Origin of the sequence: Amycolatopsis ponsaeliensis (assembly GCF_030182635.1) — a bacterium.
In the GTDB taxonomy this organism is placed as follows: domain Bacteria; phylum Actinomycetota; class Actinomycetes; order Mycobacteriales; family Pseudonocardiaceae; genus Amycolatopsis; species Amycolatopsis ponsaeliensis.
On the sequence record NZ_JAPZLD010000059.1, the window covers coordinates 1 to 55943 of the forward strand.

The 55943-nt window shown below is 70.9% G+C and carries 53 protein-coding genes (1 of these 53 running past the window's edge); 27 read left to right on the forward strand and 26 right to left on the reverse strand.

Annotation, left to right across the window (positions count from 1 at the left end):
• Positions 1–162: 162 nt before the first annotated feature.
• Together QQ657_RS49235 and QQ657_RS49240 are read left to right on the forward strand one after the other, a co-directional pair.
• Positions 163–846, forward strand: a complete 684-nt coding sequence (locus QQ657_RS49235; RefSeq protein ID WP_284749361.1) for a flavin reductase family protein — start codon at positions 163–165, stop codon at positions 844–846.
• A 168-nt stretch (positions 847–1014) separates the two neighbouring features.
• On the forward strand, positions 1015–2520 hold the full coding sequence (locus QQ657_RS49240; RefSeq protein WP_284749362.1) for a DUF222 domain-containing protein: 1506 nt from the start codon (positions 1015–1017) through the stop codon (positions 2518–2520).
• Positions 2521–2714: 194 nt separating this feature from the next.
• Here QQ657_RS49240 and QQ657_RS49245 read toward each other — a convergent pair whose 3' ends face one another.
• Positions 2715–3569, reverse strand: coding sequence for a hypothetical protein (locus QQ657_RS49245; protein ID WP_284749363.1), 855 nt, complete (start codon positions 3567–3569; stop codon positions 2715–2717).
• A 179-nt stretch (positions 3570–3748) separates the two neighbouring features.
• Here QQ657_RS49245 and QQ657_RS49250 point away from each other — a divergent pair, with 179 nt between their 5' ends.
• From QQ657_RS49250 to QQ657_RS49285, 8 genes are all read left to right on the forward strand, one after another.
• Positions 3749–4672, forward strand: a complete 924-nt coding sequence (locus tag QQ657_RS49250) for a 2-dehydropantoate 2-reductase (RefSeq protein WP_284749364.1) — start codon at positions 3749–3751, stop codon at positions 4670–4672.
• 166 nt (positions 4673–4838) lie between these two features.
• Positions 4839–5681 (forward strand): ESX secretion-associated protein EspG, encoded by an 843-nt coding sequence (locus tag QQ657_RS49255; RefSeq protein WP_284749365.1) that lies wholly within the window; start codon positions 4839–4841, stop codon positions 5679–5681.
• Positions 5682–5701: 20 nt separating this feature from the next.
• Entirely contained in the window at positions 5702–6169 is a 468-nt protein-coding gene (locus QQ657_RS49260) for a hypothetical protein (protein ID WP_155549674.1), read from the forward strand.
• Positions 6170–6177: 8 nt separating this feature from the next.
• A complete protein-coding gene (locus tag QQ657_RS49265; protein ID WP_284749366.1) occupies positions 6178–8145 on the forward strand; it encodes a hypothetical protein in 1968 nt (655 codons plus the stop codon).
• A 4-nt stretch (positions 8146–8149) separates the two neighbouring features.
• Positions 8150–8494, forward strand: a complete 345-nt coding sequence (locus tag QQ657_RS49270; RefSeq protein ID WP_284749367.1) for a type VII secretion target — start codon at positions 8150–8152, stop codon at positions 8492–8494.
• On the forward strand, positions 8491–9048 hold the full coding sequence (locus QQ657_RS49275; RefSeq protein ID WP_284749368.1) for a YbaB/EbfC family nucleoid-associated protein: 558 nt from the start codon (positions 8491–8493) through the stop codon (positions 9046–9048). The genes QQ657_RS49270 and QQ657_RS49275 overlap by 4 nt, the downstream gene beginning before the upstream one ends.
• Before the next feature lie 85 nt (positions 9049–9133).
• Positions 9134–9670 carry a GNAT family N-acetyltransferase gene (locus QQ657_RS49280; RefSeq protein WP_284749369.1) on the forward strand — a complete coding sequence of 179 codons (537 nt, stop codon included), beginning with the start codon at positions 9134–9136 and terminating at the stop codon, positions 9668–9670.
• Complete coding sequence (locus QQ657_RS49285) at positions 9667–10950, forward strand: MFS transporter (RefSeq protein ID WP_284749370.1); 1284 nt, start codon at positions 9667–9669, stop codon at positions 10948–10950. Before QQ657_RS49280 ends, QQ657_RS49285 begins: the two co-directional genes overlap by 4 nt.
• Here the strand turns inward: QQ657_RS49285 and QQ657_RS49290 are convergent.
• Positions 10936–12171, reverse strand: a complete 1236-nt coding sequence (locus tag QQ657_RS49290) for an SGNH/GDSL hydrolase family protein (protein WP_284749371.1) — start codon at positions 12169–12171, stop codon at positions 10936–10938. The two genes, QQ657_RS49285 and QQ657_RS49290, sit on opposite strands and share 15 nt — an antisense overlap.
• Before the next feature lie 420 nt (positions 12172–12591).
• A complete protein-coding gene (locus QQ657_RS49295; protein WP_284749372.1) occupies positions 12592–12858 on the reverse strand; it encodes a hypothetical protein in 267 nt (88 codons plus the stop codon).
• A 237-nt stretch (positions 12859–13095) separates the two neighbouring features.
• On the opposite strand from QQ657_RS49295, the gene QQ657_RS49300 reads away from it, so the two are divergent.
• Positions 13096–15450, forward strand: a complete 2355-nt coding sequence (locus tag QQ657_RS49300; RefSeq protein ID WP_284749373.1) for an alpha-L-fucosidase — start codon at positions 13096–13098, stop codon at positions 15448–15450.
• On the opposite strand, the gene QQ657_RS49305 is transcribed toward QQ657_RS49300, so the two are convergent.
• Genes QQ657_RS49305 through QQ657_RS49315 form a run of 3 tightly spaced genes read right to left on the reverse strand, consistent with a single transcriptional unit; the run spans position 15447 to position 19510 of the window.
• On the reverse strand, positions 15447–16631 hold the full coding sequence (locus QQ657_RS49305) for a 4-hydroxybenzoate 3-monooxygenase (RefSeq protein WP_284749374.1): 1185 nt from the start codon (positions 16629–16631) through the stop codon (positions 15447–15449). The genes QQ657_RS49300 and QQ657_RS49305 overlap by 4 nt on opposite strands.
• Positions 16632–16677: 46 nt before the next feature.
• Positions 16678–18171 (reverse strand): ArnT family glycosyltransferase, encoded by a 1494-nt coding sequence (locus QQ657_RS49310; RefSeq protein ID WP_284749375.1) that lies wholly within the window; start codon positions 18169–18171, stop codon positions 16678–16680.
• Between the two features lie 40 nt (positions 18172–18211).
• Positions 18212–19510, reverse strand: a complete 1299-nt coding sequence (locus QQ657_RS49315) for a type III PLP-dependent enzyme domain-containing protein (RefSeq protein WP_284749376.1) — start codon at positions 19508–19510, stop codon at positions 18212–18214.
• Between the two features lie 81 nt (positions 19511–19591).
• Between QQ657_RS49315 and QQ657_RS49320 the strand changes: the two genes are divergently transcribed.
• Both QQ657_RS49320 and QQ657_RS49325 read left to right on the forward strand, forming a co-directional pair.
• On the forward strand, positions 19592–20479 hold the full coding sequence (locus QQ657_RS49320; protein ID WP_284749377.1) for a LysR family transcriptional regulator: 888 nt from the start codon (positions 19592–19594) through the stop codon (positions 20477–20479).
• Between the two features lie 83 nt (positions 20480–20562).
• Positions 20563–20757 (forward strand): DUF2630 family protein, encoded by a 195-nt coding sequence (locus QQ657_RS49325; protein WP_284749378.1) that lies wholly within the window; start codon positions 20563–20565, stop codon positions 20755–20757.
• 21 nt (positions 20758–20778) lie between these two features.
• Here QQ657_RS49325 and QQ657_RS49330 read toward each other — a convergent pair whose 3' ends face one another.
• Complete coding sequence (locus QQ657_RS49330) at positions 20779–22068, reverse strand: NAD(P)/FAD-dependent oxidoreductase (RefSeq protein ID WP_284749379.1); 1290 nt, start codon at positions 22066–22068, stop codon at positions 20779–20781.
• 166 nt (positions 22069–22234) lie between these two features.
• Here QQ657_RS49330 and QQ657_RS49335 point away from each other — a divergent pair, with 166 nt between their 5' ends.
• Positions 22235–22606 (forward strand): STAS domain-containing protein, encoded by a 372-nt coding sequence (locus QQ657_RS49335; RefSeq protein WP_284749380.1) that lies wholly within the window; start codon positions 22235–22237, stop codon positions 22604–22606.
• A 42-nt stretch (positions 22607–22648) separates the two neighbouring features.
• Here the strand turns inward: QQ657_RS49335 and QQ657_RS49340 are convergent, their stop codons facing one another.
• Genes QQ657_RS49340 through QQ657_RS49350 form a run of 3 tightly spaced genes read right to left on the reverse strand, consistent with a single transcriptional unit; the run spans position 22649 to position 23627 of the window.
• Positions 22649–22912: a DUF4235 domain-containing protein gene (locus QQ657_RS49340; RefSeq protein ID WP_284749381.1), complete on the reverse strand. Its 264-nt coding sequence runs from the start codon at positions 22910–22912 to the stop codon at positions 22649–22651.
• Complete coding sequence (locus QQ657_RS49345; RefSeq protein WP_284749382.1) at positions 22909–23217, reverse strand: DUF3618 domain-containing protein; 309 nt, start codon at positions 23215–23217, stop codon at positions 22909–22911. Before QQ657_RS49345 ends, QQ657_RS49340 begins: the two co-directional genes overlap by 4 nt.
• On the reverse strand, positions 23214–23627 hold the full coding sequence (locus QQ657_RS49350; protein WP_284749383.1) for a phage holin family protein: 414 nt from the start codon (positions 23625–23627) through the stop codon (positions 23214–23216). Before QQ657_RS49350 ends, QQ657_RS49345 begins: the two co-directional genes overlap by 4 nt.
• Before the next feature lie 150 nt (positions 23628–23777).
• Between QQ657_RS49350 and QQ657_RS49355 the strand changes: the two genes are divergently transcribed.
• Positions 23778–24611, forward strand: coding sequence for an aldo/keto reductase (locus tag QQ657_RS49355; RefSeq protein ID WP_284749384.1), 834 nt, complete (start codon positions 23778–23780; stop codon positions 24609–24611).
• A gap of 70 nt (positions 24612–24681) precedes the next feature.
• The gene (locus QQ657_RS49360; protein ID WP_284749385.1) at positions 24682–25149 is read left to right on the forward strand and encodes a hypothetical protein; all 468 of its coding nucleotides are present in this window, start codon (positions 24682–24684) and stop codon (positions 25147–25149) included.
• 58 nt (positions 25150–25207) lie between these two features.
• Here the strand turns inward: QQ657_RS49360 and QQ657_RS49365 are convergent, their stop codons facing one another.
• Complete coding sequence (locus QQ657_RS49365; protein ID WP_284749386.1) at positions 25208–26008, reverse strand: GAF and ANTAR domain-containing protein; 801 nt, start codon at positions 26006–26008, stop codon at positions 25208–25210.
• Positions 26009–26060: 52 nt separating this feature from the next.
• Positions 26061–26588 carry a hemerythrin domain-containing protein gene (locus QQ657_RS49370; protein WP_284749387.1) on the reverse strand — a complete coding sequence of 176 codons (528 nt, stop codon included), beginning with the start codon at positions 26586–26588 and terminating at the stop codon, positions 26061–26063.
• A 122-nt stretch (positions 26589–26710) separates the two neighbouring features.
• Between QQ657_RS49370 and QQ657_RS49375 the strand changes: the two genes are divergently transcribed.
• The gene (locus QQ657_RS49375) at positions 26711–28222 is read left to right on the forward strand and encodes a CYTH and CHAD domain-containing protein (RefSeq protein WP_284749388.1); all 1512 of its coding nucleotides are present in this window, start codon (positions 26711–26713) and stop codon (positions 28220–28222) included.
• A gap of 97 nt (positions 28223–28319) precedes the next feature.
• On the opposite strand, the gene QQ657_RS49380 is transcribed toward QQ657_RS49375, so the two are convergent.
• The 3 genes from QQ657_RS49380 to QQ657_RS49390 all read right to left on the reverse strand — a co-directional run bounded on the left by QQ657_RS49380 (position 28320) and on the right by QQ657_RS49390 (position 29949).
• The gene (locus QQ657_RS49380) at positions 28320–29111 is read right to left on the reverse strand and encodes a SigB/SigF/SigG family RNA polymerase sigma factor (protein ID WP_284749389.1); all 792 of its coding nucleotides are present in this window, start codon (positions 29109–29111) and stop codon (positions 28320–28322) included.
• Positions 29108–29557: an ATP-binding protein gene (locus QQ657_RS49385; RefSeq protein ID WP_284749390.1), complete on the reverse strand. Its 450-nt coding sequence runs from the start codon at positions 29555–29557 to the stop codon at positions 29108–29110. Before QQ657_RS49385 ends, QQ657_RS49380 begins: the two co-directional genes overlap by 4 nt.
• A gap of 62 nt (positions 29558–29619) precedes the next feature.
• On the reverse strand, positions 29620–29949 hold the full coding sequence (locus QQ657_RS49390; RefSeq protein ID WP_284749391.1) for a plasmid stabilization protein: 330 nt from the start codon (positions 29947–29949) through the stop codon (positions 29620–29622).
• Between the two features lie 511 nt (positions 29950–30460).
• Here QQ657_RS49390 and ctaD point away from each other — a divergent pair.
• Positions 30461–32194 (forward strand): aa3-type cytochrome oxidase subunit I, encoded by a 1734-nt coding sequence (gene ctaD / locus QQ657_RS49400; RefSeq protein WP_284749392.1) that lies wholly within the window; start codon positions 30461–30463, stop codon positions 32192–32194.
• 18 nt (positions 32195–32212) lie between these two features.
• Here the strand turns inward: ctaD and QQ657_RS49405 are convergent, their stop codons facing one another.
• Entirely contained in the window at positions 32213–32548 is a 336-nt protein-coding gene (locus QQ657_RS49405) for an STAS domain-containing protein (RefSeq protein WP_284749393.1), read from the reverse strand.
• A 330-nt stretch (positions 32549–32878) separates the two neighbouring features.
• Between QQ657_RS49405 and QQ657_RS49410 the strand changes: the two genes are divergently transcribed.
• Positions 32879–33610 (forward strand): GAF and ANTAR domain-containing protein, encoded by a 732-nt coding sequence (locus QQ657_RS49410; RefSeq protein ID WP_284749394.1) that lies wholly within the window; start codon positions 32879–32881, stop codon positions 33608–33610.
• 113 nt (positions 33611–33723) lie between these two features.
• On the opposite strand, the gene QQ657_RS49415 is transcribed toward QQ657_RS49410, so the two are convergent.
• Positions 33724–33933, reverse strand: a complete 210-nt coding sequence (locus QQ657_RS49415; protein ID WP_284749395.1) for a hypothetical protein — start codon at positions 33931–33933, stop codon at positions 33724–33726.
• 189 nt (positions 33934–34122) lie between these two features.
• On the opposite strand from QQ657_RS49415, the gene QQ657_RS49420 reads away from it, so the two are divergent.
• Both QQ657_RS49420 and ku read left to right on the forward strand, forming a co-directional pair.
• Positions 34123–34320 carry a hypothetical protein gene (locus tag QQ657_RS49420; RefSeq protein WP_284749396.1) on the forward strand — a complete coding sequence of 66 codons (198 nt, stop codon included), beginning with the start codon at positions 34123–34125 and terminating at the stop codon, positions 34318–34320.
• Between the two features lie 126 nt (positions 34321–34446).
• The gene (gene ku / locus QQ657_RS49425; protein ID WP_284749397.1) at positions 34447–35355 is read left to right on the forward strand and encodes a non-homologous end joining protein Ku; all 909 of its coding nucleotides are present in this window, start codon (positions 34447–34449) and stop codon (positions 35353–35355) included.
• A gap of 75 nt (positions 35356–35430) precedes the next feature.
• Here the strand turns inward: ku and QQ657_RS49430 are convergent, their stop codons facing one another.
• From QQ657_RS49430 to QQ657_RS49455, 6 genes are all read right to left on the reverse strand, one after another.
• Positions 35431–35739 (reverse strand): DUF3040 domain-containing protein, encoded by a 309-nt coding sequence (locus QQ657_RS49430; RefSeq protein WP_284749398.1) that lies wholly within the window; start codon positions 35737–35739, stop codon positions 35431–35433.
• Positions 35740–35815: 76 nt separating this feature from the next.
• Positions 35816–37582 carry an IlvD/Edd family dehydratase gene (locus QQ657_RS49435; protein ID WP_284749399.1) on the reverse strand — a complete coding sequence of 589 codons (1767 nt, stop codon included), beginning with the start codon at positions 37580–37582 and terminating at the stop codon, positions 35816–35818.
• 215 nt (positions 37583–37797) lie between these two features.
• Positions 37798–39210 carry a GH1 family beta-glucosidase gene (locus QQ657_RS49440; RefSeq protein WP_284749400.1) on the reverse strand — a complete coding sequence of 471 codons (1413 nt, stop codon included), beginning with the start codon at positions 39208–39210 and terminating at the stop codon, positions 37798–37800.
• Entirely contained in the window at positions 39207–40079 is an 873-nt protein-coding gene (locus QQ657_RS49445; RefSeq protein ID WP_284749401.1) for a carbohydrate ABC transporter permease, read from the reverse strand. The genes QQ657_RS49440 and QQ657_RS49445 overlap by 4 nt, the downstream gene beginning before the upstream one ends.
• Positions 40076–41065 (reverse strand): carbohydrate ABC transporter permease, encoded by a 990-nt coding sequence (locus tag QQ657_RS49450; RefSeq protein ID WP_284749402.1) that lies wholly within the window; start codon positions 41063–41065, stop codon positions 40076–40078. The genes QQ657_RS49445 and QQ657_RS49450 overlap by 4 nt, the downstream gene beginning before the upstream one ends.
• 4 nt (positions 41066–41069) lie before the next feature.
• Entirely contained in the window at positions 41070–42371 is a 1302-nt protein-coding gene (locus tag QQ657_RS49455) for an ABC transporter substrate-binding protein (protein WP_284749403.1), read from the reverse strand.
• A gap of 250 nt (positions 42372–42621) precedes the next feature.
• On the opposite strand from QQ657_RS49455, the gene QQ657_RS49460 reads away from it, so the two are divergent.
• The 4 genes from QQ657_RS49460 to QQ657_RS49475 all read left to right on the forward strand — a co-directional run bounded on the left by QQ657_RS49460 (position 42622) and on the right by QQ657_RS49475 (position 50414).
• Entirely contained in the window at positions 42622–43617 is a 996-nt protein-coding gene (locus QQ657_RS49460; RefSeq protein WP_284749404.1) for a LacI family DNA-binding transcriptional regulator, read from the forward strand.
• Positions 43618–44111: 494 nt separating this feature from the next.
• Positions 44112–47057, forward strand: coding sequence for a glycoside hydrolase family 48 protein (locus QQ657_RS49465; protein WP_284749405.1), 2946 nt, complete (start codon positions 44112–44114; stop codon positions 47055–47057).
• Between the two features lie 10 nt (positions 47058–47067).
• Entirely contained in the window at positions 47068–48585 is a 1518-nt protein-coding gene (locus QQ657_RS49470; RefSeq protein WP_284749406.1) for a cellulase family glycosylhydrolase, read from the forward strand.
• Positions 48586–48611: 26 nt separating this feature from the next.
• The gene (locus tag QQ657_RS49475) at positions 48612–50414 is read left to right on the forward strand and encodes a glycoside hydrolase family 6 protein (protein WP_284749407.1); all 1803 of its coding nucleotides are present in this window, start codon (positions 48612–48614) and stop codon (positions 50412–50414) included.
• A gap of 76 nt (positions 50415–50490) precedes the next feature.
• On the opposite strand, the gene QQ657_RS49480 is transcribed toward QQ657_RS49475, so the two are convergent.
• Positions 50491–51015: a GNAT family N-acetyltransferase gene (locus QQ657_RS49480; RefSeq protein WP_284749408.1), complete on the reverse strand. Its 525-nt coding sequence runs from the start codon at positions 51013–51015 to the stop codon at positions 50491–50493.
• A 121-nt stretch (positions 51016–51136) separates the two neighbouring features.
• Positions 51137–52408 carry an ABC transporter substrate-binding protein gene (locus tag QQ657_RS49485; RefSeq protein ID WP_284749409.1) on the reverse strand — a complete coding sequence of 424 codons (1272 nt, stop codon included), beginning with the start codon at positions 52406–52408 and terminating at the stop codon, positions 51137–51139.
• A 137-nt stretch (positions 52409–52545) separates the two neighbouring features.
• On the opposite strand from QQ657_RS49485, the gene QQ657_RS49490 reads away from it, so the two are divergent.
• A complete protein-coding gene (locus QQ657_RS49490; protein ID WP_284749410.1) occupies positions 52546–54126 on the forward strand; it encodes a substrate-binding domain-containing protein in 1581 nt (526 codons plus the stop codon).
• Positions 54127–54147: 21 nt separating this feature from the next.
• Here QQ657_RS49490 and QQ657_RS49495 read toward each other — a convergent pair whose 3' ends face one another.
• Positions 54148–55209, reverse strand: coding sequence for a lytic polysaccharide monooxygenase auxiliary activity family 9 protein (locus QQ657_RS49495; RefSeq protein ID WP_284749411.1), 1062 nt, complete (start codon positions 55207–55209; stop codon positions 54148–54150).
• Between the two features lie 166 nt (positions 55210–55375).
• On the opposite strand from QQ657_RS49495, the gene QQ657_RS49500 reads away from it, so the two are divergent.
• Positions 55376–55943 carry the beginning of an AGE family epimerase/isomerase gene (locus tag QQ657_RS49500; RefSeq protein ID WP_284749412.1) on the forward strand. Its footprint extends 626 nt past the window's final position, so the window shows 568 of its 1194 coding nt (coding positions 1–568); it begins with the start codon at positions 55376–55378; the stop codon falls past the right edge of the window.

Here is a 55943-nt window from a genome sequence, read left to right on the forward strand (position 1 = left end):
GGTGGGGGTCCGGGCGGGGGCGGGCGCGGGGGGGGCCCGGCGGCGTGGCGGCCGCGTCGGGGGGGGGCGGCGGCGGCGCGCGGGCCCCCCCCCCCCCCCCCCCCCCCCCCCACGGCCGATTCCCGCGAGTGTTCTTGCCGCGGCGGCGGCAGGATCGAGGGTGTGAAGACGGAAACCCTTGCGCACACGGCCATCGAGCCCGGAATCCTGTACTTCGGCACCCCGGTCGTGTTGATCTCCAGTTCCAACGAGGACGGGTCGGCGAACCTGGCCCCGATGTCCTCGGCATTCTGGCTCGGCTGGCGCGCCATGCTCGGGCTTGGTGCCCGGTCCAAGACCGCCCAGAACCTGTTGCGCACGCGGGAGTGCGTGCTGAATCTCCCTTCCGACGCGCTTGCGGCGGCTGTCGACCGGTTGGCGTTGACCACGGGGTCGGATCCGGTTCCCGCGGGGAAGACTTCTCGCGGTTATTTCCACGTCGCGGACAAGTTCTCGCGTGCTGGGCTGACTCCGGTTGCTTCTTCGACTGTTGCTCCGCCTCGGGTTGCCGAGTGTCCTGTTGCGATGGAGGCCGTTGTCGAGGCTGTGCATCCTGTTGCCGATGACGATCCTCAGCAGCGTGGGGGGATTGTTGCCATCGAGGTTCGGGTTCAGCGGGTTTTCGTGCATCCGGAGATTTTGGTGCCCGGGAGTTCGGATCACATCGATCCTGATGCCTGGCGGCCTTTGATCATGAGTTTTCAGAAGCTTTACGGGTTGGGGTCGCAGGTTCATCCTTCTACTTTGGCTCGGATTCCCGAGCGGATGTATCGGGGGCCGGATATCGAACGGGCTCGTCTTTCTTGAGTTTTAGGGATCCGGCTTCGCCGGGGCGTGGGAAATCGGCGCTTCGTGTTGTTGCTTCCTGCTCGGTGCCGGAGCGCCGATTCCCCACGCAACGGTGCCCCTGCCGGGCTTGCGCTGGATCATCCTTTCGAGTGATGACATGCGTTCGAATGCCGGTAATCTTGTTGTATGGACAGCGAAGCGGTGTGGAAAGCGGATGCGGTGGCCCTGGCCGACCGCATCTCCACGCTGCTCACTTCCATGCGCTCCTTGGAAGCCGAGATCGGCTCTCTGCTCGTGGAAATCGAGTCCCGCGGCGTGATGGAACTCTTCGGCTACCGTTCTGTCGCACGGCTCTTCGAGCACCTTGCCGACGTCCCGAAGTCCGCCGCCGAGACCATCATCAAACGAGCCCGAGCCCTCACTTCCACTCACACCCTCGACGGCACCCCCATCCCCGCGGTCGCTCCCGCCACCGGTCTTGCTGCCTCGGATGGCCGGTTGAGCACCCCGATGATCGACACGATCGTCGGCGTAATGACTCAGATCCCATCCGAGCACCGCGACGAGGCTGAGCAGCACCTGCTCACGTTCGCCTCCGAGGCCAGCCACAAGCAGGTCGCGGCACTGGGCGCCCGGATCGTGGCCCACCTGGACCCCGACGGCACCGAACCCGACGAGACCGAACCGGTCACGCCCAGCCGCGAACTGTCGTTGCGCCGCAAGAGAACCGGGTTCTGGGAGCTGAACGGCCGTTTCGACGACGAGACCGGCGCCCGAGCCAGCGCCCTGCTCGACTCTCTCGCACAACGCCGCACCAGCGATGAGGGACCGGACTTGCGTTCGCCGCTGGAACGCAACGGCGACGCATTCTCCGACGCGATCGACCTGGCCCTCAACTCCCCAGAGTTGCCGATGCAGGCCGGCGAGCGGGCGCATGTGATGGTGGCGGTGTCGTTGGCGGACTTGAAGTCCGGCCTCGCCACAACAATCCTCGGCGGCACCGGTGCCATGCCGAAGCCCGCTACCAACCCGGCCACCTTCGGTAACCCGCGCACCACAACCAAGACCGCTGCCGGTCAGGCCGCGTTCGGCAGTACAGGCACCATGCCCAAGCCCGCTGCCAGCCAGACCGCCTTCGGCAACACCGCGACTACGCCCGCTACCGGCCAGGCCGCCTTCGGCAGCACCGCGACCACGCCCGCCATCGGCCAGGCCGCCTTCGGCAGCACCGGCACCACCCCCAAGCCCGGCGTCGGCCGCGCCACCCTCGGCGACCTCGGCACCATCTCTGCGGCCGAAGCCCGGATCCACGCCTGCGACTGCATGCTCATCCCCGTCGTCCTCGGTGGCAAGAGCGAACCCCTCGACCTCGGCCGCCAGCGCCGCCTCATCTCCACCCCACTCCGCCGCGCCCTGTACCTGCGCGATCGCGGCTGCGCATTCCCGGGCTGTCATCGCCCACCTCGGCATTGTCAGGGTCACCACGTCCGCCACTGGGCTGATGGTGGCCCGACCGAGCTGGGCAACCTGGTCCTGACGTGCGCTCACCACCACCGGCTGCTGCACCGTTCCGGCTGGCAGGTAAGGATCGCCGCCGACGGTTTGCCCGAGTTCCTGCCACCGGTGTTCTTGGACAAACGCCGAAGACCCAGGCGCAACAACCTGCACCCACCATTGCCATTCGCAGCGTGAACGGGAAAGGCCCGCAGTCAACCGGCTGCGGGCCTGCACCCGCGCGCTGGATCTCCGTCGGGCCGATGAGCAAGCCTCTGCCCCGAAATCTCAAACTCCGCAGCCCGCCCCAGGGCTCTTGCTGTCATCCGGCGTCTGTCCGTGGGCTGAGCCGGGGCTCGAAGCCGCCGGTCACCCTGCACGGGCCACCCACCTCAAGTCGCGTCGAGCTGGCTGAGCAGCGGAGCCAATGTCTTGATTCCCGCCGTCACCGCTTCGCGGCCCTTCGCCGAACTCACCAACGGTTGCTGCGTCATCAACACCACCACGTACCGCCCACCCACCACCCCGGTCGTGTTCAGCACCAGCGCATTCCGCAGGATCATCCACCCCTGCTTGATCTGCCACGAGCGCCCCGGCAAGGCGTCCGGGATGCCGAAATACTGATCCCACCCGTCATCCGCCGGATTGCGCGCATTGCCCAATGCCGCCAGCAATGGCGCCGCCACGTCGTCCGGGACCTCGTCCAGCAAATACTCGTACGTTGCCACCACGTCGCTTGCGCTCGTCTTCGCCATTCCCCACTGGGTCGGGTCGGCCGGGGGCGTTGTGTGCGACAGCCCGATCAACGCCGCCGTGCGGGTCACGATCGCGTTGCCGCCGTTCTGCTCCCAGAATGCCGAGGCGATCGCGTCGTTGCTGCCCTCCAGCATGTCCGTCAGGTCCTCGACCGCGTCCGCGTCCGGCAGGGCCCAGCCTCCGTTCGACCGGACCTCGTCGATCGCGATCAGCAGCTTGACCACCGATGCCGTGTAATACGGGCGGTCCGCGTCCAGCGATGCCAGCTCCTTGCCCGACTCGCGGTCGTACAGGACGAATCCGACACTCGTGCCGCGCGAAGCCGCCGTCACCGCTTCGCTGACCTCGCCGGCCACCGATGACAAGTCCGGGTACGGGACCTCGGACGTCGATGCCACCGGGCTGACCGCCGTGTCCTCCGGCGCCGTGGAGGACACGGCCGATGGCGCCGCGGCCGGGGTTGCCCGGTGCCCGTCGACCACGACGACCATCCCGGCCGTCAACGCGGCCGCCGCCAGCCCGGCGGCCGTCAGTGTCCAGCGGATCCGTCTTCCCATGCCTGGTCAACGCCCGGCGCTCGCGAAACGACCTGTCGTTTCGCTGTGCGTTGCTGTGCAAAAGCTGTGGTCCGGAGACTGGGACGGTGGCCCGGGAGGCGTAGCGTCACGTCGTGAGCGACTTGAAGATTCTGGTGGTGGGCGCCGGCGCGACCGGTGGTTACTTCGGTGGACGGCTGCTGCAAGCGGGCCGCGACGTCACCTTCCTGGTCCGGCCGGGCCGGGCGAAGCTGCTGCGGGACCGCGGCCTGCGCATCACCGGCCTCGGTGAAGAGACCGTCCTCCACCCGCCGCTCGTCGAGACCGGCGCCCTCGACCGGACCTACGACCTCGTGCTGGTGGCCGTCAAGGCGACCGGCCTGGCCTCGGCCATCGACGATTTCGCCCCCGCCGTCGGCCCCGGCACGCTGATCCTGCCGTTCCTCAACGGGCTCGCGCACATCGACGCCCTCGACGCGCGGTTCGGCAAGGACGCCGTGCTCGGCGGGGTCGCCAAGGTGCAGACGACGATCGACGACGACGGCGCCATCCGGCGGCTCGGCCCGCTGCAGAGCCTGGCCTACGGCGCCCGCACGGAGCCCGCGCCCGAAAAGCTGCGTGACGTCGACGAAGCCATCAAGAACGCCGGGTTCGGTGCCACCCTGGACGAGCGGATCACCGAGTCCATGTGGGCGAAGTGGGTGTTCATCGCCGCGATCGGCGCGGTGAACAGCCTCATGCGCGCCACGATCGGCGACGTCGTCGCCGTCCCCGGAGGCACCGAGTTCGCCGAAGCCGTCGTGGCCGAAGCGGCCGCCGTTGCCGAGGCCGCCGGGTACCCGGTGCCCGAGGCCGAGCTCGCGGGTACCCGAAAGACCGTCACGGACCCCGGGATGGGTGGATCTTCGCTCTACCGTGATCTGCTCGGCGGTCACCCGGTCGAGGGGGACCAGATCTTCGGCGATCTCACCGCGCGTGCCCGTGAGCTGGGTGTTGCCGTGCCGATTCTCGATCTCGTCACCCTGCAGCTGCGGGTGCACCAGCACCGCATCGGGTGATCTCGTCACCGACCGCGCTTTGCCCGCACAGGCCGGTGATCGTGGTCTTTCGGGCACCCGCGTGGCGGTGCCGACGCGGGGTCCCGGGGCACTGATAACCTTTGGCAGGAAAGTTGCTTGAGGGTTTGACGACTCGAGTATCTAACGACGAACACAGCGAGGGGAAATGGCGGACAGGTTCGAGTTCGTCCTCGAGGTCGTCGAAGCCCTCGTCGTGGGCCAAGCCACCGGTGGTGACGTGCGGCGCTACCCGCTGCGCGCGGGCAATCTCCCGGCGGACCCGGTGCGGTTCGTGCGGGTCGCGCGCCAGGTCTACGACGCGCTCGAGGAGCGACGGCTTTCGGTTTCGGGCGAACTGCACCCCGGGGTGCGGACGGCGTTCGAGCTGCTGGCCGCGCCGCGCGTTTCGGTTGCGGTGAGCGGGATCGACGGCCTCGGCGCCGACGTCGCCGTGCTGGTGGTCACCGACGGCGCCCAGGCGCTCGGCATCACCCAGGCCGCGGACACCGACGACCTGCTGTTCTCGCTGTTCGCCGACGAGGACCTGGTCGAGGTCGTCACCGGCGTGCTGCCCCCGGCTCCGGCCGCGACCACCGGCAAGCACGTCGTGCACCGCGCCGCCGGGCGCGAGGTCTCGGCCATGGCGGCGAAGCGGATCGCGGACGCCGAGTTCGACGAGGAAGAGACCGACGCCTTCGGCATGATCGAGGTCAAGGCGGTGGTGCGGCCGGGCCGCCGGCCGCCGGCGCCGAAGCCGTCCGACGTCGCGGTGCTCGAGCGGGTGCTGGCCGAGCCGCGGCTGGGCGGTGGCCACATCGCCGTCACCGCGCAGAGCCGGCGCGGCGAGCGGCTCGCGGGCGAACCGCTGAGCTGGCTGGACACCGCCGACGGCCGCTACCTGGTGCACACCAAGTCCGGCGAAGCCGGCGAACTGACGGCGGAATACGTACCGGCCGGCCGCGCCGACCTCGCGCGCGCGATCCGCGAAGCGATCGCCGCCGTCTACTGACCGGGAAGGAACAGCTTCTGATGACGGAAGAGACCGAGGCGACGGCCCAGGCTCTCCAGGCGACGATGCAGCTGCAGTCCGCCACGACGCCCGAGACCAAGGCGCTGGCCGCCGTCCGGGTCGGCCTGGCCGGTGCGCAGCTGAAGCGGCTCGCGCAGTCCGGTGGCTTCGCCATCGACGACACCACGGGCAACCAGCTGATCGAGGCGCTCGAAGGCGTGCTCGAGTCCCTGGAGCAGCGCTGGGCGAACCTCCAGCGGCTGCACGACGCGCCCGCGATGAGCCGGACCGCGACCGGCCAGTGGGTCTCCGCGCACATGGTGAGCACCGCGGCCGACGAACACGGCCTGGTCACCCAGCTGCAGGCGGCGCGCCAGGAGTTCCCGACCTACATCGAAGCCATCAAGCTGGCCAAGCAGAACTACAAGTCCCGGGAAGAGACCACGCGCACGACGCTGACGTCGCTCCCGACCGCCGACCAGAGCTGAGGGAGACCGTGGCAGCCACCGCCGAGTCCGTGTCGGACCCCTCGTCCCCGGACTACAACCCGCGCAGCCCGCTCTACGACGTGACCGCCGATTCGTCGTCGAAGTACTACGTCGGGCCGCTGAAGACGGACAACACGCCCTCGGGTGACGAGATCCGGGAGATGGCGACCCAGCAGATCGACGACGAGATCCGGGCCGGCTGGCTCGGCCCGGCCGTCGACCCGGTGCTGCGCGACAAGAAGATCCAGGAGCTGTACCAGCAGCACCTCGACAACTCCAAGCACGGCCTCGACGAGGGTCTCGCCATGCGCGAGAACGGCGGCGCGCCGAAGACGCTGTGGGCCAACGCCAGCCACGAGCAGATGAACGACGCCATCACGCAGGACGCCAACCCGGCGACCGTCGCGGAGACGTCGGAGGAGTGGGTCGCGGTCGGCAACGACCTGGGCACCCACCAGAAGACCCTCGGCGACGCGATCAACGCGAGCACCAGCAACTGGCAGGGCGACGCCGGTGACGCCGTGCGCGAGCACCTCGCCGGGGTCGGCAAGTGGCTGGGCGCGACCGCGCAGGGCGCGACGCTCGCCGGGCGCCAGCAGGAGATCCACTCGCAGGCGCTCAACGAGACCCAGCGGCAGATGGTCGCGAACCCGCCGGTGCAGTTCGACCTGCAGAGCACCAACCAGCGCCTGATGTCGATGACCGACCCGGTGCAGTACGCGGCGGCGGCCGGCGAGGCCATGCAGACCTACCGGGCGCAGACGGCGGCCCGGGACCACGCCGCGCAGATCATGACGCAGTACGACGAGACCATCGGCGGCGCGGTCGCGACGCCGCGGTTCCCGGCTCCGCCGAAGCTGCCGTCGGCGACGGCTCGTTCGGCGACCAGCCAGGCCGGCGGTGCCGGTGCCGGCACGGACGGTTCCCAGCCGCTGACGGCGCGCACGGCGATGGACCCGCTTTCGGCGCGGATCCCGGCCGAAGGGACCACGAGCGGTCTCGACGGCGTGAACGGTCCGGGCGCCGGTGCGCCCGGGTCCGGCATCCCGGGTTCGGGCATCCCCGGTGACGGCTCGGGCTCAGGTGGCTCCGGTGGTTCCGGGTTCTCCGGCAGCGGTATCCCCGGCGGCGGCTCCGGTGCGGGCGGTTCCGGGTTCTCCGGCGCGGGCATCCCGGCCGCGTCGGGCGGCGGTGGCGCGGGCGGCTCGGGCGCCGGTGGCTCGGGCTTCTCGGGAGCGAACATCCCGGAGATTCCGGGTGGCGGCAGCTTCACGGGCTCCGGCATCCCCGGGTCGTCGATCCCGATCAGCGGCGACGGGACGACGTCGTCGGGCTTCTCGCCGTCCGGTATCCCCGGCGGCGGGGGCCCCGGCGGCAGCGGCTTCAACCCGGGCTCGATCCCCGGTATCCCGGACACCTCGGGCGGCGGTGGCGGCGGTATCCGCGGCGGCGGCATCCCCGGCTTCACCCCGCCCGGCATCGACCCGATCACCGGCCTGCCCACCGGCACCGGCCCGGGCGGTATCCCCGGCGGCGGCTCCGGCATCGGCAAGATGCCGACCATCGGCCGCGGTGGCGGGATCAACGGCGAAAGCATCGCGAGCCGCCTCGGCGGTATCCCCGGCGGTGGCGGAGCCGGCGGCGGTTCCCTCGGCGGGATCGGCGGCTCGGGCAGTGGCGCCGGTGGCGCGGGCATGCGCGGCGCGGGCAGCCTGAGCGGTGGTGCCGCGTCGGGCGCGGCCGCGGAGGCCGAAGCGGCCGCCATGCGGAACGCGGGTGCGGCCGGCGGCAAGGCCGGTGCGGCGGGCAGCCCGGGCATGGGCGGCATGGGCGCCGGCCGTGGCGGCAAGAAGGAAGACGACAAGGAACACAAGGCGGCCGACTACCTCGAGAGCGACGACCCGAACTTCTTCGCGGGCGAAGAAGCGGTGGCGCCTCCGGTGATCGGTGACTGGAAGAACCAGGATTGGAAGTGAGGGCATGACGGCCGCTGGTTTCGAGGTCGAGCCGGACGAGCTGGTCGCGCACGCGAGCCACGTCGAGAGCTTGGTGGACCGGCTCGACACGGCGGCGTCCGCGGCCGACTCGGCGATGTCGGACCACGCCTACGGGCTGCTGTGCGCGTTCCTCCCGCCGATCATCCGGCCGACGGGTGAGAAGGCGAAGGAAGCGCTGACCGCGTCGAGCGAGGGCGTGCGCGGCCTGGCCGACAACGTCAAGACGGCCGCGCAGTCGTATCGGGACGGGGAAGAGGGCAACGCCCAGCCGTTCCAGCGGCAGCTGGCGGCCTCGCCGCGCACGGCGGAAGCGAAGGTGCAGGCATGACGGGCCCGAACACCGGCCTGGGGGACCTGATGCGGGACCCCGACGAGACGATCCGCCGGATGGACGACTGGGCGGCCGGGTTCGCGGCCAAGGCCGAGCGCTACCAGGCCGCGCAGGAGCAGACCGAACGGCTGCGGCTGACCGCGAGCAGCGGCGACGGCGCGGTGAGCGTCACCGTCGGTGCCGACGGCACGGTCACCGAGCTGACGTTCAGCAACAAGATCAAGTCGTTCCCGCTGGACGAGCTGTCCCGGACGATCCTGACCACCATGCGGCGGGCCCAGTCCGGCATCGCCGAGCGCGTGGCGGGCGTGATGACCGAGCAGCTCGGCGACGAGGACCGCGAGACCCGGACGCTGCTGCTGGACAACCTCCGCGGCCGGTTCCCCGACCCGGACGAGCCGGAGGACGCGCCGCCGCCGCCCGCCGAACCGCCGCCCACCCCACCCTCGCCCGCGCCGCCCGCCGGCAGCGCCGGGGCGCCCCCGGGGTCGCCGCCGCCGCGTCGCAGTGGGGCCGCCGACCCGGACGAGCAGGACAACAACCCGTGGTGACCGGGGGCTGAGGACCCGCCGACCGGCTTGGCCCGGCCGGGCGGCACTCCTCGACAGACGGCTTCCGGGGGTCGACACTGAGCCGATGACCGGCCTGATCACCGGAAGCCGCGTCCGCCTGCGCCCCGCCGCAGCCGCGGACGCCGCCCGGTTCGAGGAGATCCTGTCGCACCCGGACGTCGCCCGGTGGTGGGCGGACGCCGAAGAACCGGTGGCCGCCCAGGTTTCGTACCTGCTGGACCCCGACGACGGCACCACGACGTACGCCATCGAGCACGAGGGCGTCGTCGTGGGCATCGAGCTGGCCTTCGAGGAGGCCGACCCGCAGTACCGGCACGCCGGGATCGACATCGCCGTCCACCCGGACTGGCAGGGCCGTGGCCTCGGCTCGGACGCGATCCGGACGCTGGCCGAGCACCTGTTCAGCGTGCGCGGGCACCACCGGGTGGTGATCGACCCCGCGGCGGACAACAAGTCCGCGATCCAGCTCTACCAGTCGCTCGGCTTCCAGCCGGTCGGCACGATGCGCTCCTACGAGCGCGGTCCGGACGGCAGCTGGCACGACGGGCTGTTGATGGACCTGCTGGCCGAAGACCTCCTGCCGGCTCTCGCGGGCTCGTGAGCACGCCGGCGCCGGCCGAGGCGACTCGGCAGCTGCGACGGGTCGCCGTCGCGAGCGCGATCGGGACCACGATCGAGTGGTACGACTACTTCATCTACAGCACGGCGACGGCGCTCGTGTTCGGCAAGCTCTTCTTCACGACGCTCTCGCCCGCGTCCGGCACCCTCGCCGCGTTCGCGACGCTCGGCGTCGGGTTCCTGGCCCGCCCGGTCGGCGGGATCCTGTGGGGCCACTTCGGCGACCGCGTCGGCCGCAAGGCGATGCTGGTGCTGTCGCTGCTCCTGATGGGCGTGGCGACGGTCGGTGTCGGCCTGCTGCCCACGTACTCCGCGATCGGTGTCTGGGCCCCGATCCTGCTGCTGGTCCTGCGGTTGCTGCAGGGCTTGAGCGCGGGTGGCGAGTGGGGCGGTGCGGCGCTGATGGCGGTCGAACACGCGCCGGAGGGGCATCGCGGCCGGTACGGCGCGTTCTCGCAGATCGGCGTCCCCGCCGGGCTGATCCTGGCGCAGCTGTTCTTCTTCATCCTCGGCCGCACCATGACCGACGCGCAGTTCGCGGCGTGGGGCTGGCGGGTGCCGTTCCTGGCGAGCATCGTGCTCGTCGGCGTCGGCCTGGTGATCCGGCTGCGGATCGAGGAGACGCCGGTGTTCGCGCGGTTGCGGGAGACCGAGGCGCGCAGCAACCGGCCGATGGTCGACGTCTTCCGGGAGCGGCCGCGCGCGTTGCTCGTGGCGTCGGGCAGCTTCATCGCGAACACCGCGATCGGGTACATCTTCCTGGCGTACCTGCTGTCCTACGGCACGTCGGTGCTGAAGATCGACCGGACCACGCTGCTGGTGGTGGTCATCGTCGGCAGCGTGACGTGGCTGGTGAGCATCCTGGTCACGGCCGCGTGGTCGGACCGCGTCGGCCGCAAACCGGTGTACCTGGCCGGGTCGGTGCTGCTGGTGGTCTGGCCGATCCCGTTCTTCCTGCTGGTGGACACGAAGGCCGCGGTCTGGCTGATCGTGGCCGTGGTGGTGCTGAACATCGGCCTGGGCGCGACGTACGGGCCGCAGTCGGCGTTGTTCGCGGAGCTGTTCGAGCCGCGGTTCCGGTACAGCGGAGCGTCGTTCTCCTACGCGGTGGGCGCGGTGCTGGGCGGCAGCTTCGCACCGCTGATCGCGACGGCGCTGCAGACCTCCACCGGGACTTCGTTCTCGGTGTCGCTCTACCTGGTGGGGGTGGCGGTGCTCAGCCTGGTGGCGGTGCTGTTCATCCCGCGCTCACAGCCGGTCTAGGCGGACGGCGGCGGCCATCCGCTCGTACCCCGCGTCGCCCGGGTGGAGGTGGTCGCCGGAGTCGTACGCCGGGAGCATCCGGAGCGGGTCGGCCGGGTCGCGGACGGCGGCGTCGAAGTCGACGACGCCGTCGAACACGCCGCTGGTGCGGATGAACGTGTTCACCGCGGTGCGGGTCGCTTCGAGGGTTTCGTCGTAGACGCCCCAGCCCTTGAACGGCGTGAGCGTGCCGCCGAGGACGCGGATGCCGCGGGCGTGCGCCTGCGTCACCAGCTGGCGGTAGGCCGAGGTGATCGCGTTCGGGTCGGTCTGGTGCGGGTTCTGCTGGATGTCGTTGATGCCTTCCAGCACGATCAGCGTCCGCACGCCGCCGACGCTCAGCACGTCGCGGTCGAAGCGGGACAAGGCGTTCTGGCCGGCGCCCGAGCCGGGCACGTCGAGCAGCAGCCGGTTGGCGCTGATGCCCGCGTTGAGCACGCCGAAGCGGCCGTGCAGCCGGTCGGCGAGGTAGTCCGGCCAGCGGTGGTTGGTCCCGGCAACACTTCCGACGCCGTCGGTGATCGAATCGCCGAGCGTGACGATCGAAGCCTCGGCACTGCCCTGGACGTCGACACCGGAGACGTAGTGCCACACCGACGTCTGCTCGGTGTAGGGCGCGCCCGACTCGCTGCCGGCGAAGTCGCCCGCGCGGGTGAAGTACGACGTCTGCGACGCGGCCGGGTGGTAGGTGACCGGGCCGGACTTCGTGGGCACGTAGGTCGTGACGAGCAGATTGACGTCGGCCGGCACCCGCAGGCTCACCGGGTCGCTCAGGGCTTCGCCGCCCGCCGGGACGACGACGCTCGGCGCGCCGCCGAAGGTCAGCGACCGCAGCGTGCCGGGCACGGCGTCCGGGCCGGTGCCCTGGACCGCGACGGTGACGTGCCCGAAGGTCAGGGGAGTGGCGCCGAAGGCGTTCGACAGGTGGACGCGGGCCCGGCCGCCGCCGGCACTGGTGTGCACGACGTTGCGGATCGAAAAGCCGGGGTAGCCGTCCGGGGTGTTGGCGACGGCGGACGCGGGCGCGGCGGCCCACGTGCCGACCCAGCCGCCGACGGCGTGCTCGGCGACTACGGGGATAGCACTCTGTGAATCGGCACTGACCTGATTCGCGCTGCCGGACGTCGTGAGGATGCCGAGCCCTGCCAGAAGTGCCGCGCTCACGGCCAGAAAGCGTCGCATGCACTCACAGTGGCGTGACTGCTCCGGACCAGCGACCGCTGATCAGGTGACCGAATCGGACAAGATCCCGGACAGTGCACACGGCGGGGGAGCGGGCCCGTCCGGGATTCTGGGGATGCCGGACGGGCCCGCGCGAGGTGGCCGTTGCCGCGACGGCCGCTCGCCGGAGTGCCCGGTCCCGATCGGGCGGAGGCTGGCCCGGATCGTTTGCGTCGTGGCGACTCCGGAGGGCGTGTGCGAGACGCCCTCACCCAAAGCACGGTCCCCGGCCCGGGGCGGTTCAGCCCGGTTCGGGGTTTTGTCGACCTCACTGTGTCGACCTCACTGCGTCGCCGCATCGGAAGACGCGAAAGCCGTGAAGGGCACCCTCATGGCTGTGACGTCCATGAGGGTGCCCTTCACGGCTTTCGAGCGGGAGGCTCAGGCGGCGGCGGGAAGGCCTCCGCCGAGCGCGCGGTGCCCGGCGTCGGTCAGTTCGGCCGGGGCCCACTGGCCGCGTGCCGGGGTGCCGATCGCGCGGATCAGCCCGGCGCGGGCGAGGTCGTGGGCGGTGTTCTGGTCGCAGCACGACAACCCGTCCACGCGGAGGTCGGGTTCACAGCTGCAGCGGAGCTCGGCTCGGCCCTCGCCGACCGCCTTCAACATGGCGATCGCGCGGCGGCTCAGTGCGCTCGGGTAGGTGGACATCGGTCTGGCCTTTCGACGCGGCTGGGTTCTGACGGCGAGTGCTGCAGCTCGTTACCGAGAACCACGGGCCGGACGTGAGCACGGTTCATAACGATCGGTCCGGTTGGCTCTTGACAGCGGAAGGCGCAGCGAGCAGGGTCAGTCATCGGATGAATCAGCTCCGCCATCGACAGATTTGCCAACTAGGGGCGAACTCTGTCGTCATTCCGCCGTAGTCATCCGATCCCTGGAGGTTCAGTGACGACCTTCCCTCGCCGTCAGGCTCTCGGTATCGCCCTCGGTGGCGCTGTGGCGCTCAGCGCGGCCGGGCACACGTCGGCCGGTGCCACTGGCGTGCCCGTGGACGCCGCTCCGGACGCGCCCGGCACCCCGATCGTCCCGCCCCCGCCGCCCGTCCCGGTCGCCCTCGACGCCTGGTTCTCGAACGACGGCATCGACAGCGCCTCGGCCCCCGGCGGCGACTTCGACGGCTCCGGCTACACCTTCCCGGCCGAGCACCTGCCGGTCGGGCAGACCGCCACCGTCGGCGGCGTCCCGTTCAAGCTCGGCTCCGCGGCCGCCGGCGCCAAGAACGACATCGCCGCCACCGGCCAGACGATCGACCTGCCGAAGGGGCGGTACTTCGTCGCCTACTTCCTGGTCGCCGCCAGCTACGGCGCATGCGGCGGCACGGCGACCGTCCACTACGCCGACGGCAGCACGAGCACCGGCTCCCTCTCCGGCCCCGACTGGTACACCGGCACCGGCGCCCTGGTCTCGCCGTTCCGCTACGCACCCGGCGGCGTCGTCGACAACAACCCCGTTTCCCTGGCCACCGGCCAGGTCTGGGTCGACCCGGCCCGCGACGCCGTCGCCCTGACCCTGCCCACCACGGCCACGCCGGCACCGAACGTCTCCAGCCTGCACGTCTTCGCGCTCACCCTGCAGCCGGTGGCCGTGGGCCGCTCGGCGCTGATCCTCGACGGCCGCTCGACGGCCAACCTGCTGACCGACGGCGGTCCGCAGGCCGCCGAGGCGACCGTCGTCAACGCGGGCACGGTGTGGCTCGGGGCCGGTGACAAGGTCAGCGTCACCGTCGACGTCCCCGGCGGCCGCACGACCGTGCCGGCGACCATCCGCGCGCTCGCGCCGGGGGAGCAGGCGACGGTCCGGCTCGGGCTCGCACCGAACGCGTCCGTGCCGCCCGGGACCACCACGAACGGCCAGGTCCGCGTCACGGCCGGGCGCGGCACCCTCGCCACCCAGCAGGTCCCGATCACCCTCGGCGTCCCGGACTTCCGGCCGACCGACGCGTCGCTGTCGACGCACCGCGCGCCCTACTGGTTCAACGACAGCAAGTTCGGCATCTTCATCCACTGGGGCGTGTACGCCGTGCCCGCGTGGGCGCCGGTCGGCCAGCAGTACGCGGAGTGGTACTGGCAGAACCAGCAGGACCCGAACGGCGCGACCTACGCCTACCACAAGGAAAAGTACGGCGAGGACTTCGCCTACGACGACTTCATCCCGATGTTCACCGCGGCGAAGTTCGATCCGCGCACCTGGCTGAAGCTGATCGCGGACGCGGGCGCGGAGTACTACGTCCTCACGTCCAAGCACCACGACGGTTTCGCGTTGTGGGACACCAAGGTCAGCGACCGCAACTCCGTGAAACTCGGCCCGAAGCGCAACGTCATCGCCGAGCTGTTCGCGGCGTCCCGGAAGTACACACCCCAGCTGCGCAACGGCCTGTACTTCTCGCTGCCCGAGTGGTTCAACCCCGACAACCCGTGGATGGGGCACGCGCCGCGCAACCCGTACACCGGCGCGCCGCTGCCCTACACCGGTTACACGGCCGGGAAGGACTTCGTCCGTGACTACCAGGCGCCGCAGGTGCTCGAGCTGATCTCCGAGTTCGACCCGGACGTCCTGTGGTTCGACATCGGCGGCGTCAACGACAGCCGCAACGTGCTCACGGAGTACTTCAACCACGCGAAGAACCGCAAGCGCCCCAAGGACGTCACCTACAACGACCGCGGCGGCATCCCCGACCACGACTTCACGACGCCGGAGTACACGACGTACCCGAACACCGTGGTGGCGAAATGGGAGTCGAGCCGCGGGCTCGACCCGTTCTCCTACGGCTACAACCGCGCGACCCCCGACGACCGGTACATGACGGCGGAGGAGGTCGTCCGGACGCTCGTCGACATCGTGTCGAAGAACGGGAACTTCCTGCTCGACATCGGCCCTGACTTCGACGGCACCATCCCGGACGTCATGCAGAAGCACCTGCGCGACGCGGGCGCATGGCTGAAGGTCAACGGCGAAGCCATTTACGGCACGACGTACTGGTCGCGGATGGCCCAGCTCGGCGACCTGCGGTTCACGGTCAAGCAGAACGAAGCGTTCTACGTGCATTCACTGGCAGCCCCGGGCAGCAGGCTGGTGGTCGACGCGCCGGTGCCGATCCGGAGTGGGGACCGGGTGACGATGCTCGGGTACCGCGGGAACCTGCACTGGACCGTGGAAAACGGCTCGCTGGTGATCGACGTCCCGGCCGCGGCCCGGCAGGCGGGCCGCTTCACCTGGGTGTTCAAGATCGCCTGGAGCTAGAGGTCGGCGTTCTTGCCGATGTAGAGCTCCGCGAACGCCGCCGCGGCCGTGGGTGAACCCAGCAGGCGACGCATCCGGGCTTCCGCGATGCGCGCCGCGAACGGGTTGTCGCCCGCGGCCGCGGTGTGGTGGAAGATGTCCGACAGCCACAGCGAAAACTCCTGGTACTGCCACACCAGCGGCAGGCACGCGTCGGAGTACCCGGCCAGCCGCGTGGGATCGCCCGCGTAGTGCGCCTGGTAGGCCTCGGCGAGCAGGAACGCGTCGTGCAGGGCGAGGTTCATGCCCTTCGCCGCGATCGGCGCGACCAGGTGCGCCGACTCGCCCGCCAGGTGCAGCCGGCCGTGGGACATCGGCTCCACGACGTAGTTGTGCATATCGAGGATCCGCTTCTCGATCAGCTTTCCTTCGGTGATCGGGCCGTCGGGCACCGCCAGCCGGGCCTGCAGCTCCGTCCAGACGCGCTCGTCGGGCCAGTCCTCTTCGGTTTCGCCCGCCGCGGTCTGCAGGTAGAACCGCGTCACCGTGGGCGTGCGGGCCATGTGGGCGCCGAACCCGCGCGGGTGGATGCCGAACAGCACTCCGTCGGCGGAGGGCGGCGCTTCCGCGAGTAGGGCCAGCCAGCCGATTCCGTAGTCGTGGTGGGACTTCACGGTGGTTTCCGGGGGCAGGTGACCTTGGGAGACACCGCGCGCGCCGTCGCAGCCGGCCACGAAGTCGCAGTCGATCCGGTGTTCGCCCTCGGCGGTCCGGAACGTGACGGCGGGGGAGTCCGACGTCAGGTCGTGCAGCCGGACGTCGGAGACCTCGAAGACCGCTTCACCGCCCGCGTCGGTGTACTGGGCGATCAGATCGGTGACCAGGAGCTGTTGCGGGTAAACGAAATGCCGCTGCCCGGTGACGTCGCCGTAGCGGAAGGTGTGCCGCTGCCCGGCGAACCGGAACTCGAACTTCTCGTGCCGCGGTGCCTTCGCGACGAGCTGCTCACCGAGCCCGCGTTGCTCGAGCCCGCGGACGGCCCACTCTTCGATGAACCCGGCCCGCGGCCGCTGTTCGATGAACGCCCGGCTTTCCTGCTCCAGCAGCACGCAGCCGATCCCCGCGCGCCGCAAGAGGTTCGCCACCGTGAGCCCGGCCGGGCCCGCCCCCACCACGGCCACCGCCGTGCGCCTCGCCACCATGCGCCCGAGGGTAGCGCGAACCGGGCAAATCAGTAGCTGTGCCTGATCAATAGAACTGACGCAGGACCGGCCACGCCGTCGACCACGGCTCGGTCAGCGTGCACAGCGAGAGCATGACGCCGTTCTCGTCGTTGTCGACGCCTTCGGCGGTGTGGTGTTTGGCGACCACGCGGCAGCCGGTGATCAGCCGCGACGCGGGCGAACCGCGCTCGAAGCTCCCGATGAGCAGCACCGGGCCGACCTGCCGGTCCGGCGGCGGGCCCCAGTCGGCGTAGGACATGTGCGGCGAATACGGCTGGGGCAGCCCGCGCTCGGGTCCGTAGTGCTCGAGCGCGCCCGCCTCCCCGTAGTTGGCGGCGAGGATCACCGCGGTGTCCCGTTCGGTGTCCGGGATCCGCGCCCACGCGCCGGCGACCGTGTCGGCGAACCCCGGCCAGCCGACCTGCTCGCCGGGTTCCTTGTTGACCGCCAGCAGCGGGCCGTTCAGGGCCGGCGCCGGGACCACCGGGAGTCCGGTGAGGACGGACACGATCGCGCACACTGCGGCGGCCGCGCCGGTGAGTGCCCGCCGCGTCGTCCCGCCGCGAGCCAGCCACCGCAGCGCCGGCTCCGCGCCGAGTGCCACCAGCGGCAGCAGCAACGGCACCGAGTAGTACGGCTTCCCGCCGAGAACCAGGAGTTCGGCGCAGACCACCGGGTAGGCGATCGCGAGCGCGCGGGCCCAGCGCAGGGCGGGGTCGCGCCACGGCCGCACGAGCCCGGCGATCCACACGGGCACCAGCACGGGGGAGAGGTAGACCAGCTGCATCGGCACGAACAGGACGCGGTTCTCGACGCCGTCGTCCTCGCTGATCCCGCCCGCGACGGTCAGCATCGGCCAGCCGTGCGACGCCTGCCAGACGACGATCGGCGCGGCCAGCACGGCGGCGATCCCGACGCCGGCCGCGAGCCACCACGTCCGCAGCACCCGGCGCGGCCCGGCGATCGCCACGCCGATGCCGAGCCCGGACAGCAGGAGCAGGACGAGCCACTTGTTCGCCAGGCCGACCCCCGCGGCGGCGCCGACGGCGAGCCACCACCGGCCGTCACCGGTGCGCAGGAGCTTCAACCCGAACAGGGCGATCAGCGACCACAGCAGCACGTCCGCCGAGTTGGTGGCCAGCATGTGCGACACGACCAGGACGTACGCCGAGAGCGCCGTCGCGATCGCGGTGAACAGCTGCGCGCCGCGGCCGCCGCCGAACTCGCGGGCGATCAGCGCGACGACCACCACCGTCGCCATGCCGAGCAGGGTCGCGACCACGCGCAGGCCGGTGGGCGTCTCGCCGAACACCGCCGTCGACGCGCGCGCGAGCCACGGCGTGATCGGCGGGTTGTCGACGTAGCCCCAGTCCGGCCGGCGGCCCGCCGCGACGAAGTACAGCTCGTCGCGGTGGAAGCCGTAGCGGCCGGACAACGCGGTCAGGATCACCGCCTGCACGGCGACGACGATTCCCACTGGCAGCGCGGCGAACCGCGGCAGCTCGCGACCGGCCCCCATGGCAGTCTCCCCTCGGCGTGCCCGGATGCTACGCCGATGATCACGCCTCCGGGAGCGCTCCGACGAATTCGCCGCCCGCGTCCGCGACGAGCTCGGCCACGGACTGCACGCGGCGGATCGGCGTGAACCGGACGTCGCCGTGCTCGCTCACCGTGAAGCCGTGCACGGCCGGGCGCGGCAGCGTGTTGTAGGCGTAGTGCGCGCCGAAGTAGTAGGCGCCGGTGTCGTGCGCGACGACGAGGTCACCGGGCTCCAGCAGCGGCAGCGGCCGTTCTTTCGCCAGGAGGTCGCCGGCGAAGCACAGCGGCCCGGCGACGTCCTGTGCCACCTCGGGCCCGGTCTTCGGCCTGCCGGTGGGGTCGAGCGCGGTCAGCCGCAGCGGCCAGTGCTCCGGCTGGAGCACCGTGCGGGCCGCGACCTGCGCGCCCGCGTGCGTCACGGCGATCGGCCGCCCGCCCGCGACCTTCGTGTACTCGACGGTGCTGACGAGGAAGCCGTTCTTCGCCAGCAGGGACCGGCCGAACTCGGTGACGAAGCTGTAGCGCCCGTCGGCGAGGGCCGGGACCCTCGCCAGCAGCGTCGAGACGTAGCCGGCGTAGGTCGGGCCCGGGTCTTCGGAAGCGAAGTTCACCGGCAGGCCGCCGCCGAGGTCGAGGCTGGTGACCTGCCGGCGCCCGGCCGCGGCGTTGATCTCCTCGGCGAGCGTGTGCACCGCGGCGACGCCGTCGGCCATCAGCTCCGGCGGGCAGCCCTGAGAGCCGACGTGGACGTGCAGCCGGGTCAGCCACGGCCGTCGCACGAAGGCATCGATGATGAGATTCCGGTTGTCCCGCAACGGAATGCCGAACTTCGACGTCGTGGTCGCGGTGCTGGTGCCGTCGATCCGGCCCGCGCCGACCTGGGGGTTGATCCGCAGGCCGAGAACCGAGCGCGGGTGGTCCCCGGCGAGCGCGTCGAGCCGGGCCAGCTCCTGGAAGTTGTCGGCGTTGATCGCGGTGCCCTCGCCGAGGGCGTGCGCGAGCTCGGCGGTGGTCTTGGCGGGGGAGTCGAGGACCAGCCGCGGGCCGCGGAGACCGGCGGCTTCGGCGACCGCCGTCTCGCCCGGGCTCGCGACCTCGGCGTCGACCCCGAGGTCGGCGAGGTACCGCAGGACGGGGGCCAGGCCGCACGCCTTGGCGGCGACGGTGTGCTGGACGCGCCCGAGCGGCGCGAACGCCTTCGTCAGGTCTTCGACGGCTTCGCGGATCCCGGCGAGGTCGACGAAGCCGGCCATCGGGTCGAGGAGGCCGGCGTCCGCCGCGGCGGCGAGGGCGTGGAGCTTGCGGTCGGTGCGGTTCACGTCCCCAGTCTTGGGGCGCTGCGCGGGGCCGGTCCAAGACTTCGTCCCTCTTGATCTATAGGTTCGTCCTATAGTGGCTGGGTGGACCTGCGCCGTTGGCACTACTTCGCCGTGCTCGCCGAGGAGATGCACTTCACGCGGGCCGCCGCGCGGCTGTTCGTGTCACAGCCTTCGTTGAGCCAGCAGATCCGGGCGTTCGAAGCGGAGCTGGGGGTGGCGCTGCTCGACCGGTCTGGTCCGCGGTTCGCGTTGACGGAGGCGGGGCGCGTGGCGGCGGCGGAGGCCCGGGACCTGCTGGACCGGCTCGACCGGGCGCGCGGCGTGATCGCGGCGGCCGGCCGGGGCGACGCGGGACGGCTGCGGATCGCGTACACGCGCTCGGCGCCCGGCCCGCTGGCCGGCGATCTGGTGGCGGCGTACCGCTCGAAGTTTCCGGACGTCGCGCTGGCTTTGGAGACGGGCTGGACGAGCTTGAACCTCGCTCGGCTGGCGGCGGGCGAGATCGACGTGGGGTTCGTCCGGCCGCCGGTGGTGGCGCCGGGCGTCGAGGTGGCGGTGGTGGGGTCGGAGGAGGTCCTGCTGGCTCTGCCGTCGGGCCACGCGCTGGCCCGGCGGCGCGGCCGGCTGCGGCGGGCGTGGATCGCTTCGGAGCCGGTCGTGTTCTGGCCGCGGGAGAACGGCCCGGGCCAGTACGACGCGATCAGCGCGCAGGTCTGGCCGGGCGGGGTGCCGCGGATCGTCCGCGAAGAGCCGGAGGACGAGCAGCTGATGCGCGCGGTCGCCGAGGGCGCGGGGATCGCGGCGGTACCGGAGCACCGCGCGCGGGGGTTGAAGCGGCGCGGGGTGGTGCTGCGGCGGTTGGAGGAGCCGGTGCCGGTGATCGATCTGGGGCTGGCCTGGCGGGCCGGGACGGCGGCGCCGGTGGTGCGGGCTTTCGTGCGGCTGGCGGCCCGCGGCGCGCGAGAGTAGGCAGAGAGCGTCCGGCGACGTGGATCACCCGGCGGGGGTGCCCGCGCGGCGTATGCTCACGACCGGACAGGAGGGGATTTCCCATGGCAGGCCACGAAATCACCGACCGCATCGCCGACCTGATCGACGAGGAGCACCGGCTGCGCAAGGGCGCCCTCCACCACGGCGGGCTCACCCCGGCGGAACGCCTCCGCCTCAAGGACCTCGAACGGCAGCTCGACGACGCCGTCGAGCTGCTGCACCGCCGCCAGGCCCTGTCCGCCTTCGACGACGACTGACGAAGAGACGGCCGCGGCGGTTCAACGCCGCGGGACTTCGGGGGAGTCGGTGTCGAGTGGCACCGCGCCGGAGCGGACGAGTCCCAGTTGGACGGTCTGGCGGCCGGTCAGCCGGTCCAGGATCCAGTCGACCGCCGTGCGCACGCGGTTGCCGGGCATCGCGATGAGGTGGTACCCGCGGGTCACGACCTTCGCCGGGAGCCCGGAAAGCGGGATGTGCAACGGGTTCGCCGCGGCGGCACCGGCGCCGAGGTCGACGACGAAGCCGAGGTCGTGGTGCCGGTAGGTGCCCGTGCGGCCGTACCCCAGCGACGCCGCGACGTTGCGCCCGGCGAGCTTGCCCTGCCGCTCGGCGTGCTGCGCGGTCATCGCCGTGTACTCGCCGGGGCGGGTGAGGTCGGGCACCGCGGCCGCGTCACCGCAGGCGAAGACGTCATCCCGGCCGGGCACGGCCAGCTGCGCGGTGACGACGAGCCGGCCCTTCGCCATCTCGAGCCCCAGAGCCGCCGCCAGCGGGTCCGGCCGCACGCCGACGCACCACACGAGGGTGCGGGTGGGGACCGGCTCGCCGTTCGTGAGGGTGACGCCCTTGGCGTCCGCGTGGTCGACCGAGGTCTTCATCAGCACCTCGACCCCGCGGGCGCGCAGCACCTCGTCGGCGGTCTTCCCCAGCCGCCTGCCGAGTTCGGGCAGCACGCGCTCGGCGACGTCGAGCAGCAGCCAGCGGATCTTCTGCCCGGCCAGTTCGGGGTGGCGCGCGGCGAGGGCATCGGTGAACGCGGGGCCCTGCGCGGCGACCTCGGTCCCGGTGTAGCCGGCGCCGACGACGACGAACGTGCAGCGGGCGTCGCGTTCGGCGGGGTCTTCGGTCGCGGCGGCCAGCTCGACCTGCCGCGTGATGTGGTCGCGCAGGTACAGCGCCTCCGGCACGCCGCGGAACCCGTGCGCGCACTCCGCGACGCCCGGGATCGGCAGGAGTTTGTTGACGCTGCCCGCCGCGAGCACCAGCCGGTCGTACCCGATCCGGTGCTCCTGGTCCTCCGGGTCTGTGTAGGTGACGTGCCGGGCGTCGAGGTCGACACCGGTCGCGACGCCGAGCACCAGGCGGACGCCGCGCAGCGTCTCGGGGATCGAGACGGTCACCCGCCGCGGGTCGAGGATCCCGGCCGCCACTTCCGGCAGCAGCGGCAGGTAGAGGAAGTAGTCCGTGGGGTTGAGCACGACCACTTCGACGTCTTCCCCGGCGACCTTCCGCAGGCTCTTGGCCGCGTGGTACCCGGCGAATCCACCGCCGATGATCACGACTCGCATGGCTGTCCTTCCGGGCCGGATGTCCGTCTCCGGCGATTACCCCAGGTCGGGGGCGGGGTGGCCCGCGGGGTTGACCTGGGGGCCCAGGGGCGTACGGTCAGTGTGTTGGCTGTTGTTCAGACACGTGCTCCGGTCAGCGCCCCTGCACGCCGCAATAGGGAGCGCCATGAACTGCTTTCGCACGATCGACGAACCGTCCGGCTTGACCTTCACCGCCACCGAACGGCCGGGCGGGGTCCGCGTGGTCACTTTAGTCGGTGACATCGACGCCGCCACTGTCGAAACTTTCGACGAAGCTCTCGCCACGGGCGAGCGGCTGGTGGTCGACCTGACCCGGGTCGCCTTCCTCAGCTGCGCCGGCGTCCGGTCCCTGCTCGAGGCGAACTCCCGCACCCGGATCGCCGTCGTCCTCGGCGGCCACGCCGTGACGCGCTCGCTGGAGGCCACCGGCGCGGACGTGCTGCTGGAGATCCACTCCCGGGTCGGTGCCGCGCTCGCGGAGCTGACCCCGGTGCCCGAGCCCGGCCGGGAGGCGTGACCGCCCGCCGGTCCCGCCTCCCGCCGTCCACTGTGGACACGGTCAGTCGTCCGGCCATTCGCCGGTCGCTTTTTCGTAGCCGATGGCACCCGCCCGCTCGGTCGCGGCCTTGACCGCGGCGAAGATCGCGCCCTGCACCGCCGCCGCGATGATCACCTGCTGCCAGGTGTAGTCGCGGTCGGTGGCGTCGGGCGCGTCGTCTTCGCCCGCCACGCGCTTCCAGACCTGCGTGAACGCCTGCCCGGCGAGGACACCGCCGAGGGCGCCGACGACCCAGCTCAGCGGCTTGTACCAGACCTTGTTCACGAGTCGTTCCTCCGTCGCAGAATCAGCCGGATCACGATCACCAGGCCCAGCACGCCGGCGAAGATCGGTACCGGGTTGCTCCGCACGACGTCGGCGCCCTGGCGGAACTTGACCGCGGTCGGCTCGTTCGTCACGTCGGCGACCTTCGCGGTCGCCTGGTCGAGCTTTTCGCTGACGTTCTCCTTGACCCGGCTCTTCACGTCGAGCTTCTGCCCGAGCGCTTCCAGGGTCTCGGTCAGCTCCTCCCGGGTGGTGTCCCGGTCCAGCCGCGCCTCTTCGGCGTTCTTCGGGAAGTCCCCGCTCATGTGCGCACTCCCTGCTTCACGGTGTCCACGTCCTGCCGGACGCCGCTGATGGCTTCTTCGGGCACCGGCGGCACGCCCTGCGTGACCTCCTTCTTGCCGACCAGCGCGGCGATCCCGGCGACCGCGAACAACGCGACGGCGACGATCACGGCGGCCAGCCAGCCGGGCACGACCAGCGCGAGCGCCAGCACGGCGGCCGCGACCAGCGCGCCGGCGCCGAACAGCGCGAACAGGCCCGCCGCGCCGAACAACCCGGCGCCGAGGCCCATCTTCTTGCCCTTGTGCTGCAGTTCGAAGACCGCGAGCCGCAGCTCGTCCCGGACGAGCCGCTTGACTTCGCCGGTCAGGTCCGTCACCAGCTCGCCGACCGAGCGGTCGGCCGCGGGCTTTTCGTTCACTTCTTCGATCACGGAACACCTCCTTGCCTGATCGCCGTGTACCCGGTCCGCCCGGGGTCAACCACGCCGGGTTTGCCCGGTCGCACACACGATCGGGTGATACGGAAGGAGGGTCCGCGCTCGCCGTGTTTCGCGTCCGGGGGCCTCGGGTAGGCCGCAGGAATGACGACCAACCCTGTCCCGGCCGTGGAACTCACCAACGGCGTGCGGATCCCGCAGTTCGGGTTCGGCGTGTTCCAGATCCCGCCCGAGGAGACCTCCGACGCCGTGCGGACCGCGCTGGAGGCCGGCTACCGCCACATCGACACCGCGCAGATGTACCGGAACGAAGAGGGCGTCGGCGCCGGCATCGCCGAGTCGGGGGTCGCGCGCGAAGACGTGTTCGTCACGACGAAACTGGCGAACGACGCGCACGGCCACGACAACGCGATCACCGCGCTGGAAGGCAGCCTGCGGCGCCTCGGCTTCGACTACGTCGACCTGTACCTGATCCACTGGCCGTTGCCGCACAAGGACAAGTACGTCCGGACGTGGCGGGGCTTCGAAGAAATCCTGCGGGCGGGCAAGGCCCGCGCGATCGGCGTCTCGAACTTCCAGCCCGCCCACCTCGACCGGCTCGCCGAAGAGACCTCCACGGTGCCCGCGGTCAACCAGATCGAGCTGCACCCGGCGTTGCAGCAGACCGAACTGCGCGCCTACCACCGGGAGCACGGCATCGCGACCGAGGCGTGGAGCCCGCTGGCCCAGGCGGAGGTCCTCGACGACCCGGTGCTGACGGACCTGGCCGGGAAGCACGGCCGGACGGCGGCGCAGGTGGTGCTGCGGTGGCACCTCCAGCTCGGCAACGTCGTGTTCCCCAAGTCGTCGTCGCCCGAGCGGATCAAGCAGAACATCGACGTGTTCGGCTTCGAGCTCGACGACGAGGACATGACGGCGATCGGCAAGCTCGACGACGGCCGGCGCACCGGACCGGATCCCGGCACCTTCACGGGGTGACCGCGGAGTTTCCCTCCGCGACCGGCCGGGTACTTCACCCGGAGAGGTTCCCCCGGAAGGAGCGTTCGGCATGAGCACCAACGCGTATCTCTCGTTTCTCGTGATCGGGGTGGTGCTGGTCCTGATCGACGGGCAGATCATCTACCGCAGCGGCCGCCGTTACCTCGAGAACTCCTACGGCGACCCGGCGGCGGGTGCCTCGATGACCCGCCTGGTCACGGTGCTGTTCCACCTCGGGACACTGGGCGTCCTGGCGCTCGTGTCGACCATCGACATCGGCGTCGGCATCACGGGTGTCGTCGCCCGCGTGGGCGTCCTGCTGCTGATCCTGGCGCTGGCCCACGGGATCACGATCGCCGCGCTGTCCCGCATCCGCGGTGAGCAGGAGGTCGAGGCGGTCGTCCAGCGCGGCCCCCGCCAGCAGCGGCCCGAACCCGAGCCGCAGGGCCCGACCGTGATGCCCGCGCCGGGCCAGCCGGGCACCTACCCGGAGGTCAGCCCGCCGCTGGAGAACCGGTCCCCGTACTCGGCTTCGTAGCCGGCTTTCGTTCCGAGGGCGGCACTTTCCCCACGAAAGTGCCGCCCTTTCACGGGGGTCAGCGCTCCGCCGTCGGCAGATCGACCTCGGTGTGCCGGGTGGCGAGCGTCCGGGCCACGTCGGCCAGCTTGACGTTCAGGTCCTGGGACGCGCGGCGCAGCACGTCGAAGGCTTCGTCGGCGGTGATGCCGCGGCGCTGCATCAGGATGCCCTTCGCCTGGCCGATCACGTCGCGGCTCTCGACCGCGCGGCGCAGGTGCTCCGTCTCCAGCTCGGCCGCCAGCACGGCCTCGGTGTGCAGCAGCGCCAGGGACGCGTGGGTCGCCAGCAGGAGCGCCAGGTCGATCGACGGCCCGTCGAACGCGCCCGGCCGTCTCGAGTAGATGTTGAGCGCGCCGGAGCGCCGCGGCGGGCGGGCGTCGGGGAGCAGCGTCGTCGCCAGCACCGAGTGGTAACCGTGGTCGGCCGTGGCCGGGCCGAAGGACGGCCAGCGCGGGTCGTGCGCGAGGTCCTGGGACCAGGCGATGGCCGGCCCGTCCGGGCGGGCCGACTCGACGCACGGTCCTTCGTCGTGGTCGTACTGCACCTGGTCCAGCCGCACCGCGACCGGGTCGGTCTCCACCGGCGTGTGGTACTTGCCGTCGGGTTCCCGGAGGGTGACGCTGACCAGGTCGGCGTCCGGGACGAGCGCGCTCGCGGCGCCGACGACCAGCCTGAGCACGCCGCCGACGGTCGGCGTCACGTCGAGCAGCGTGCGCGTGAGGTCGGCGAACTGCCGCGCCAGGAGGCCGGGAGACTGGTCTCCGTCCTGCCCGAACCGGGCCCGTTCCCGCGCCCACTCGTCTTCACCGATGCTCATGTGTCTCCGTCGTCTTCCGGGGGTGGACCCCCATTCAACCCGATGGCGGCGCTCACCCGGGTGAGCCGGCCGCGCGGCGCAGCGCGGCCCGCGCCCGGTCGACGAAGCCCGGGCCGGGCCACAGCTGGTCGGCCTGCGGCATCCGGTCGGACAGGTCCGGGTGCGGCAGCGTCGCCGCGGCACCCCGGACCGCCAGGACCTCCTCGCCCAGCTCGGCCCGCCGTTCGGGCGAGCAGGTGAGCCGGACCCGGCGCACCGCCGCCGGGCCCTCGTCGTGGACGTGCCGGCGCACGGCGCGGACCAGCGCGCTCAGCAGGCGCTCGAACCGCGTCTCCTGCGGTCCCACACCCTCCAGCTCCCGCATCAGGCCTTCCGCCTCCGCGAGGTCGCCTTCGCCCTCGAGGAAGGGCTCTTCGGCGACGGCGTGGCGGACGAGCTCCGCGATCAGGTGGTCGGCGAGGTCCTTGCGGTTCTCGGGGCTGCCCTGGCCGAGCTCGATTTCGGTGCACAGCCGGTCCAGCCCCCGGTGGTCGCCGGCGAGGACGGTGGTCAGGTCGGTTGCGGGCCGGCTGTCGTTCATGCACGCTCCTGGTCCGGACTCGGGTTTCCCGGACGGATACCCGCTGCCCGGCCGCCGAATCCCGTGTGGGCCGGCGTGCGCCGGGTATCCGTCAGGGCAACCGCCCGTCGAGGAGGATGATCATGGCAGCGCCGTCGTCGGTGATCGAGCGCGAGCGCAAGTACGAGATCGTGGCGGGCAGCGGGGTGCCGCAGCTCGTCGGCGTCGCGGGGGTCGCGATCCAGGACGACCCGGTCGAGCACATCCTCGACGCGTCCTACTACGACACCGCGAGCTTCCGGCTTGCCCGGAGCGGGATCACGCTGCGACGCCGCGTCGGCGGGCACGACGCCGGCTGGCACCTCAAGCTGCCCGTCTCCGCCGACGAGCGGCAGGAGATCCAGCTGCCGCTGGGCGGCGACCCGAACAAGGTCCCCGGACGGCTGCGCCGGCTCGTGCGCGCCTACACGCTGGGGGAGAAGCTGGTGCCGATCGCGCACCTGCGCACCGACCGGTTCGCCCACCGGCTGGCCGACGGCGACGGCCGGACCGTCGCGATCCTCACCGACGACCACGTGACCGGGGAAGCCGGCGGGGAGACCGCGCGCCTCGACGAATGGCGCGAGCTGGAGCTGGAGCTCGACCCCGCGACCGACCCGGGCAGGCTCGAGGAGTTCGACCGGGCACTGGCGGAAGCCGGCGCCTCGGCGTCGCCGTGGCCGTCGAAGCTGCGGCGCCTGATCGGCGACCGCGTGCCGGCCCCGCCCCGCGGCCGGAAGAAGCCGAGGGCGGGCGAGGTCGTGCTGACGTCGCTGCGCGAGCACTACGGCCGGCTGTGCCGGGCGGACGTCGGGGTGCGCCTGGACGTCGAGGACTCCGTGCACCAGATGCGCGTCGCGACCCGGAAGCTGCGCAGCGCGCTGCGTACGTTCGGGTCCATTGTGGACGTCTCCGCGCCGCTGGCGGACGAGCTGAAGTGGCTCGGGCAGCAGCTGGCACCGGCCCGGGACGCGGAGGTGAGCGAGCAGCGGCTGCGCGAGCAGCTCGACGACCTCCCGTCCGAGCTGGTGTTCGGGCCGCTGCGCCAGTACCTCACCCGCTACTTCGCCCGCGAGGCGGAGGAAGGCCGCACCCGCGCTCTGGCGGCGCTGGAGGGCAAGCGATACCGGAACCTGCTGCGCGCGCTGGACAAGGTGGTGACGGATCCGCCGCTGACCGGCCGGGCGCGCAAGCCCGCGAAGTCCGCCTTGCGCAAGCCGCTGCGCAAGGCCGCCGAGAAGCTGCGCCGGGCCGAGGCGGCGGCACGTGACCTCGACGGCCTCGAGCTCGAGACGGCCCTGCACGAGGTCCGCAAGAAGGCGAAGCGAGCCCGCTACGCCGCGGATACGGTCAAACCGGTCTACGGCAAGAAGCTGCGGGAGTGGCGCAAGAACGTCAAGGCCGTCCAGCGCACGCTGGGCGAGCATCAGGACACCACGGTCGGCCGGGACGTCCTGCACCACCTCGCCATCGCCGGGCACGCCGAAGGGCAGAACACGTTCACGTTCGGGATGGTGTACGAGCGCGACGCCGAGGCGGCGGAGAGGCTGCGCGAGCGGTTCGCGGGGGAGTGGCGGCGGCTCCGGAAGGGCGGGCGGCCGGGCCGGCTCCGCTGAGCCGCACCGAAACGTCTTGAATGAGTCATTCAGGACCTCCCCGGTCCTGTATGACTCATTCAAGACGTCTGCCGAGGGGGACGGGAACCGGCGGGACTCAGCTGTCGCCGGTGAGCTTCCCGCGCAGCTGCTCCAAGGTCTGCGACAGCAGCCGGGAGACGTGCATCTGGGAGATGCCGACGCGGTCGGCGATCTGCGTCTGGGTCAGCCCGCCGAAGAAGCGCATCACGAGGATCGCGCGTTCCCGCTTCGGCAGCTCCTCGAGCAGCGGCTGGAGGGCCTCGTGGTTCTCGACCATGGTCATCTCGTGGTCGGGTTCGCCCATGGTGTCCGCCAGCGACAGCGCCTCGGCGTCGTCGTGCACCGGCTTGTCGACGGAGAGGGCCTGGTAGGCGTTGCCGGCCAGCAGCCCCTCGCGGACTTCGTCGACGTCCAGGCTCAGGTGCTCCGCCAGCTCGGTCGGGGTGGGGGCGCGGCCGAGGCGCTGGGACAGCGCCGCCGAGCCCTGGCTCAGGGACAGGTGCAGTTCCTTCAGCCGCCGCGGGACCCGCACCGACCAGCCGGTGTCCCGGAAGTGGCGCCGCACCTCGCCCATGATCGTCGGCACCGCGAAGGACAGGAAGTCGTGGCCGCGGGCGGGGTCGAACCGGTCGACCGCGTTGATCAGGCCGATCCGGGCCACCTGGACCAGGTCCTCGCGCGGCTCGCCCCGGCCCGAGAAGCGGGTGGCGATGTGCTCGGCGAGTGGCAGCAGTTCGGTCACCAGTCTGCCGCGGACGACTTCGCGGCGCGGGTCGTCGGGGCCGAGGGTGCCCAGCTCCTCGAACAGCGGTTCGCAGTGGGCATATTCGTCCGGGCGGTGGAGGACGGTTTTGCGCTCGCCGCTCACGCGCTCGTTCCCGGGTTGAGCACCAGTTCGATCGTGACGATGCCCGCGCCTCCCCCGGGCAGGACGTCACAGTGCGCGGTCACGGAGCGGCTCAGCGTGGTGAGCACGTGCCAGCCGAAGGTGCGGTCGCTCGGGGGACGCGGGTCGGTCGACCGGGTCGAGATGGTCACGTGCAGGCCGTCGGGACCCTGCCGGAAGCGGCAGTGCAGCTGCGTACCCAGCTCGGCCAGCTGGACGAGCTGGGCGCAGGCTTCGTCGACAGCCATCTTGGCGTCGGCGATGGCGTCCAGCCCGAAGTCCGCGCGCGAAACGACGCCGTGCGTGAGCATCCGGACGAGGGGGATCTGCTCCGCCATGGCGGGCAGGCGCAGCTCCACCAGTTCCTCGAGGAGCTCTTCCAGCGTCGGCTTGGCGCTGTGCGAGCTACCGCCTCGTGTTTCTTCCATGCGGGAGGTACTACCCATCTGGGCGAACGACGACACTTCGTGGTCAGGGATTTCCGGATCGGTCACCGGCCGAGCGCCCGTTCGAGTTCCTTCTTGGTCATCGTCGACCGGCCGTCGACGTTCCGCTTCTTGGCCTCGTTGTAGAGCTGGTCCTTCGTCGGGCCGCCGGGACCCTTCCGGTTGCCGGACCGCTCACCGCCGCGCTGCTGCGGGGCCTTGTCCTCTAGGGAGGTCTTGCTGGCTTCGCGGGACTCGCCCGACTGCGCGCGGTTCTTGTTCACCGTGCGCGCGGCGATTTCCTTGGCTCGTCCGGGGCCGGCTCCGCGGTCCTCGGCCGAGTCCTTGACGTGCTCGTACTGGCGCTCGCGCTTCTTGCTCCAGGCCTGAGGCATGACAGCTCCCTTCGTGCTCACGGGTCGGGTACCCGGTCGATCATCCGGTAAACGTCCCATCCGGGCGATGAGCAGCGGGGATCGGACTGCCGGTTGGAGCGTGCTGGGCGCCGTCACGCAGGTCACCGCCCGCGCTGAGCTGATGACCTTCGCCGACCTGCCCGACCATGCGTCATCACCCGGCCGTGGTCGCTCGGCCCGCCGTCCCGCAAGATCGCGCAGCTGCCGGTCTCGTGGGCACCGACGGCGACGCGGCCGTGCGGCGCGCGCACGAGCAGTTCCGCTGGTTCGGCGGGGCCACGCAGTTTCGACCGCGAGTTCGCGAAGGCGGGCTTCACCGACGTCGCCCTGATCCGGACCGGCGGTGACCGCCAGGAAGGCTTCCTGGACCTCGCCGAGAAGGTGCTGCTCCCGGCGTTGCGGGAACAGCTCCACCCGTTCGGGTGAGCGCGGACCGGCGCCGGCAGGAGTAATACGCCCAGTACGGACAGTCCGGCGACGGGAGTTGCTGATGACCGACGTGAAGCCGACGCCGAGTGCGGTGCCCCTGGCGGTGGCGCGGCGGGGCCCCAAGGGCGGGACGCTGCTGGCCCTGCTGCGCACCACCGACCCGAAGCAGATCGGGCTGCTTTACCTGACGACGTCGTTCGCCTTCTTCATGGCCGGCGGCGCGATGGCGCTGCTGATGCGCGGCGAACTGGCCCGGCCCGGGCTGCAGTTCCTGTCGCCGGAGCAGTACAACCAGCTGTTCACCATGCACGGCACGATCATGCTGCTGCTCTACGCCACCCCGAACCTGTTCGGGTTCGCGAACTACATCCTGCCGCTGCAGATCGGTGCGCCGGACGTCGCCTTCCCGCGGCTGAACGGCTTCGCCTACTGGCTCTACCTCTTCGGCGGGCTGATCGTGCTCAGCTCGTTCCTGACCCCGGGCGGTGCGCCCGACTTCGGCTGGACGGCCTACACGCCGCTGTCCACCGCCATCCACTCGCCGGGCATCGGCGGCGACCTGTGGATCATGGGCCTGATCGTGTCCGGGCTCGGCACCATCCTCGGCGCGGTCAACATGGTCACCACGATCGTGTGCCTGCGCGCGCCCGGGATGACGATGTGGCGGATGCCGCTGTTCACCTGGAACATCCTGTTCACCGCCATCCTGATCATGCTGGCGTTCCCGATCCTCACGGCCGCGCTGTTCGGGCTCGAAGCGGACCGCCGGCTCGGCGCGCACGTGTTCGACCCCGAAAACGGCGGCGCGATCATGTTCCAGCACCTGTTCTGGTTCTTCGGCCACCCCGAGGTCTACATCGTGGCGCTGCCGTACTTCGGGATCATCACCGAGATCGTCCCGGTGTTCAGCCGGAAACCGCTGTACGGCTACCGGCTGATGGTGTTCGCGACCGTCGCGATCACCGGGCTGTCGGCGGTGGTGTGGGCGCACCACATGTTCGCCACCGGCGCGGTGCTGCTGCCGTTCTTCTCGATCATGACCTTCTTCATCGCGGTGCCGACCGGGATCAAGTTCTTCAACTGGATCGGCACGATGTGGCGGGGGAACCTCACCTTCGAGACGCCGATGCTGTGGGCGGTCGGGTTCATGGTGACGTTCCTGTTCGGCGGCCTCACCGGGATCATCCTGGCGTCGCCGGCGCTGGACTTCCACGTCACCGACTCCTACTTCGTCGTGGCGCACTTCCACTACGTCCTGTTCGGCACGATCGTGTTCGCGACGTTCGCCGGGATCTACTTCTGGTTCCCGAAGATGACCGGCCGGATGCTCGACGAGCGGCTCGGCAAGTGGCACTTCTGGACGACGTTCCTCGGCTTCCACACGACGTTCCTGGTCCAGCACTGGCTGGGCGACGAGGGCATGCCGCGCCGGTACGCGGACTACCTGACCAGTGACGGCTTCACGACGCTGAACACGATCTCGACGATCGGCGCGTTCCTCCTCGGCGCGTCGACGCTGCCGTTCGTCTGGAACGTGGTGAAGAGCTACCGCTACGGGGAGCAGGTTCTGGTCGACGACCCGTGGGGCTTCGGCAACAGCCTCGAATGGGCGACGACGTGCCCGCCGCCGCGGCACAACTTCCTGGACCTGCCCCGCATCCGGTCGGAGCGGCCCGCGTTCGAACTGCACCACCCGGAGGCGGTCGCGCGGATGGCCGAGGAGCGGCACGTCCGGTCGAAGCGCGCCCGGGCCCGGGCGGTGGATCGGGAGGCGCACGCGGGTTCGCCGCGCTGACCGCCGTGCCGCCGCGGCTCAGGCCGGTGCGGGCTCCGGGCGGAGGGTGGAGAGCGCGAGGCGCCGGTCGGCCTCCGTCACCCGCAGGGCGCGGCGGACCATCGGGTTCGTCCCGGTCACCACCTGCAGGTCCGTGCCGTTCTGTTCGGCCTGCAGCGCCGCGTGCAGCAGCACCCGGACGCCCGCCACGCCGAGGAAGTCCACTTCGGACAGATCGACGGTCAGCCGCTCCGGGACCGCCCAGAGGCGGTCCGAGACCAGCGCGGCCAGGTCACCGGCCGTCGCGGAGTCGAGGGCGCCGCGTGCGGTGACCAGCACCGCGCGCGGAGCGGGCCACGTCGTGCGCAGCCGCAAGAGGGGATTTCTTGGTCGGGGGACCTTCACGCCGGTTCGCCGCCGTCCTGGTAGGCGCGGGGCCGCAGCGCCGCGCTCGAGGGTGTTTCCGAGCCGGCTGCTGTGTTGAACCGATGGGAAAAGACTAACCGTGTGCGAGCCACCCGCAACCGTCGTTGCTCCGAATGGACGGATGGCCCGCCGGGGCGGTGACCGCTTGTGCCCGTGCCGATCGGGATGCAGTAATCTCGCGCTGGACCCGTTAAAGCGCTAGCGGCCCACTAGTGGCGCGCGCCCGGGTCCTCCCTGGTTGAGAGCGCCCTGAGAACCGAGAAGAGGGGCGTCACCAGGATGACGGGCGGGGATGAGCGGCTCACCGCGCGGTTGGACGAAGTCACGGTAGCGATGGAATCGCTCACCTCGATGCTGGACTCGGAGCTCGACCTCGGCCAGATGCTGCAGGCGGTCTGCGACCACGTGGTGCAGGTGGTGCCGGTGGCCGACATGGCGAGCATCACCCTGGTGCGCGAAGGCCTGCCGGAGACGGTGGCCAGCACCGACCAGCGGGCGGTGAACTTCGATCGCGAGCAGTACCGGATCGGGGACGGCCCGTGCCTGCGCGCGGCCGAGACCGGGCAGCCGGTGCGCGTCGGCGTCGGGGCCGTGGGCGACGTGTGGCCGCAGTTCGTGTCGAAGGCCGAGCAGCTGGGCGTGGCGAGCTTCCTGGCCGCGCCGCTGACCGTGGACGGCGACATGTCCGGCGCGGTGAACCTGTTCGGCTTCGGCGAGCACGGCTTCAGCGAGCTGAGCACGAAGATCCTCGAGCTGTACACGGCGACGGTGGTGTTCGGCCTGCGCAGCGCGCGCCGGTACTTCGCGGCCCGCGAGCTGATCGACCAGCTGAACCGCGCGCTCGAGACGCGCGCGGTGATCGACCAGGCCAAGGGGATCCTCATGGCCGCGCACCGGATCACCGCGGAGGAGGCGTTCCAGCGGCTGGTGAAGCGTTCCCAGGACGGCAACCGGAAGCTGCACGAGGTGGCCGCGGAGTTCGTGGAGGCGGTCGCGACCACGAAAGCGTGACCGCCCGCGTACCCAGCCGGTCGGCTCGCGTACCTGGACGGTCGGCTCGTGAACCGACCCTCTGGGTACGCGAGCCGACTCTGTGGGTACGTGAGCCGACTCTGCGGGTACGGCTAGCTGGTCGGGACCTCGTCGGGTGGTGCCTCGGTCTCCGTCACCGGGTCGGGCCGGTGTCTGCCGAGCTGGCACGTCGTGCAGACCAGCGTCCGGCCGAGCACGGTCCCGTCGTCGGCCACGACCTGGGCCACGTGCAACGTCGGGAAGCCACAGACTTCGCAGGGCAGCGATCCGTCCTCGCGGCTGATGCGGAGCTGGGTGCCCATCCGGCCTCCTGTGTGACGTGGGTCTCACATACCTTGCCGGTTCCCCGGTCAGAACCCGGTGAATTCACTCGTTCGGCCTAGCGTTGATTGTCTCCGGGAACCCCTTCGGTGCCTCTTGTGTTTGGTGGGATGAGGTCGGGTAACCGGCCGGTGAAAGGGATGACCGGGGATTGCCGGAGGGGAGCGAACATGCGAGACAAGCGGAACGACCTGCGACCGGTGGCGGACCTCCTGCTCGAGGGCGGGGACACGCCGGCGCAAGCCGCGACCCGGCGCAAGGCGGCCTTGGCCGTCGCGGCGAACGCGAAGGACTCCGAAGACTGCGCGCAGCTGCTCGACATGCTGGGCCTGCACCGGTCCGGCGGCCGCAGCAGCGAAGTCGCCTGACGCACGACTCATCCGGAGCCCGCCGAGACCACCCGGTCCGGTGGGCTCCGGCGCGTCACCCTCCGCTACGACCCGCGTTTCGCGCACCGGTCACGCGGGTATCGCTGCCGGTGAGGAGGTCGAGACATGGCCAGACCGGTGTGGAGCGGCGCGCTGAGCCTGGGGCTGGTCACCGTTCCGGTGGAGCTGTACCCGGCGGTGGCGGACCACACGATCCACTTCCACCAGTTCGAACGCGGGACGTCGGACCGGATCCGCAACCGCAAGGTCAACGAGCGGACCGGCGACGAGGTCACCCGGGACGAGATCGTCAAGGGCTACGACCTCGGCGGCGGCGACCACGTGCTCGTCGAGCCCGACGAACTCGACGAAATCGCCCCCGAGCGGTCCCGGCGGATCGACATCGAGCAGTTCGTCGGGCTCGGCGAGATCGACCCGTGGTTCTTCGATCGCACGTACTGGCTCAAGCCGGCGAAAGAGGACTTCGCCAAGGCGTACGGCCTGCTGCTGCAGGCGATGGACCGCAGCGAGAAGGCCGGCGTCGCGAAGTTCGTGCTGCGCGGCAAGGAGTACCTCTGCGCGATCCGTGCCGGCGAGGACGTCATGGTGCTCAACACCCTGCACTTCGTCGCGGACCTGCGGAAGCCGAAGGACGTCATGGGCGGGCTGCCCAGCCTGCCGAAGCCGCGGCCCAAGGAGCTCGACATGGCGCTGGCGCTCGTCGACGAGATGACGGCGCCGTGGAAGCCCGGCGACTACCGCGACGAGTACTCCGAGCGCGTCGAGAAGCTGATCAAGGCCAAGGAACAGGGCAAGGAGATCGCCCACGAAGAGGAGCCGGAGCCCTCGGCCGACGTCGTCGACTTGTTCGAGGCGCTGTCACGCAGCGTGAAGAACCGCAAGGGCGGCGGCAAGAAGAAGGACCTGGCCGACCTGTCGAAGGCCGACTTGGACAAGCTGGCCCGCGAGCAAGGCGTGAAGGGCCGTTCGAAGATGACGCGCGCCCAGCTGGAGAAGGCGCTGAAGGCGTCGTGAGCGACGGGATTTCACCCGGGTGGAGTTCCGCCGCCGGCTGTCCACAGTAGACGAATGGGGACCGGCCCGGCCGGCTCAGTGCGAGTCGGCGGCCGGAGTCGTGCCGTCGGGAGCGGGCTTGCGGGCCGTCTCGGCGCGGGCGATGTGCCACGCCACGAGCGCGCCGGCGCCGACCGTGCCCCAGAGCACGAGCCCGGCGTCGCGGGCGAACAGGCCGACGACCAGCATGACGACCGCGGTCACGTCGCACAGCACGAGCAGCAGGTTCCACCGCTGGGCTTCGCGCTGCGTGCGGCCGGCGAACGCGGCGGCGAACGCGGGGTCGCTCGCCTGCAATTCCAGCTCGATTTCGCGCAGCACGTGGCGTTCGCGATCCGGCAGCATGGTGGGCCTCCTCGCCTCGGGCTGTCTGAGTGGTACCCGTTCCGCTCCCATCCGAAGCGGCACTTTTCCGTGAAGGTCAGTGGTTATCGCGGGGGATGCCCTTCGTCCGCGCGATCCGCTGGTACGCCACCGCCGGCCGCAGCACCATGCCGTCGCAGAGCTGGTCGACCATCGACCGCTGGATCTCCTGCCACGGCGTCTGCGCGTCGGGGACCGGATACCCGCCCGACTCTGCCAGCTCCTTGTGCCGCAGCGCGAGTTCTTCGTCCGGGATGAGCACGTTCGCGGTACCGGCGGCCAGGTCGATCCGCACCCGGTCGCCGGTCCGCAGCACGGCGAGCCCGCCGCCCGCCGCGGCTTCGGGGGAGGCGTTGAGGATCGACGGCGATCCGGACGTCCCGGACTGGCGGCCGTCGCCGAGGCACGGGAGCTCGCGGATCCCCTGCTTGATCAGCGCCGCCGGCGGCCGCATGTTCACGACTTCGGCCGCGCCCGGGTAGCCGAGCGGCCCGGTGCCGCGCATGACGAGCAGCGAGTGCTCGTCGGCGCCGAGGTCCGGGTCGTCGATGCGGGCGTGGTAGTCCTCGGGGCCGTCGAACACGACCGCGGTGCCCTCGTAGACACCGCCGGCCAGGTAGCGGCGCCGGAACTCCGGCGAGATCACGCTCGACTTCATGATCGCCGCGTCGAACAGGTTGCCCTTGAAGACGAGGAACCCGGCGTCTTCGGTGAGGGCCGTGCCGAACGTGCGGATGACGTCGCGGTCGCCGGCCTCGGCGGCGCGGCAGTTGTCGCCGAGCGTGTGGCCGTTGACCGTGCGCGCGTCCTCGTGGACGAGCCCGTGCCGCATCAGTTCGTGCACCACCGCCGGGACGCCGCCCGCGCGGTGGAACTCCTCGCCGAGGTACTTCCCGGCCGGCTGGAGGTCGACCAGCAGCGGGACGTGATGGCCGAGCCGCTGCCAGTCATCGAGGGGCAGGTCGACGCCGACGTGCCGGGCGATCGCGCCGATGTGGATGGGCGCGTTGGTCGAGCCGCCGATCGCCGAGCTCACCACGATGGCGTTCTCGAACGCCTCGCGCGTCAGGATGTCCGACGGTTTGAGGTCTTCGCGCACCATCTCGACGATCCGCAGCCCGGTGCGGTAGGCCATCCGCGCCCGGTCGCGGTGCGGTGCCGGGATGGCCGCGCAGCCGGGCAGGCTCATCCCGAGCGCTTCGGCGAGCGCGTTCATCGTGGAGGCGGTGCCCATGGTGTTGCAGTGCCCGGGCGACGGCGCGGACGACGCGACCAGCTCCATGAACCCCGCGTCGTCGATCTCCCCGGCGGCGAGCAGTTCGCGGGCCTTCCAGACGATGGTCCCGGACCCGGTGCGCTCGCCGTTGTACCAGCCGTTGAGCATCGGACCGCCGGACAGCACGATGGCCGGGATGTCGACGGTGCCGGCGGCCATCAGGCACGCGGGAGTGGTCTTGTCGCAGCCGGTGGTGAGGACGACGCCGTCGATGGGGTAGCCGTAGAGCGTCTCGACCAGGCCGAGGTAGGCGAGGTTGCGGTCCAGGGCGGCGGTCGGGCGCTTGCCGGTCTCCTGGATGGGGTGCACCGGGAACTCGATGGCGATCCCGCCGGCCTCGCGGATTCCTTCGCGGGTGCGGTCGGCGAGCTGCAGGTGGTGCCGGTTGCAGGGGGACAGGTCGGAGCCGGTCTGCGCGATGCCGATGATCGGCCGGCCGGACTGCAGCTCTTCGCGGGTGAGACCCCAGTTCATGTACCGCTCGAGGTAGAGCGCGGTCATCCCGGGGTCGGCGGGGTTGTTGAACCAAGCTTCGCTGCGCAGTCCCATACCGGCCAGTCTGCCTCACCCGCGCCCCTGATGGCCGGTCGCGGAATGCACGCCCGCCGGCTTCCTCGCCCCGCAACGTCTTGAATGAGTCATTCAGGTCTTCGGAGGTCCTGAATGACTCATTCAAGACGTCGGTGGCCGGGCCCGGATCCCTCGGGCCCGGCCGGGAGCCCGGGGCAGGCCACCCGCGCCGGTGGCCTGCCCGGACCGGGACGTCAGCCGAGGCCGTTCAGCCCGATCACCCGGGAGTACCACTGCGCACTCCGCTTCAGCGTCCGGACCTGGGTCGCGTAGTCGACGTGGACCAGCCCGAACCGCTTCGCGTACCCCTCCGCCCACTCGAAGTTGTCGAGCAGCGACCAGTAGAAGTACCCGCGCAGGTCGACGCCCGCCGCCAGCGCGTCGTGCGCCGCCCGGAGGTGGGAGTCCAGGAACGCCACGCGGTCGGTGTCGACGATGTCACCGCCCTCGGAGACGACGTCCGGGTAGGCCGCGCCGTTCTCCGTGATGTACAGCGGCACCCGGCGGTAGCCGCGGTGGACCTGCAGCAGCGACTCGGTCAGCCCGGCCGGCTGGACCTCCCAGCCGGAGTCCGTGCGGGGGGCCGCCGGGTCCGGGACGAAGTGGACGTCGCCCGCGCCGACCCACTCCGGGCCCGCCGGCTCGCTGCCCGGCACCGGGCGCCCCGCGACGCGGTAGTCGCGGTAGTAGTTCACGCCCAGCCAGTCGACGTGCGCCGCGATGATCGCGCTGTCCTCCGGCTCGACGACGTCGCCCAGCCCGAACGGCTCGAGGTCGGTGACCAGGTCGTCCGGGTAGCCGCCGCGCAGCACCGGGTCGAGGAACAACCGGTTCTGCAGGCCGTCGATCCGCCGGGCCGCGGAGACGTCGGAGACGTTCGCCGGGTCGTGCGGCACGACGGGGTAGAGGTTGAGCGTGATCCCGGCCGGGATCCCCGGGGCGTGCCGGCGGATGACGTCCATCGCCAGCCCGTGCCCCAGCAGCAGGTGGTGCGTGGCGGCGACGGCGGCCGGGTGGTCGGTGCGGCCGGGCGCGTGGATGCCGCCCGCGTAGCCGAGCATCGCCGCGCACCACGGCTCGTTCAGCGTCGACCAGCTGGCGACGCGGTCGCCGAGGCGCTCCAGCACCGTCTCGGCGTACTCGGCGAACCGGTACGCGGTGTCCCGCGACGTCCAGCCGCCCTGCTCCTCCAGCGTCTGGGGCAGGTCCCAGTGGTAGAGCGTGGCCCACGGCTGGATCCCGGCCTCCAGGAGGGAGTCGACCAGCCGGTCGTAGAACGCGAGCCCGGCCGCGTTGGGGGCGCCGCCGTCCGGCCGCACCCGCGGCCAGGCCAGCGAGAACCGGTAGGCGCCGAGGCCGAGCCGGCGCATCAGGTCGACGTCCTCGGAATACCGGCGGTAGTGGTCGGCGGCCGGGTCGCCGGTGTCGCCGCCCACGACCGCGCCCGGACGGCGTGCGAAGACGTCCCAGACCGAGTCCGTGCGACCGTCGGCCTTGGTCGCTCCTTCCACCTGGAACGCCGCGGTGGCGGCGCCCCAGACGAAGCCGGGCGGGAACATCAGCGCTGTCTCCGCCCGAACGCTGTCGGGATGTACGGACATGTTCACCCTTTCACGGCACCTTGCATGATCCCGGCCACGATCTGGCGGCCGAGGAGGACGAAGACGATGAGGATCGGGATGGTGGCCAGGGTCGTGCCGGCCAGCACCAGCGAATAGTCGACGTAGTAGCCGCTCTGGAGCTTCTCCAGTGCGACCTGGACGGTCGGGTTGCCCGCGTCCAGGACCACCAGCGGCCACAGGAAGTCGTTCCAGGACATCATGAACGTGAACATCGCGAGGATCGCCGCGGCCGGGCGGACCGCGGGCAGGCAGACGTTCCAGAAGATCCGGATCATGCTGCAGCCGTCGACGCGCGCGGCCTCGATCAGCTCGTACGGCAGAGCGTCCACTGTGTACTGCCGCATCCAGAACACGCCGAACGCGGTGACGAGGTTGGGCACGATCACCGCCGTCAGGGTCCCCGTCCAGCCCAGTTCGGACATCGCGATGAACAGCGGGATGATGCCGAGCTGGGTGGGCACCGCGAGCGTGACGACGATGAACACGAACAGCTTGTCGCGTCCCCGGAACCGCAGTTTCGCGAAGGCGAACCCGGCCAGCGAGGAGAACAGCACCGTCGTCAGGGTCACCGTGCCGGACACGATCACGCTGTTGGCCAGCGCCTTCCAGAACGGCACGGTGTCGAACACCCGCGCCGCGTTGGCGAAGAAGTTGCCACCGGGCACGAACGGCGGGATGCGCTCGGTGAGCATCCCGTTGTCGCGGCTGGCCACCAGGAACGACCAGTAGAACGGGAACAGCGACCCGAGCACGAAGATCGCCAGCACGATGTAGGTCGCCTTGCGCGGCTTGCCGAGCGTGGCGACCCGCCGTCGCAGTCCCGCTTTTCGAATGTCACTGCGGAGTGTCGTCATTTCTTCTTCACCGCCGGGGTGCGCGCCAGCCGGCCGGTGAGGAAGAAGTTCACCAGCGCGATGAGCACGATGATCAGGAACAGCACCCAGGCGATCGCCGAGGCGTAGCCGAGATCGGCGTTCTGGAACGCCGTCTGGTAGAGGTACAGCGTCACGGTCTGGAACTGGTTGGTGGAGCCGCCGTTGTTCGACCCGGGCATGGCGTCGAACAGCTTCGGCTCGGTGAAGATCTGCAGGCCGCCGATCGTCGAGGTGATGGTGACGAAGATCAGCGTCGGCTTCAGCAGCGGCAGCGTGACGTTGAAGAAGCGGCGCCACGTGCCCGCGCCGTCGATCAGTGCCGCCTCGTGCAGCTCCTTGGGGATGGCCTGCATGGCCGCCAGCACGATCAGGGCGTTGTAGCCGGTCCAGCGCCAGTTCACCATGATCGCGATCGCGACGTGGCTGCCGAACCGGCTGGCCTGCCAGTCGACCGGGTCCAGCCCGATGGTCTGCAGCACGCCGTTGATCAGCCCGTACTTCGGGCCGAAGAGGTTGGCGAAGATGATGCCGATGGCGACGAGGCTGGCCGCGTACGGCAGCAGGATGCCCACCCGCCAGCCCGTCGCGCCGCGCAGCCGGGCCCCGAGCAGCGCCGCCAGCATCATCGCGATGATGAGCTGCGGGATGCTGGAAAGCAGGAAGATGCTGATCGTGTTCGTCAGCGCGTTCCAGAACTGCGCGTCGGCGAAGAGCTCCTTGAAGTTGTCGAGGCCGATGAAGTCGGGGTCGTCGCTGCCGGCTTCCCACTTGAACAGCGAAACGTACGCGGTGTAGAGCAGCGGGAACAGCCCGACGATCCCGAAGAGGATGAAGAACGGCGCGATGTAGAGGTACGGCGAGACCTTGACGTCCCACCGGCTCAACCGGTGACGGAAGGTGGGCCGGGGAGACACCCGCTCCCCGGCCTTGCTCCCTTCCGGCGCGATCTTGTCGATGACGGTCATCTGCTCAGCGCGTGATCTTCTTCGCGGCTTCGACCATCTGGTTCCAGCCGTCCGCCGCCGACTTGCCCTGTTCGACCGCCTGCAGGGCCGGGCTGGACGCGTTCTCCTGGATCTGGCCGTCGCCCGGGCCCTTGTACTGCGGCTTCTGGACCTTCTTGGCCTGCTCGGCGAACAGCTCGCCGACCTTCGTGCCGCCGAAGTAGTCATCGGTCTTGCTCAGCAGCGCGGGGTCCGTCAGCGCCTTGACCTGGCTCGGGAAGGTGCCCTTGGCCTGGAACGCCTTGATCTGCTGCTCCGGGGCGGTCAGCCAGGCCGCGAGCTCGGCGGCTTCCTTCGGGTGCTTCGACTGCGTCGGCACGGTCAGGTACGAGCCGCCCCAGTTGCCGCCGCCGCCGGGGAAGGCCGCGGTGACGGCCCACTTGTTCGCGTTCTCCGGGCCCGCCTGCTCCTTGATCACGCCGAGCATCCAGGCGGGGCACACCTTCGTGGCGAACGCGCCCTGCTTGAAGCCGGTGTTCCACTCGTTGCTGAACGCGGTGAGCTTGGCCGACTCGCCCTTGGCGACGGCGTCGGTGACCTTGGTCCAGGCGTCCTTGATGCCCTGGTTGTTCTCGACGGCCAGCTTGTCGTCGCTGCCGATGTAGCCCTGGGGGAGCTGGTTGACCATGGCGTTGAAGTTCTGCGCGGCCGAGTCGAACCAGGCCTTGCCCTTGGACTTGGAGACGTAGTCGGCGCCGGCGGCGAAGTAGCTGTCCCAGGTGGCGAACAGCGGCTTCACGGCTTCGGGGTCGGTCGGCAGGCCCGCGGCCTGGAACATGTCCTTGCGGTAGCACATGGCGAGCGGGCCGATGTCGGTCCCGTAGCCGATCAGCTTGCCGTCCTTGGTCTTGGCGGCTTCGTACTTCCAGTTCAGCCAGCGGTCGGGGGAGGCGTCGGCCGGACCGATCTTGCTCAGGTCGTTGAACTTGGAGCCCTTGTCGAGGAAGTCCGACAGGTGGCCCTCTTCGAGCGCCGTCACGTCGGCGAGGCCCGAGCCCGCGGCCATCTTGGTGACGAGTTCCTCGTGGTAGGGGCCGCCCTGGCCGGTCTTGCGGTGGGTGATCTTGATGTTGGGGTGCAGCCGCTCGTACTCCGGGATGAGCGCCTCGTAGCCGAACTCGGTGAACGTCGACAGCGTCAGGTCCACGTGCTCGTTCGGGGCCGCTGCCGGCGGGGTTTCGTCACCGCCGCTGCCACAGGCCGTGGCGCCGAGCGCCGTCATCGTGATGCCCAGTGCGAGGACCAGGCCGTTCCGGATCGTTCTCACGTGTTCAACCACCTTGTTGACGGGAATGAGCGCTCTCACTGCTGGGAGCCCGACTGGGAGCGCTCCCAGGTGTCGCAGAGTCTGGTTGGGGGCTTCACCGGTGTCAAGGGGTCGTAACCGGAGCGTTTCCTGCGAGGAGCGCTCCCGGACCGCGTGCGGGAGTGCCGGTTAAGCTGTCGACGTCAGGGTGGTCGTGGGAGCGAGGGCGGTAGGCGTGGGGCCTCGAGCAGGGGATGAAGAGCGGCCGACGTTGGAGGACGTCGCGGCGTTCGCCGGCGTGTCGCGGTCGACGGCGTCGCGCGCGCTGAACGACGACGCGTACGTCAGCGCGGCGGCACGCGAGAAGGTCCACGCCGCGGCCCGTGACCTGGGCTATTCCCCCAACCAGGCGGCCCGTTCGCTGGTCACCCGCCGCACCGGGGCCGTCGCGGTGGTGCTGTCGGAGCCGGAGTCCCGGCTGCTCGACGACCCGTACCGCGCCGCCGTCATGCGCGCCGGCTACCGCGAGCTCGCCGACGTCGGCCGGCAGATGGTGCTGATCTTCAGCGACATCCGCGAAGACCTGAGCCGGACCGTCCGGTTCCTCGAAGGCGGGCACGTCGACGGCGCGCTGGTGTTCGCGCCGCACCGGGCCGACCCGCTGCCCAAGGCGCTGCGGCTGCTGCGCATCCCGGTGGTGTTCGGCGGCCAGGCGGCCGGCATCCGCCGCGGCGTGCACGTGGTCGACTTCGACAACGAGGGCGGCGCCCGGCTCGCGGTCGAGCACCTGGTCGCGGCCGGGCGGCGGCGGATCGGCACCATCGCCGGGCCGCAGGACCAGAGCGCCCCGATCGACCGGCTCGCCGGCTGGCGCAAGACCCTCCTTGACGCCGGGCTCGACCCCGCCGACCTGGCCGAAGAGGCCGACTTCACGCTGTCCGGCGGCGCGAACGCGATGTCCGCGCTGCTGACCCGCCACCCGGACCTCGACGCGGTGTTCGTCGCGAGCGACATGATGGCGGTGGGCGCGCTGCGCACCCTCGACGCGGCGAACCGCCGCATCCCCGAGGACGTCGCGGTGGTCAGCTTCGACGACAACGCGACGCTGGCCCCGGCGATGGACCCGCCCCTGACGTCGGTCCACCAGGACCCGCGCGAGCAGATCCACGCGATGGTCGAGACGATGCTCCAGCTGCTCGACGACCAGAGCCTCAAGCCGCGCCAGCAGATCCTCCCGGTCTCCCTGGCGGTCCGCGCCTCGAGCTGACCCCGTGTCGACCCTCCAATCACGCGTGTCGACCTCCTGATCACGCGTGTCGACCCTTGCTGCACGGGCCCGGCCGGCGAACTCGCGTACCCGGAGGGTCGGCTCGCGTGCCTGGAGGGTCGGCTCGCGTGATCGGGGAGCCGACACGCGTGATTGGAGAGTCGACTCGCGTGATTGAAGGGTCGACACGACCGCGGGCGCCGGTGGCTGGGAGCGATCCCGCCTGAGGTGCATGCCTTCGGCGCTAAACAGCGTTTCCTTAGTACGCTGTGTGACCGACTCGCTGGGCCGTTCGAGTGATGGGGCGACCATCGGCCGCGGCTGTTCAGGAGTGTTCAGCGGGTCCTTGTTCGCCGGGCGCGCAAATGTGACGTCTTCGCCCGCGGTGTCCTTCTGACTCGATTCTTTACATCCACGTTTCCGGCTGGCTACCGTCTGCGCCTGGAAGCGCTCCCAGATCGCTGGCTCCCTACGGACAAAGGAGTTCCGAAGCCATGCGTTCCTCTCCCCGATGGCGCCGTGTGCGCCGAACGCGCTGGTTACGCGGCCGCGCGCTGGCCCTGGCTTCGGCCGTGGTCGCGTTCACCGCCGCGCTGGTCGTCCCCTCGTCGGCGCTCGCCGCCGACGTCGCCTGCACCGTCACCTACACCACCAACGACTGGGACACCGGGTTCACCGCCAACGTCTCGCTGCGCAACGACGGTGCGGCCCTCGACAGCTGGAAGGTCGGCTGGACGTTCCTCGACGGCCAGAAGGTCCAGCAGGGCTGGAGCGCCACCTTCGCCCAGAGCGGCGCCGCGGTCACTGCCACGAACCTCTCCTACAACGGCCACCTCGACACCGGGGCGAGCACCAGCTTCGGCTTCAACGGCTCGAAGGGCTCCGCCAACCGCCCGCCCACCGACTTCTCCGTCAACGGCACCGCGTGCACCGGCGCCAACAAGGCCCCCACCGTCAGCCTGACGTCGCCGGCGTCGTCCGGCACCTACTACGCCCCGGCCACGATCCCGCTCGCCGCCACCGCCGCCGACAGCGACGGCACGGTGAGCAAGGTCGAGTTCTACGCCGGCGACACGCTCCTGGCCACCGACACGGCCTCGCCGTTCGAAGGCAGCTGGGCGAACGTGCCGGCCGGGACCTACTCGATCACGGCCAAGGCCTACGACAACAAGAACGCGGCCACGACGTCGAGCCCGGTGAGCGTGAAGGTCCTTTCCGGACCCACGATCGTCGCGGCGCCGGCGACCGCGCAGGTCAAGCAGGGCGGGACGGCCACGTTCGCCGTCACCCTCGCCGGCGCGCCCACCGGTTCGGTCACCGTCGGCGTCGCCCGCACCGCGGGCAGCACGGACCTGACCGCGACTCCGGCGACGCTCACCTTCACGTCGACGAACTGGAGCACTCCGCAGAACGTCACCGTGAAGAGCGCCGACAACGGGGGAGCGCTGGGCAGCGCGACCTTCACCGCGAGCAGCAGCGGCTACACCGCGGCCACGGTGACGGTGAACGAGATCTCGTCGTCCACTTCGGACTACGAACTCGCGTTCCTGACCCAGTACAACAAGATCAAGGATCCGAACAACGGCTACTTCCGCAAGTTCGGGAACATCCTGGTGCCCTACCACTCGATCGAGACGCTGATCGTCGAGGCGCCGGACCACGGCCACGAGACGACGTCGGAGGCGTTCAGCTACTACCTGTGGCTGGAAGCGTCCTACGGGCGGATCACCGGTGACTGGTCGCTGTTCAACCAGGCCTGGACGTCGATCGAGACGTACGCGATCCCGTCGGCGGCCGACCAGCCGGGCAACTCCGGCTACAACGCGAGCAAGCCCGCCACCTACGCGGCCGAGTACCCGAGCCCGAAGTCCTACCCGTCGCAGCTGCAGTCCGGCGTGTCCGTCGGCGCCGACCCGATCGCGGCGGAGCTGAAGGCGGCCTACGGCTCGGCGGACGTCTACGGCATGCACTGGCTGCTCGACGTCGACAACATCTACAAGTTCGGCCACTGCGAAGACGGCACGAACACCGCGCCGGCGTTCATCAACACCTTCCAGCGCGGTTCGCAGGAGTCGGTCTGGGAGACGGTCACCCAGCCCAGCTGCGACGTCCTGAAGTTCGGCGGCAAGAACGGGTACCTCGACCTGTTCACCGGCGACTCGTCGTACGCGAAGCAGTGGAAGTACACCGACGCGCCCGACGCGGACGCCCGCGCCGTGCAGGTGGCCTTCCAGGCCGAGAAGTGGGCGGCCGCGCAGGGCAAGAGCTCGGACGTCGCGGCCGTCGTGAAGAAGGCGTCGAAGATGGGCGACTACCTCCGGTACTCGCTGTTCGACAAGTACTTCAAGAAGATCGGCAACTGCGTCGGCGCGTCGAGCTGCGCGGCCGGCACCGGCAAGGACAGCGAGCACTACCTCGTTTCCTGGTACTACGCCTGGGGCGGGTCGATGGACTCGTCGAGCGCGTGGGCGTGGCGCATCGGCGACGGGGCGGCCCACCAGGGCTACCAGAACCCCCTCGCCGCGTACGCGCTGTCGACCGACCCGGGGCTGAAGGTCACCTCGGCCACCGGGGCGAGCGACTGGGCGACCAGCCTCGGCCGGCAGATGGAGTTCCTGCAGTGGCTGCAGTCGTCCGAAGGCGGGCTCGCCGGCGGCGCGACCAACAGCTGGGAAGGCCAGTACGGCACCCCGCCGTCCGGCACGCCGACGTTCTACGGAATGTTCTACGACCAGCAGCCGGTCTGGCACGACCCGCCGAGCAACCAGTGGTTCGGCTTCCAGACCTGGGGCATGGAACGCATCGCCGAGTACTACCAGGCGACCGGCGACGCCCGCGCGAAGAAGATCCTCGACAAGTGGGTCCCGTGGGCGATCGCGAACACCACGGTCGGCTCCGGCGGGAGCTTCCAGATCCCGGCCGACCTCACCTGGAGCGGTGCGCCGGACACCTGGAACGCCACCAGCCCGGGCTCGAACACGAGCCTGCACGTCACGGTGAAGAACTACAGCAACGATGTCGGGGTCGCGGCCTCGCTGGCCAAGACGCTGCTCTACTACGCGTCGGGGTCGAGCAACGCCCAGGCGAAGAGCGTGGGGGAGCAGCTGCTCACGGCGCTCTCGGCGAACACCGACAGCAAGGGCATCGCGGTGCCGGAGACCCGGACGGACTACAACCGGTTCGACGACGCCTACAACGCCACCACCGACCAGGGCCTGTACGTGCCCACCGGGTGGACCGGCACGATGCCGAACGGCGACGCGATCAGCTCCAGCTCGACGTTCACCTCGATCCGCTCCTTCTACAAGAGCGACCCGCAGTGGCCGAAGGTCCAGTCCTACCTGGACGGTGGCGCCGCACCGACGTTCACCTACCACCGGTTCTGGGCGCAGTCGGAGATCGCCACGGCGTTCGCCGCGCACGTCGCCCTGTTCGGCTGAAAGGCACTCGATGAAGCGACTGCTCGCCCTCGCGGTCGCCGCACTGGTCGGGGGCGCCGTTCTCACGGCGTCCCCGGCCACCGCGGCCGCGGCTTCCGGCACCGGCACGGGGTACTGGCACGCGTCGGGCTCCCAGCTCGTCGACGCGACCGGTGCCCCTGTCCGGATGACCGGCGTCAACTGGTTCGGCGCCGAAACCGGCAACTACTCGCCGCACGGCCTGTGGAGCCGCAACTACAAGGACATGCTCGACCAGATGGCGAGCCTCGGCTACAACACGCTGCGGCTGCCCTATTCCAACCAGCTCTTCGACTCCGGCGTCAAGCCGAACAGCATCGACGCCGTCCAGAACCCGGACCTGCAAGGGCTTTCCGGGCTCCAGGTGCTCGACAAGATCATCGCCTACGCCGGGACCAAGGGCATGCGCGTGATCCTCGACCAGCACCGGCCGGACTCCGGCGCGCAGTCCCCCCTCTGGTACACCAGCGCCTACCCGGAGAGCCGCTGGCTGTCCGACTGGACGATGCTCGCCCAGCACTACAAGGGCAACACCACGGTGATCGGCGCCGACCTGCACAACGAGCCGCACTCCATCCAGGGTGGCGGCGGCGCGTGCTGGGGCTGCGGCGACACCGCGACCGACTGGCGCCTCGCCGCCGAACGCGGCGGCAACGCCGTCCTGTCCGCCAATCCGGACTGGCTCGTCATCGTCGAGGGCGTCGACTGCGTCAGCGGCACCGGCGACCCGCAGTGCGGCTGGTGGGGCGGCAACCTCTCCGGCGCCCGCCAGTTCCCGGTGCGGCTGTCCAAACCGGACAAGCTCGTCTACTCGGCCCACGAGTACGCGACGTCGGTGTTCGCGCAGCCGTGGTTCTCCGACCCGTCGTTCCCGGCGAACCTGCCGGCGCTGTGGGACCACTTCTTCGGCTACCTGCAGAAGCAGAACATCGCGCCGGTGCTGCTCGGCGAGTTCGGCAGCACGCTCGCCGACCCGCGTGACAAGACCTGGCTGCAGGAACTGATGAAGTACGCGGGGACGGGCCCGACCGGGATGAGCTTCACGTACTGGTCGTGGAACCCGAACTCCGGCGACACCGGCGGCATCCTCAACGACGACTGGACCACGGTCAACCAGGCCAAGCAAGCAATCCTCCAGCCGTACCTGATCCCGCCGGTCGGTGGCGGTGGCGGGACGACGGACCCGCCGCCCGCGGTGAGCTGCGGGGTCACCTACCACGTCGACAACACGTGGCAGGGCGGCTTCGTCGCCTCCGTCACGCTCAAGAACACCGGTACCACGCCGCTGAAGACCTGGGCGCTGGGCTGGACCGTGCCGTCCGGGACGCAGATCACCGGCGGGTGGGGCGCCACCGTCACGCAGTCCGGGCAGCAGGCGAGCGCCAAGGCGCCGTCGTGGGCGCCCGACCTCGCCGGCGGCGCCTCGACGTCGATCGGCTTCCAGGCGACCGGCGCCTCGACCGGCAACCCGAGCGGCTTCGCCATCGGTTCCACCCCCTGCAGCGCCTGACCCGACAACACGAAGGAGCACACTCGATGAGGAGTGATTTCTGGTCCCCGAAGAGGAAGGTGCGGCTCGCCGCGGCTTCCTCGGTGACGGCCGCCGCGGTCGTCGCAGGGCTGCTGGTGGCGGGCGGCAGCCCGGCGGTCGCCGCCTCCGGCTGCAAGGTCACCTACGCGACCAACTTGTACGAGCCCGGGTTCACCGCGAACATCACGGTGACCAACCTGGGTGATCCGATCACGTCCGGCTGGGACCTCCAGTGGGACTTCGGCGGCAACCAGCAGGTCCAGCAGGGCTGGAGCGCGACGTTCAGCCAGACCGGCAAGCACGTCAGCGCGAAGAACCCGTCCTGGGGCGCCACGCTGGGGACGAACGCCACCGCGAGCCTCGGCTTCAACGGCCAGTACTCGGGGTCGAACGCCGCCCCGACGTCGTTCACGCTCAACGGCGTCGTCTGCGACGGCAGCACGGGCGGCACGACCACCACCCCCACGACCCCGACGACCCCCACCACCCCGACGACGCCCACCACGGTGACGACCACGCCGACGCCGGGAACCCACGTCGACAACCCGTACTCCGGCGCGAAGGGGTACGTGAACCCGGACTGGTCGGCCTCGGTGACCGCGGCCGCCGCGGCCAAGGGCGGGACGCTCGGCTCCCAGATGGCCAAGGTGGCGAACACGTCCACGGCCGTGTGGCTGGACCGGATCGCGGCGATCGAGGGCACGTCGAGCGCGCGCGGCCTGCGCGGGCACCTCGACGCGGCGCTGGCCCAGCAGAGCGGCGGCACGCCGGTGACGATCCAGATCGTCGTCTACGACCTGCCGAACCGCGACTGCGCGGCGCTGGCGTCCAACGGTGAGCTGCAGGCCGGCTCGGGCGGCCTGGCCCGGTACAAGAGCGAGTACATCGACCCGATCGCCTCGATCCTGTCGGACTCGAAGTACGCGCCACTGCGGGTCGTGGCCGTCGTCGAACCGGACTCGCTGCCCAACCTGATCACCAACACCGCGACGGCCAAGTGCGCCGAAGCGCAGTCCACCGGGGCCTACACCCAGGGCATCCAGTACGCGCTGAACAAGCTGCACGCGATTTCCAACGTCTACAACTACCTGGACATCGCGCACTCGGCGTGGCTGGGCTGGGACAGCAACTTCGGCCCGTTCGTCAACCTGGTCAAGCAGACGCTGCAGGGCACGACGGCCGGGGTGAACAGCATCGACGGCTTCATCAGCGACACGGCGAACTACACGCCGCTGACCGAGCCGAACCTGCCGGACTCGAACCTCAACGTCGGTGGCCAGCCCCTGCGGTCGGCGACGTTCTACCAGTGGAACCCGTACTTCGCCGAGGTGCCGTTCGCCACGGCGATGTACAACGCGTTCGTCTCCGCGGGCCTGCCGAGCGGCATCGGCATGCTGGTCGACACCTCCCGCAACGGCTGGGGCGGCTCGGCCCGGCCCGGCAGCGCGTCGGGGTCCACCGTGGACAGCTACGTGAACTCCGGCCGGATCGACCGGCGGCTGCACCGCGGCAACTGGTGCAACCAGAGCGGGGCCGGGCTCGGCCTGCGGCCCACCGCGTCGCCCGCGGCGCACTTCGACGCCTACGTCTGGATCAAGCCGCCGGGTGAGTCCGACGGCGCGAGCTCGCAGATCCCGAACGACGAGGGCAAGGGCTTCGACCGGATGTGCGACCCGACCTACCACGGCAGCGACCAGGCCAACGGCGGCAACCTGACCGGCGCCCTGCCGAACTCGCCGCTGTCCGGCAAGTGGTTCCAGGCCCAGTTCGAAGAGCTGGTCCAGAACGCCTACCCGCCGGTGCAGTGATCGGCTCCCGGGCCGGGCGGTGCCGCGCAGCCGCCGTCCGGCCCGGGTCTCCACCTTGCGTACGAGCGAAGGAAGGCTAGAGGTCCTTCCGGAAGGACAGCCGGTCCAGCCCCGGCCCGTCGTAGTCGGGCTGGACCGGAAGTCCGTCGAACTCCTTCGGCCCGGCTTCGGTGACGAAGCCCATCCGGGTGTGGAAGGCGTGCGACGCCTTGTTGACCGGGGACGTGATGGCGCGGACGGTGCTCCGGCCGTGGGCGCGGCTGTAGGCGAAGAAACGCTCGTACAGGGCGGCGCCGAGACCCTTGCCTCGTTCGTCGGGGTCGACTCCGACGAAGTGGATGTAACTTTCCGCCGGCCGGGACGGTGAGAGGAACCCGATCAGGAACGCGACGATCCGGTCGTCGCCGGTCACCAGGAAGCTGCTGCCGGTGAAGTGCTGGAACATCAGCTTCGGGAGGAGCAGGGCCCGCTGCCGGGAGCCTTCGTCGCCGCCGAGCCCGCCCCACCAGGAGTCGAGGACGGCGAGCACGGGCAGATGGTCCTCTGGGCCGGGGTGGCGCACGGAATGGCCGGAGAGCGGCGTGAGGTCGGGAGTCGTCACCAGGCCAGGGTGCCGGACGGGGAAAGGGAACGCGACCGGGTTTCGCCGCCGGTCCACTGTGTCCGGACCATCGACAGGAGCTCGCCGGGTGTGCTTCCCCGAAGAAAACCCGCCCGCGGGGTCACGGCACCACCCGGTGCACCCCGATCAGCACCTGCTGCCAGACGGCGGCCGGGTCGGCGCCGCCCTCGACCGCCTTGAGCGCGGGCGCGACCACCGTCTCCTGGATCTTGCCGTCGCCCGGTCCCTTGTACTGCGGCTTGCCGACCTTCTGGGCCTGCGCGACGAAGACCTGCCCGGCCAGCGCGCCGCCGAAGTAGCCGTTCATCTCGCTGAGCAGGTCGGGCGAGGTGAAGGCGTCGACCTGGCTGGGGAAGTTGCCGCTCACCCGGAACGCGTGCAGCTGCTGCTCCGGCGAGGTCAGCCAGGCGGCGAGCGCGGCGGCTTCCTTCGGGTGCTCGCTCGCGGCCGGCACGGTGAGGTAGGAGCCGCCCCAGTTGCCGCCGCCGTCCGGGAACGCGTCGGTGATCGCCCACTTGCCGGCGTTGCCGAGCCCGGCCTGCTGCTCGATGACGCCGAGCATCCACGAAGGACAGACCTTCGTCGCGAAGGCGCCGAGGCGCAGGCCGGTGTTGCCGTCCTCGGCGAAGGCGGTGAGCCCGGCCGACTGTCCTTGCTTCACGGCGGTGGTGACCTGGTCCCAGGCGCCCCGGAGCGCGGTGTTCGTCTCGAGCGTCGAATGGTCTTCGCGGTCGAGGTAGCCGACCGGGAGCTGGTTGACCATGGCGTTGAAGTTCTGCGCCGCGGAGTCGAACCAGGCCTTGCCCTTCGAGCGCTTGACGTACTTCTCGCCGGCCTTGAAGTAGCTGTCCCAGTTCGCGAACATCGTCTTGACCGAACCGGGGTCGGTCGGCAGCCCGGCCGCCTCGAGGAGGTCCTTGCGGTAGCACATCGCGAGCGGGCCGATGTCCGTGCCGTAGCCGATGAGCTTGCCGTCCTTGCTGCGCCCGGCCTCGTACTTCCACTCCAGCCACCGGCCCGGTTTCACGTCGGCGGGGCCGATCTCGCCCAGGTCGGCGAACTTCGCGGACTGCGCGAGGACGTCGGAGAGGTGGCCCTCCTCGACGGCCTGGACGTCCGCGAGGCCCTGTCCGCTTTGGAGCTTGCCCAGCAGGTCCTGGTGGTAGGGGCCGCCTTGGTCGGTCTTCACCTGGCGGACGTCGATCCCGGGGTGGGTGAACCGGTACCCGGGGATCAGGTCGTCGTAGCCGAACTCGCCGAACGTCGCCAGGGTGAGCGTGATGCGCTCGGGCGTGCTCGGGCCGCAGCCGCCGGTCAGGACCAGCAGGACGACGGCGACGACGAAGGCCAGCCGTCTTCGGATCAGCCTCATGCGCTCCCCCTCCAGGGCTCACGCCCTCGTGGTTGGGAGCGCTCCCGGACGGAGTGTTGTTTCCGGGACCGCCGGGTGTCAAGGTGCGCGACGGCGGGTGTCCGGGCGGACACGCTTTCGTGCGGGGAAGGAATGCGATGAAGCGTCCGACGATCACCGACATCGCCCGGGAGGCCGGCGTGTCCAAGGGCGCGGTGTCCTACGCGCTCAACGGCCGCCCGGGCGTGTCGGAGGCGACCCGGCACCGGATCACGCGGATCGCGCGGGAGCTGGGGTGGTCGCCGAGCAGCACGGCGCGCGCCCTGTCCGGCGGCCGGGCAGGGGCGATCGGGCTGGTGCTCGACGGACCGTCCGAACTGGTCGTCCCGGCCCTGCTCGACGGGTTCTCGCCGGAGCTCGTGGTCCAGGTCGCCACCAGCCGCGACGCGGTGCTGGCGGTCTACCGGCGCTGGCGCGCGGAGCGGAAGGTGGACGGGGTGCTGCTGACGGACCCGGACTGCGCGGCGGAGCTGGTCCGGATCGGCCTGCCGGCGGTGGTCCTCGGCGGCCCGGGCGGGCTCCCGGGCGTGCCCTCGGTCCGGGTGGACGACACGGCAGGCGCCGCCGAGGCCCTGGAGTACCTGGCGGCGCTGGGACATCGGCGCGTGGTCCGGATCCCGGGAGCGGCGGCGTTCGCGGAGGAGGGGGAGCGGGCGGAGGCATTCACGACCGAGGCCCGGCGGCTGGGGTTGGTGGGCGGTATCGGAGACCACCGGGGCGCCGAGCTCCCCGACGCGAGCGCTGCGAATCGCGGAGGTGGCCGAGGTGCGGACGCCGGGCCGGCCGCGCGGCCGACCGCGGGCGCCGACGATCGCGGCGGCTCGGGTGAGAGCGCCGGACGGGCCGGGTTCCCGACCGCAGGCACCGACGGCCCGCAGGCCGCCGCCCGGCGGGAGCGCGGCGGGCTTTTCGGCGCGGCTCCGGCTGCAGGTTTCGGAGTCGGCTCCGGTGGCTCGGGGGATCGCGGCGGTGCGGGGCCGGCCACCAGCTTCGGAGTCCCCTCTGGTAGCTCTGGGGATCGTGGCGGTGCGGATCCGGCTGCAGGATTTGGCGTCCGGCCAGGTGGTTCCGCGGATCGCGGCAGTGCGCGGCCGACTGCCGGCTCCGGTGGTTTCGGGGATCGTGGCGGTGCGCGGCCGACTGCAGGTTTCGGAGTCGGCTCCGGTGGCTCCGGGGATCGCGGCAGTGCGCAGCCGACCACCGGTTTCGGAGTTGGCTCCGGGGACCGCGGCAGTGCGCAGCCGACCGGGGCGCGGAATCAAAGCGGCCGCAGGGATCTCCGCAGCGCTCTTCCCGCCCCCGGTTCAGGAAACCGCACCCGCCAAGCCGCCGCCGTCCGCGTCGAACCCTCGGCCGATGCCGTCCGCCAAATCCTGACCTCCCACCCGCGGCCCACCGCCCTCCTCTGCGACACCGATGTCCTCGCCGTCGCCGCGCTCGTTGCCGCGCGGGAACTGGGGTTGGCCGTGCCCGGGGATCTCTCCGTCGTCTCCTGGGACGACTCCGTGCTCTGCCACCTCGTCCGCCCGGCCCTCTCCGCCATCCGGCGTCCGCTGCCCGAGCTCGGCGGGCTCGCCGCGTCGATGCTGCGGGACCTCATCGCCGGCGAAGAGGTCGGGGACGTCTGGGCCTCGCGGCCGCGGCTGATCACCCGCGGCAGCACCGGCCCCGCCCGCTGACGGGCCGGTGCTGCCGACCCCTCAGGTGCCCTGGCAGGTCGGCGACGGCTGGGCCGGGTTCGTCCCCGCCGCGTTCACCACCAGGCCGAACGTCGTCGTCCCGTCGGGCGCGACGGCGCCGTTCCAGCCGGCGTTGCGGACCGTCACCACTGAACCGGACTGGCTCAGCGTGCCGTTCCAGATGCTGCCGATCGTCTGGCCCGACGGCAGCGTCCAGCCCACCTGCCAGCCGCTGTACGCCGTGGTGCCGTGGTTCATCACCGTCACCGTGGCCTGGTAGCCGCCGCTCCAGGCGTTCGTCACCTCGTACATCGCCATGCACGAGCCGCCCGTCGGCGGGGGACTCGTGGGGGTCGTCGGCGTGGTCGTCGGGCTGCCCGGCTGGTGCACGCCGGTCACTTCACCGTGCCCGCCGTCGAACGTGACGTCGGAGCAGCCGTAGAACGTCTCGGCGCTGTCGGAGCGCTTCCACACCGAATAGATGATGTGCCGCCCGGACTTGTTCGCCGGCAGCGCGCCGGTCCACTTGTACTGCCCGTCCACCGTGCCGACCTGGCCGGTCACCGCCGGGTGGTCCACGGTCAGGAACGGCTGGTCCTCCAGCGAGTCCCAGGTGAGCGGCGACGACGGGTCCCAGCCGTCCTTCGTCACGTACGTGTAGAACCAGCCCGGGTGCGCGGCCCACGCGTTGTAGGAGAAGTCGAACGAGGCCCCGGCGGTGAGGTGGGTCAGCGGCCAGTCGCCGACCTGGTCGAAGCCGGCGTAGCCCGGGTTGCCGCCGGAGCACAGCTTGCCGTCCGGGATGAAGCCGCGCGTGCGGCCGGCGCCGTCGGAGCGCAGCACGGCGAACCAGTTGTACAGCGAGTTGGCGCCGCTGGTGGTCACCGCGGCCGAGCAGGCCGGGTTCTGCGGGATGATCTGGCCGGTCGAGCTGAGCCCGTCCTGCCAGCACAGGAACGTCCGGCTGCCCGGCTTCATCAAGGCGCCGTGCGCTTCGGCCGTGCCGGTGTTCAGCAGGATCGCCGTCAGGCTCGCCAGCAACACGGTGACGGCGGCGAGGATCGTACTTCGTCTCCTGGTCACGTCTGTCCCTTCGTCGGGTAGCGTGCGTCGAAGACTGGGAGCGCTCTCACGATCAGGATACGCGGTGGTGGTCGCTTCCGGAATCCCGCGGTGACGACCGGCGGCGCCGTGGCCTACCTTGGCGAGGGGAGCCGATCACCGGGCCGGCCGTGGAGAAGGGCAGAGAGTGGACAGTCCGTCATCGGTTCCCGCCTGGGTGCGCGCCGAACCCGCCCGCCTGCTCGGCTTCGCCGCCCGCGCAGCCCACCCGGCCGGCGGCTTCGCCTGGCTCGACGACGCCGGGCGCCCGGTCCTCGACCGGCCGGTCGAAACCTGGATCACCTGCCGGATGACGCACGTCTTCGCGCTGGCGTCGCTGCAGGGCGTGGACGCGGGGGAGCAGGTCGCACACGGCGTCTCGGCGCTGACCGGCCCGCTTCGCGATCCGGACCACGGTGGCTGGTACGCGACGACAACGTTGTCAGAGAAGCGCGCCTACGAGCACGCCTTCGTCGTCTTGGCGGCCGCGAGCGCGGTCGCCGCCGGCGCCGAGGGTGCGGAACCGCTGCTGGCCGAGGCCCTCGACGTCGTCGAACGCCGGTTCTGGGAACCGGGCCCTGGCCGCGTCGCCGACGTCTGGGACCGCGGCTGGACCGAGCTCGAGGACTACCGCGGGGCCAACGCCAACATGCACACGGTCGAGGCGTTCCTGGCCGCGGCCGACGTCACCGGCGACCGGGTCTGGGCCACGCGCG

What these genes read in the sequence shown, in the direction of transcription:
- QQ657_RS49355 (WP_284749384.1), top strand. Translation starts at nt 23,778, where the DNA reads ATGACGACCAACCCTGTCCCGGCCGTGGAACTCACCAACGGCGTGCGG.
- QQ657_RS49390 (WP_284749391.1), bottom strand. Translation starts at nt 29,949, where the DNA reads ATGCCTCAGGCCTGGAGCAAGAAGCGCGAGCGCCAGTACGAGCACGTC.
- QQ657_RS49435 (WP_284749399.1), bottom strand. Translation starts at nt 37,582, where the DNA reads ATGGGACTGCGCAGCGAAGCTTGGTTCAACAACCCCGCCGACCCCGGG.
- QQ657_RS49245 (WP_284749363.1), bottom strand. Translation starts at nt 3,569, where the DNA reads ATGGTCGTCGTGGTCGACGGGCACCGGGCAACCCCGGCCGCGGCGCCA.
- QQ657_RS49420 (WP_284749396.1), top strand. Translation starts at nt 34,123, where the DNA reads ATGCGAGACAAGCGGAACGACCTGCGACCGGTGGCGGACCTCCTGCTC.
- ku (WP_284749397.1), top strand. Translation starts at nt 34,447, where the DNA reads ATGGCCAGACCGGTGTGGAGCGGCGCGCTGAGCCTGGGGCTGGTCACC.
- QQ657_RS49445 (WP_284749401.1), bottom strand. Translation starts at nt 40,079, where the DNA reads ATGACGACACTCCGCAGTGACATTCGAAAAGCGGGACTGCGACGGCGG.
- QQ657_RS49290 (WP_284749371.1), bottom strand. Translation starts at nt 12,171, where the DNA reads ATGCGACGCTTTCTGGCCGTGAGCGCGGCACTTCTGGCAGGGCTCGGC.
- ctaD (WP_284749392.1), top strand. Translation starts at nt 30,461, where the DNA reads ATGACCGACGTGAAGCCGACGCCGAGTGCGGTGCCCCTGGCGGTGGCG.
- QQ657_RS49475 (WP_284749407.1), top strand. Translation starts at nt 48,612, where the DNA reads ATGAGGAGTGATTTCTGGTCCCCGAAGAGGAAGGTGCGGCTCGCCGCG.
- QQ657_RS49450 (WP_284749402.1), bottom strand. Translation starts at nt 41,065, where the DNA reads ATGACCGTCATCGACAAGATCGCGCCGGAAGGGAGCAAGGCCGGGGAG.
- QQ657_RS49470 (WP_284749406.1), top strand. Translation starts at nt 47,068, where the DNA reads ATGAAGCGACTGCTCGCCCTCGCGGTCGCCGCACTGGTCGGGGGCGCC.
- QQ657_RS49280 (WP_284749369.1), top strand. Translation starts at nt 9,134, where the DNA reads ATGACCGGCCTGATCACCGGAAGCCGCGTCCGCCTGCGCCCCGCCGCA.
- QQ657_RS49260 (WP_155549674.1), top strand. Translation starts at nt 5,702, where the DNA reads ATGACGGAAGAGACCGAGGCGACGGCCCAGGCTCTCCAGGCGACGATG.
- QQ657_RS49330 (WP_284749379.1), bottom strand. Translation starts at nt 22,068, where the DNA reads ATGCGAGTCGTGATCATCGGCGGTGGATTCGCCGGGTACCACGCGGCC.
- QQ657_RS49465 (WP_284749405.1), top strand. Translation starts at nt 44,112, where the DNA reads ATGCGTTCCTCTCCCCGATGGCGCCGTGTGCGCCGAACGCGCTGGTTA.
- QQ657_RS49410 (WP_284749394.1), top strand. Translation starts at nt 32,879, where the DNA reads ATGACGGGCGGGGATGAGCGGCTCACCGCGCGGTTGGACGAAGTCACG.
- QQ657_RS49430 (WP_284749398.1), bottom strand. Translation starts at nt 35,739, where the DNA reads ATGCTGCCGGATCGCGAACGCCACGTGCTGCGCGAAATCGAGCTGGAA.
- QQ657_RS49375 (WP_284749388.1), top strand. Translation starts at nt 26,711, where the DNA reads ATGGCAGCGCCGTCGTCGGTGATCGAGCGCGAGCGCAAGTACGAGATC.
- QQ657_RS49275 (WP_284749368.1), top strand. Translation starts at nt 8,491, where the DNA reads ATGACGGGCCCGAACACCGGCCTGGGGGACCTGATGCGGGACCCCGAC.
- QQ657_RS49485 (WP_284749409.1), bottom strand. Translation starts at nt 52,408, where the DNA reads ATGAGGCTGATCCGAAGACGGCTGGCCTTCGTCGTCGCCGTCGTCCTG.
- QQ657_RS49360 (WP_284749385.1), top strand. Translation starts at nt 24,682, where the DNA reads ATGAGCACCAACGCGTATCTCTCGTTTCTCGTGATCGGGGTGGTGCTG.
- QQ657_RS49415 (WP_284749395.1), bottom strand. Translation starts at nt 33,933, where the DNA reads ATGGGCACCCAGCTCCGCATCAGCCGCGAGGACGGATCGCTGCCCTGC.
- QQ657_RS49325 (WP_284749378.1), top strand. Translation starts at nt 20,563, where the DNA reads ATGGCAGGCCACGAAATCACCGACCGCATCGCCGACCTGATCGACGAG.
- QQ657_RS49295 (WP_284749372.1), bottom strand. Translation starts at nt 12,858, where the DNA reads ATGTCCACCTACCCGAGCGCACTGAGCCGCCGCGCGATCGCCATGTTG.
- QQ657_RS49345 (WP_284749382.1), bottom strand. Translation starts at nt 23,217, where the DNA reads ATGAGCGGGGACTTCCCGAAGAACGCCGAAGAGGCGCGGCTGGACCGG.
- QQ657_RS49310 (WP_284749375.1), bottom strand. Translation starts at nt 18,171, where the DNA reads ATGGGGGCCGGTCGCGAGCTGCCGCGGTTCGCCGCGCTGCCAGTGGGA.
- QQ657_RS49270 (WP_284749367.1), top strand. Translation starts at nt 8,150, where the DNA reads ATGACGGCCGCTGGTTTCGAGGTCGAGCCGGACGAGCTGGTCGCGCAC.
- QQ657_RS49255 (WP_284749365.1), top strand. Translation starts at nt 4,839, where the DNA reads ATGGCGGACAGGTTCGAGTTCGTCCTCGAGGTCGTCGAAGCCCTCGTC.
- QQ657_RS49370 (WP_284749387.1), bottom strand. Translation starts at nt 26,588, where the DNA reads ATGAACGACAGCCGGCCCGCAACCGACCTGACCACCGTCCTCGCCGGC.
- QQ657_RS49305 (WP_284749374.1), bottom strand. Translation starts at nt 16,631, where the DNA reads ATGGTGGCGAGGCGCACGGCGGTGGCCGTGGTGGGGGCGGGCCCGGCC.
- QQ657_RS49385 (WP_284749390.1), bottom strand. Translation starts at nt 29,557, where the DNA reads ATGGAAGAAACACGAGGCGGTAGCTCGCACAGCGCCAAGCCGACGCTG.
- QQ657_RS49490 (WP_284749410.1), top strand. Translation starts at nt 52,546, where the DNA reads ATGAAGCGTCCGACGATCACCGACATCGCCCGGGAGGCCGGCGTGTCC.
- QQ657_RS49335 (WP_284749380.1), top strand. Translation starts at nt 22,235, where the DNA reads ATGAACTGCTTTCGCACGATCGACGAACCGTCCGGCTTGACCTTCACC.
- QQ657_RS49365 (WP_284749386.1), bottom strand. Translation starts at nt 26,008, where the DNA reads ATGAGCATCGGTGAAGACGAGTGGGCGCGGGAACGGGCCCGGTTCGGG.
- QQ657_RS49240 (WP_284749362.1), top strand. Translation starts at nt 1,015, where the DNA reads ATGGACAGCGAAGCGGTGTGGAAAGCGGATGCGGTGGCCCTGGCCGAC.